The organism is Bacillus sp. KNSH39 (assembly GCF_052656585.1).
In genome coordinates, this window is sequence record NZ_JBQXYO010000001.1 from 1 (window position 1) to 57,671 (window position 57,671).

49 protein-coding genes, 2 other RNA genes and 3 riboswitches (1 of these 54 running past the window's edge) are annotated in these 57,671 nt (G+C 35.1%); of the genes, 40 read left to right on the top strand and 11 right to left on the bottom strand.

Going from position 1 to position 57,671, the window contains the following annotated elements; all coding sequences use genetic code 11:
• Nucleotides 1-87 precede the first annotated feature (87 nt).
• The 4 genes from ACUL40_RS00005 to pbuX all read left to right on the top strand — a co-directional run bounded on the left by ACUL40_RS00005 (nt 88) and on the right by pbuX (nt 4,406).
• Nucleotides 88-1,247 (top strand): IS3 family transposase gene (locus ACUL40_RS00005; RefSeq protein ID WP_445423132.1). Its coding sequence is split into 2 segments (ribosomal slippage): nt 88-346 and nt 346-1,247, totalling 1,161 coding nucleotides; the frame shifts between segments, so codons are not numbered across the junction.
• Nucleotides 1,248-1,413: 166 nt separating this feature from the next.
• The gene (locus tag ACUL40_RS00010) at nt 1,414-2,160 is read left to right on the top strand and encodes a type I methionyl aminopeptidase (protein ID WP_000022487.1); all 747 of its coding nucleotides are present in this window, start codon (nt 1,414-1,416) and stop codon (nt 2,158-2,160) included.
• Between the two features lie 116 nt (nt 2,161-2,276).
• Nucleotides 2,277-2,378: riboswitch (purine riboswitch) on the top strand.
• 108 nt (nt 2,379-2,486) lie between these two features.
• Nucleotides 2,487-3,080: a xanthine phosphoribosyltransferase gene (locus ACUL40_RS00015; RefSeq protein ID WP_000866483.1), complete on the top strand. Its 594-nt coding sequence runs from the start codon at nt 2,487-2,489 to the stop codon at nt 3,078-3,080.
• Nucleotides 3,081-3,083: 3 nt separating this feature from the next.
• Nucleotides 3,084-4,406: a xanthine permease PbuX gene (gene pbuX, locus ACUL40_RS00020; protein WP_000809213.1), complete on the top strand. Its 1,323-nt coding sequence runs from the start codon at nt 3,084-3,086 to the stop codon at nt 4,404-4,406.
• A gap of 15 nt (nt 4,407-4,421) precedes the next feature.
• Here pbuX and ACUL40_RS00025 read toward each other — a convergent pair whose 3' ends face one another.
• Nucleotides 4,422-5,585 carry a DUF418 domain-containing protein gene (locus ACUL40_RS00025; RefSeq protein ID WP_000193191.1) on the bottom strand — a complete coding sequence of 388 codons (1,164 nt, stop codon included), beginning with the start codon at nt 5,583-5,585 and terminating at the stop codon, nt 4,422-4,424.
• Between the two features lie 199 nt (nt 5,586-5,784).
• On the opposite strand from ACUL40_RS00025, the gene ACUL40_RS00030 reads away from it, so the two are divergent.
• Both ACUL40_RS00030 and ACUL40_RS00035 read left to right on the top strand, forming a co-directional pair.
• A complete protein-coding gene (locus ACUL40_RS00030) occupies nt 5,785-5,940 on the top strand; it encodes a hypothetical protein (RefSeq protein ID WP_000600125.1) in 156 nt (51 codons plus the stop codon).
• Nucleotides 5,941-6,134: 194 nt separating this feature from the next.
• A complete protein-coding gene (locus ACUL40_RS00035; protein WP_063220805.1) occupies nt 6,135-9,794 on the top strand; it encodes a dynamin family protein in 3,660 nt (1,219 codons plus the stop codon).
• A gap of 3 nt (nt 9,795-9,797) precedes the next feature.
• Here the strand turns inward: ACUL40_RS00035 and ACUL40_RS00040 are convergent, their stop codons facing one another.
• Nucleotides 9,798-10,052: a DUF3931 domain-containing protein gene (locus ACUL40_RS00040; RefSeq protein ID WP_000369740.1), complete on the bottom strand. Its 255-nt coding sequence runs from the start codon at nt 10,050-10,052 to the stop codon at nt 9,798-9,800.
• Between the two features lie 72 nt (nt 10,053-10,124).
• Between ACUL40_RS00040 and ACUL40_RS00045 the strand changes: the two genes are divergently transcribed.
• From ACUL40_RS00045 to ssrS (ACUL40_RS00065), 5 genes are all read left to right on the top strand, one after another.
• On the top strand, nt 10,125-10,592 hold the full coding sequence (locus ACUL40_RS00045) for a GNAT family N-acetyltransferase (protein WP_000117689.1): 468 nt from the start codon (nt 10,125-10,127) through the stop codon (nt 10,590-10,592).
• Nucleotides 10,593-10,612: 20 nt separating this feature from the next.
• Nucleotides 10,613-10,885 carry a YpbS family protein gene (locus tag ACUL40_RS00050; RefSeq protein ID WP_000451818.1) on the top strand — a complete coding sequence of 91 codons (273 nt, stop codon included), beginning with the start codon at nt 10,613-10,615 and terminating at the stop codon, nt 10,883-10,885.
• Nucleotides 10,886-10,887: 2 nt separating this feature from the next.
• On the top strand, nt 10,888-11,721 hold the full coding sequence (locus ACUL40_RS00055) for a sulfurtransferase (RefSeq protein WP_074047849.1): 834 nt from the start codon (nt 10,888-10,890) through the stop codon (nt 11,719-11,721).
• A gap of 116 nt (nt 11,722-11,837) precedes the next feature.
• Nucleotides 11,838-12,020: non-coding RNA, 6S RNA (gene ssrS, locus ACUL40_RS00060), on the top strand.
• 21 nt (nt 12,021-12,041) lie between these two features.
• A non-coding RNA gene (gene ssrS / locus ACUL40_RS00065) (6S RNA) lies at nt 12,042-12,225 on the top strand.
• A 54-nt stretch (nt 12,226-12,279) separates the two neighbouring features.
• Here the strand turns inward: ssrS (ACUL40_RS00065) and ACUL40_RS00070 are convergent.
• Complete coding sequence (locus tag ACUL40_RS00070; protein WP_001235523.1) at nt 12,280-12,729, bottom strand: hypothetical protein; 450 nt, start codon at nt 12,727-12,729, stop codon at nt 12,280-12,282.
• Nucleotides 12,730-12,812: 83 nt separating this feature from the next.
• On the opposite strand from ACUL40_RS00070, the gene ACUL40_RS00075 reads away from it, so the two are divergent.
• From ACUL40_RS00075 to ACUL40_RS00145, 15 genes are all read left to right on the top strand, one after another.
• A complete protein-coding gene (locus tag ACUL40_RS00075) occupies nt 12,813-13,124 on the top strand; it encodes a hypothetical protein (RefSeq protein WP_000169030.1) in 312 nt (103 codons plus the stop codon).
• A 3-nt stretch (nt 13,125-13,127) separates the two neighbouring features.
• Nucleotides 13,128-14,366, top strand: coding sequence for a glutathionylspermidine synthase family protein (locus ACUL40_RS00080; protein WP_000084933.1), 1,239 nt, complete (start codon nt 13,128-13,130; stop codon nt 14,364-14,366).
• Nucleotides 14,359-14,745, top strand: a complete 387-nt coding sequence (locus ACUL40_RS00085) for a DUF350 domain-containing protein (RefSeq protein WP_000606868.1) — start codon at nt 14,359-14,361, stop codon at nt 14,743-14,745. The genes ACUL40_RS00080 and ACUL40_RS00085 overlap by 8 nt, the downstream gene beginning before the upstream one ends.
• A 204-nt stretch (nt 14,746-14,949) precedes the next feature.
• A riboswitch (M-box (ykoK) riboswitch) is annotated at nt 14,950-15,115 on the top strand.
• Between the two features lie 335 nt (nt 15,116-15,450).
• Nucleotides 15,451-16,176: a P-type ATPase gene (locus ACUL40_RS00090; protein WP_000964949.1), complete on the top strand. Its 726-nt coding sequence runs from the start codon at nt 15,451-15,453 to the stop codon at nt 16,174-16,176.
• 132 nt (nt 16,177-16,308) lie between these two features.
• Nucleotides 16,309-17,175, top strand: coding sequence for a 5'-3' exonuclease (locus ACUL40_RS00095; protein WP_000757073.1), 867 nt, complete (start codon nt 16,309-16,311; stop codon nt 17,173-17,175).
• A 356-nt stretch (nt 17,176-17,531) separates the two neighbouring features.
• Complete coding sequence (locus ACUL40_RS00100; RefSeq protein WP_167316532.1) at nt 17,532-17,672, top strand: FbpB family small basic protein; 141 nt, start codon at nt 17,532-17,534, stop codon at nt 17,670-17,672.
• A gap of 329 nt (nt 17,673-18,001) precedes the next feature.
• Nucleotides 18,002-19,195: an acyltransferase family protein gene (locus tag ACUL40_RS00105; protein WP_000833042.1), complete on the top strand. Its 1,194-nt coding sequence runs from the start codon at nt 18,002-18,004 to the stop codon at nt 19,193-19,195.
• A complete protein-coding gene (locus ACUL40_RS00110; RefSeq protein WP_065382081.1) occupies nt 19,196-19,939 on the top strand; it encodes a YveK family protein in 744 nt (247 codons plus the stop codon). It begins immediately after the preceding gene.
• The gene (locus tag ACUL40_RS00115) at nt 19,926-20,546 is read left to right on the top strand and encodes a CpsD/CapB family tyrosine-protein kinase (RefSeq protein WP_167316531.1); all 621 of its coding nucleotides are present in this window, start codon (nt 19,926-19,928) and stop codon (nt 20,544-20,546) included. The genes ACUL40_RS00110 and ACUL40_RS00115 overlap by 14 nt, the downstream gene beginning before the upstream one ends.
• 18 nt (nt 20,547-20,564) lie before the next feature.
• Nucleotides 20,565-21,203, top strand: a complete 639-nt coding sequence (locus tag ACUL40_RS00120) for a sugar transferase (RefSeq protein ID WP_000617653.1) — start codon at nt 20,565-20,567, stop codon at nt 21,201-21,203.
• Nucleotides 21,204-21,238: 35 nt separating this feature from the next.
• Nucleotides 21,239-22,675 carry an oligosaccharide flippase family protein gene (locus ACUL40_RS00125; protein WP_000376138.1) on the top strand — a complete coding sequence of 479 codons (1,437 nt, stop codon included), beginning with the start codon at nt 21,239-21,241 and terminating at the stop codon, nt 22,673-22,675.
• A 3-nt stretch (nt 22,676-22,678) separates the two neighbouring features.
• A complete protein-coding gene (locus ACUL40_RS00130; RefSeq protein WP_000429874.1) occupies nt 22,679-23,893 on the top strand; it encodes an O-antigen ligase family protein in 1,215 nt (404 codons plus the stop codon).
• A complete protein-coding gene (locus ACUL40_RS00135; protein ID WP_000237682.1) occupies nt 23,868-24,668 on the top strand; it encodes a glycosyltransferase family 2 protein in 801 nt (266 codons plus the stop codon). Before ACUL40_RS00130 ends, ACUL40_RS00135 begins: the two co-directional genes overlap by 26 nt.
• Complete coding sequence (locus ACUL40_RS00140) at nt 24,665-25,717, top strand: glycosyltransferase family 4 protein (RefSeq protein ID WP_001023704.1); 1,053 nt, start codon at nt 24,665-24,667, stop codon at nt 25,715-25,717. The genes ACUL40_RS00135 and ACUL40_RS00140 overlap by 4 nt, the downstream gene beginning before the upstream one ends.
• Nucleotides 25,718-25,810: 93 nt before the next feature.
• The gene (locus tag ACUL40_RS00145; protein ID WP_445423049.1) at nt 25,811-27,358 is read left to right on the top strand and encodes a hypothetical protein; all 1,548 of its coding nucleotides are present in this window, start codon (nt 25,811-25,813) and stop codon (nt 27,356-27,358) included.
• A gap of 112 nt (nt 27,359-27,470) precedes the next feature.
• Here the strand turns inward: ACUL40_RS00145 and ACUL40_RS00150 are convergent, their stop codons facing one another.
• Nucleotides 27,471-42,524, bottom strand: a complete 15,054-nt coding sequence (locus ACUL40_RS00150; RefSeq protein ID WP_445423048.1) for a DUF7507 domain-containing protein — start codon at nt 42,522-42,524, stop codon at nt 27,471-27,473.
• A 122-nt stretch (nt 42,525-42,646) separates the two neighbouring features.
• Between ACUL40_RS00150 and ACUL40_RS00155 the strand changes: the two genes are divergently transcribed.
• Nucleotides 42,647-43,507, top strand: a complete 861-nt coding sequence (locus ACUL40_RS00155; protein ID WP_000571023.1) for a GNAT family N-acetyltransferase — start codon at nt 42,647-42,649, stop codon at nt 43,505-43,507.
• 34 nt (nt 43,508-43,541) lie between these two features.
• On the opposite strand, the gene ACUL40_RS00160 is transcribed toward ACUL40_RS00155, so the two are convergent.
• Nucleotides 43,542-44,102, bottom strand: coding sequence for a cysteine hydrolase family protein (locus ACUL40_RS00160; RefSeq protein WP_000806320.1), 561 nt, complete (start codon nt 44,100-44,102; stop codon nt 43,542-43,544).
• Nucleotides 44,103-44,284: 182 nt separating this feature from the next.
• Here ACUL40_RS00160 and ACUL40_RS00165 point away from each other — a divergent pair, with 182 nt between their 5' ends.
• Nucleotides 44,285-44,545, top strand: coding sequence for a DUF6123 family protein (locus tag ACUL40_RS00165; RefSeq protein ID WP_001195212.1), 261 nt, complete (start codon nt 44,285-44,287; stop codon nt 44,543-44,545).
• A 2-nt stretch (nt 44,546-44,547) separates the two neighbouring features.
• Here the strand turns inward: ACUL40_RS00165 and ACUL40_RS00170 are convergent, their stop codons facing one another.
• From ACUL40_RS00170 to ACUL40_RS00180, 3 genes are all read right to left on the bottom strand, one after another.
• Complete coding sequence (locus ACUL40_RS00170; RefSeq protein WP_063219992.1) at nt 44,548-45,453, bottom strand: DMT family transporter; 906 nt, start codon at nt 45,451-45,453, stop codon at nt 44,548-44,550.
• Nucleotides 45,454-45,466: 13 nt separating this feature from the next.
• The gene (locus ACUL40_RS00175) at nt 45,467-45,853 is read right to left on the bottom strand and encodes a reverse transcriptase-like protein (protein WP_000573880.1); all 387 of its coding nucleotides are present in this window, start codon (nt 45,851-45,853) and stop codon (nt 45,467-45,469) included.
• 69 nt (nt 45,854-45,922) lie between these two features.
• Nucleotides 45,923-46,795, bottom strand: coding sequence for an aldose 1-epimerase family protein (locus tag ACUL40_RS00180; protein WP_000127417.1), 873 nt, complete (start codon nt 46,793-46,795; stop codon nt 45,923-45,925).
• A 132-nt stretch (nt 46,796-46,927) separates the two neighbouring features.
• Nucleotides 46,928-46,972: riboswitch (PreQ1 riboswitch) on the top strand.
• 6 nt (nt 46,973-46,978) lie between these two features.
• Here ACUL40_RS00180 and ACUL40_RS00185 point away from each other — a divergent pair.
• The 3 genes from ACUL40_RS00185 to ACUL40_RS00195 all read left to right on the top strand — a co-directional run bounded on the left by ACUL40_RS00185 (nt 46,979) and on the right by ACUL40_RS00195 (nt 48,464).
• Nucleotides 46,979-47,464, top strand: a complete 486-nt coding sequence (locus ACUL40_RS00185) for a QueT transporter family protein (protein ID WP_001026474.1) — start codon at nt 46,979-46,981, stop codon at nt 47,462-47,464.
• 151 nt (nt 47,465-47,615) lie between these two features.
• Nucleotides 47,616-48,275, top strand: coding sequence for a ribonuclease H family protein (locus ACUL40_RS00190; RefSeq protein ID WP_063219993.1), 660 nt, complete (start codon nt 47,616-47,618; stop codon nt 48,273-48,275).
• A gap of 12 nt (nt 48,276-48,287) precedes the next feature.
• Nucleotides 48,288-48,464 carry a zinc-finger domain-containing protein gene (locus tag ACUL40_RS00195; protein ID WP_000358801.1) on the top strand — a complete coding sequence of 59 codons (177 nt, stop codon included), beginning with the start codon at nt 48,288-48,290 and terminating at the stop codon, nt 48,462-48,464.
• A 33-nt stretch (nt 48,465-48,497) separates the two neighbouring features.
• On the opposite strand, the gene ACUL40_RS00200 is transcribed toward ACUL40_RS00195, so the two are convergent.
• A complete protein-coding gene (locus ACUL40_RS00200; RefSeq protein WP_000534392.1) occupies nt 48,498-48,746 on the bottom strand; it encodes a DUF2564 family protein in 249 nt (82 codons plus the stop codon).
• 119 nt (nt 48,747-48,865) lie between these two features.
• The gene (gene cspB, locus ACUL40_RS00205; RefSeq protein ID WP_001161731.1) at nt 48,866-49,063 is read right to left on the bottom strand and encodes a cold shock-like protein CspB; all 198 of its coding nucleotides are present in this window, start codon (nt 49,061-49,063) and stop codon (nt 48,866-48,868) included.
• Nucleotides 49,064-49,327: 264 nt separating this feature from the next.
• Here cspB and ACUL40_RS00210 point away from each other — a divergent pair, with 264 nt between their 5' ends.
• The 8 genes from ACUL40_RS00210 to ACUL40_RS00245 all read left to right on the top strand — a co-directional run bounded on the left by ACUL40_RS00210 (nt 49,328) and on the right by ACUL40_RS00245 (nt 55,836).
• On the top strand, nt 49,328-50,056 hold the full coding sequence (locus ACUL40_RS00210; protein ID WP_001043767.1) for a YqcI/YcgG family protein: 729 nt from the start codon (nt 49,328-49,330) through the stop codon (nt 50,054-50,056).
• Between the two features lie 14 nt (nt 50,057-50,070).
• Nucleotides 50,071-50,814: a LysE family transporter gene (locus ACUL40_RS00215; protein ID WP_001196841.1), complete on the top strand. Its 744-nt coding sequence runs from the start codon at nt 50,071-50,073 to the stop codon at nt 50,812-50,814.
• Nucleotides 50,815-50,833: 19 nt separating this feature from the next.
• Nucleotides 50,834-51,127, top strand: a complete 294-nt coding sequence (locus tag ACUL40_RS00220) for a hypothetical protein (RefSeq protein WP_000286361.1) — start codon at nt 50,834-50,836, stop codon at nt 51,125-51,127.
• 78 nt (nt 51,128-51,205) lie between these two features.
• Nucleotides 51,206-51,835 (top strand): sterol desaturase family protein, encoded by a 630-nt coding sequence (locus tag ACUL40_RS00225; RefSeq protein WP_059303967.1) that lies wholly within the window; start codon nt 51,206-51,208, stop codon nt 51,833-51,835.
• 222 nt (nt 51,836-52,057) lie between these two features.
• Complete coding sequence (locus tag ACUL40_RS00230; RefSeq protein WP_000817366.1) at nt 52,058-52,399, top strand: DUF485 domain-containing protein; 342 nt, start codon at nt 52,058-52,060, stop codon at nt 52,397-52,399.
• 2 nt (nt 52,400-52,401) lie between these two features.
• The gene (locus ACUL40_RS00235; RefSeq protein ID WP_001098240.1) at nt 52,402-53,952 is read left to right on the top strand and encodes a solute symporter family protein; all 1,551 of its coding nucleotides are present in this window, start codon (nt 52,402-52,404) and stop codon (nt 53,950-53,952) included.
• A 191-nt stretch (nt 53,953-54,143) separates the two neighbouring features.
• Entirely contained in the window at nt 54,144-55,493 is a 1,350-nt protein-coding gene (locus ACUL40_RS00240; protein WP_000850962.1) for an aspartate aminotransferase family protein, read from the top strand.
• 64 nt (nt 55,494-55,557) lie between these two features.
• Entirely contained in the window at nt 55,558-55,836 is a 279-nt protein-coding gene (locus ACUL40_RS00245; protein ID WP_000417068.1) for a DUF3986 family protein, read from the top strand.
• A 62-nt stretch (nt 55,837-55,898) separates the two neighbouring features.
• Here ACUL40_RS00245 and ACUL40_RS00250 read toward each other — a convergent pair whose 3' ends face one another.
• A complete protein-coding gene (locus ACUL40_RS00250; RefSeq protein WP_000393901.1) occupies nt 55,899-57,062 on the bottom strand; it encodes a cation:proton antiporter in 1,164 nt (387 codons plus the stop codon).
• Nucleotides 57,063-57,393: 331 nt separating this feature from the next.
• On the opposite strand from ACUL40_RS00250, the gene ACUL40_RS00255 reads away from it, so the two are divergent.
• Nucleotides 57,394-57,671, top strand: the start of a protein-coding gene (locus ACUL40_RS00255) for a ribonuclease J (protein ID WP_000645618.1). Its footprint extends 1,396 nt past the window's final position; only the first 278 of its 1,674 coding nucleotides appear in the window; its start codon is at nt 57,394-57,396; its stop codon lies beyond the right edge, outside the window.

Here is a 57,671-nt window from a genome sequence, read left to right on the forward strand (position 1 = left end):
GGTATTATCCCCTATAGGTAGACAGTAAAAAAAGAGTCCATCTGATATGATGGACTCAATACTGTTTTATCTGGAGGGGATTTTTTTATGGCAAGAAAAGGACAATCATTTCAAAAATATACAGAAGAACTAAAGCAAGAAGCAGTTCGTCTTCGATTAGAAGAGAGAAAATCATTGCGAGAAATTCGTGAACAACTCGGTGTGAAGAGTGATGCTCAGATTATTGAGTGGGTAAAACGTGCGCAACAGGGGGAGTCCTTTGAGGATCAACGTGGTGTCTGGAATCGAAAGAATTTTAATAGTCTAGAAGAAGAAAATGCTTATTTGAAGGCGCAGGTTGAGTATTTAAAAAAGCGCAATCCAAATCTACACGGGAAGGAATGGTCCTAAAGAAAGAACGATTTTCTCTTATCGATTCATTACGCCAAGCCTATCCACTTCGATGGCTGTTTCAAATCGCGGAAGTTTCTAAGGCTGGCTACTATAAATGGCGGAAATATCATAACGTAGAGCGTTTACGTCAGAAAAGGGATATGTGGCATAAAGAACATATTTTATCTATTCATCGTCAGCACCCTTACTATGGGTATAAACGCATGACTCGTGCTTTAGCTCGAGAAGGAATGGTAATGAATCATAAACGTGTTCGCCGTCTCATGAGAGAATTAGGCATCCAATCTATCATCCGGAAAAAACGTCCATTTTACGGAAGGAAAACATCGGTGATATTTAAAAATCATTTGAACCGAGAGTTTCAAGCGGACAAACAAAATCAAAAATATGTAACGGATATTACTTATGTACGAATTGGAGACCAGTTTGCTTATTTGTCAGCCATGTTAGACCTATATAACAATGAAATTGTCGCTTGGAAGCTATCTCGAAGAAATGATTTAGATTTGGTTTTAACTACATTACAACAATTAGAGGGGAAATCCTTATCCATTAAGCCCCTTTTACATTCAGATCAAGGGTTTCAATATACATCAAAATCTTACGCAAAGCAGTTAGAAAGATTAGGATTTGTCGGTAGTCATTCTAGACGTGGAAACTGTTTTGATAATGCGTGTATCGAATCATTCTTCTCACATTTAAAAACAGAGAAGTTGTATTTAGTGCGCCCAAAAACATATGAAATGGCTTATCAAGCAATTCAAGAATATATTCAATTCTATAATACAGAAAGGTTCCAAGAAAAACTTCACGGCCTTTCCCCGATAGAATATCGGGAAAAGGCCGTGGCATAATACTCTTTTTATTACTGTCTACTTGACAGGGAGATGACCATCTCCTTCTGTTTTTTTATGCAGAAATAAATCATACTTTTTGTAATTGGAAGTTTTGAAATTTTGGAAGAGGATGTGTATGATTGAAGTTTAATAGTAAATAGCAAGTTTAGTAAGGAGAGACAGCATGAGTATAATTAAAACGAAAAATGAAATAGAGTTAATGCATGAATCGGGAAAATTACTTGCTTCATGTCATAGAGAAATTGCGAAGATGATGAAACCAGGTATTACTACAAAAGAAATTAATACGTTTGTTGAAGCATATTTAGAACAGCATGGTGCAACGTCTGAGCAGAAAGGGTACAACGGATATCCATATGCGATATGTGCATCTGTAAACGATGAAATGTGTCATGCGTTTCCGGCCGATGTTCCTTTAACTGAGGGTGATATTGTAACAATTGACACGGTAGTAAACTTAAATGGGGGTCTTTCAGATTCTGCTTGGACGTATAGAGTTGGAAAAGTTTCTGATGAAGCAGAAAAGTTGTTGTTAGTAGCTGAGAATGCTTTGTATAAAGGAATTGACCAGGCGGTAATTGGTAATCATGTAGGAGATATTGGCTATGCAATTGAAAGTTATGTAACAAATGAAGGTTTTTCTGTTGCAAGAGACTTTACGGGACATGGAATCGGTAAAGAGATTCATGAAGAACCAGCAATTTTTCATTTTGGGAAACAAGGACAAGGACCTCAGTTACAAGAAGGAATGGTAATTACAATTGAACCGATTGTAAATATAGGTATGCGATATTCTAAAGTAGATTTAAATGGGTGGACTGCACGAACGATGGACGGGAAATTATCAGCTCAATATGAGCATACAATTGCGATTACAAAAGATGGGCCAATCATTTTAACGAAGTTGTAATTGGAAATGAAAGAGTTTGCAAAACTCGAACAAAAATAGTAGTTTTTAAAAATTTGTACGTGTTTTTTCGATAAATGCTTTTCAAAGCATAAAAAGTACGTTATAATCCTTCTATAAAATAAATAGTTAGCTACACTCATATAATCGCGGGGATATGGCCTGCAAGTTTCTACCGAAGTACCGTAAATACTTTGACTATGAGTGAGGACGAATATAATTGCTTGTTTAGCATTCTTTTTTTGCGAAACTCCAAAAGCGCGTCTCTCACTTGTAACGAGTGGTGGTGGCTTTTGGAGTTTTTTTATTGCATAAGAGGGGGAACAAACATGAAAGTATTACAAGAAAAGATTTTGAACGAAGGAAAGGTTTTATCTGGTGACGTATTAAAGGTAGATGCTTTTTTAAATCATCAAATTGATCCAGTACTTATGCAAGAAATCGGAAAAGAATTTGCTAAACGTTTTAAAGAAGAGAACATTACAAAAATCGTGACGATTGAATCTTCAGGCATTGCACCAGCAGTTATGGCTGCATTAGAGCTTGGTGTAAAAGTAATTTTTGCACGAAAACGTAAATCGTTAACGTTACAAGATAATATGTACGTTGCAAACGTATATTCATTTACAAAACAAGAAACAAATGAAATTTCATTATCTCGAAATCATATCGATGAAAATGATCGCGTGCTAATCATCGATGACTTTTTAGCAAACGGTCAGGCTGCTTTAGGTTTAATGAGTTTAGTAGAGCAAGCTGGAGCGAGTATTGCAGGGATTGGAATTGTTATTGAAAAAGCATTTCAAGATGGAGGAAAGAAGCTTCGTGAACAAGGCGTTCGTGTTGAATCACTAGCAGAAATTGCATCACTTGATAACGGCACAGTTACATTTGTACAGCAAGAAACTGCGGAGGTGAAATAAACGATGAAGCAGCATCCATTTAAAATTGCATCGCTTGGTATGCAGCATATGCTTGCAATGTATGCTGGAGCAATTATCGTTCCGCTTATTGTGGGCGGTGGACTTGGTTTAAATCAAAAAGAGTTAACATATTTAGTCTCAATTGATTTATTAATGTGCGGCGTTGCGACAATTTTACAAGCATTATCAAATCGCTTTTTCGGTATAGGACTTCCCGTTGTACTTGGTTGTACATTTACAGCCGTTGGACCGATGATTGCGATTGGAAAACAATACGGTGTGTCTTCAATTTATGGAGCAATTATTGCTGCTGGGTTATTCGTTGTTATTTTTGCGAAATTATTTGGAAAACTTGTAAAACTGTTTCCACCTGTTGTAACAGGATCTGTTGTTACTGTAATTGGAGTTACACTTGTTCCAGCAGCAATTAATGACATGGCTGGAGGAGTAGGAAGTAAGGATTTCGGTAGTCTTGAAAATTTAGCATTAGCATTTGGTGTGTTATTATTTATCATCATTATGTATCGTTTCTTTGATGGATTTATTCGTTCAATCTCTATTTTACTAGGTCTATTGTTCGGTACTATCGTTGCAGCGTTTATGGGGAAAGTAAGTTTGCAAGCGGTTGGAGAGGCGGATTGGTTCCACGGTATTCAACCATTTTACTTTGGTACACCAACATTTGAATTAACACCAATTATTACGATGATTCTCGTTGCTTGTGTAGGGATTGTAGAAGCAACGGGTGTATACTTTGCATTATCTGATATTTGCAATAAAAAAATCGGTGAAAAAGAATTAACAAAAGGCTATCGCGCAGAAGGATTAGCGATGGTGTTAGGTGGCATTTTCAACGCGTTCCCATATACAACATACTCTCAAAACGTAGGACTTGTTCAATTAACTGGAGTAAGAAATCGCGTTATTATTTATACTTGCGGTGGTATGTTAATCGCACTTGGTTTCATTCCTAAAATCGCAGCTATTACAACAATTATTCCGAAATCAGTACTGGGCGGTGCGATGTTAGCGATGTTCGGTATGGTTATGGCATATGGTATTAAAATGTTAAGTAGCGTTGACTTCGGAAGACAAGAAAACTTATTAATCGTTGCATGTTCTGTCGGAATTGGGCTTGGCGTAACAGTCGTTCCTACACTATTTTCACAACTCCCAGAAAGCATTCGTATTTTAACAGATAACGGAATTGTACTTGGAAGTGCGTCAGCAGTACTTTTAAATATCGTATTTAATATGGTGCCGCAGCGCAAAGTGAAAGTAGAAGAAGAGCCAGTATCTATGCAAAGTGCAGTAAGAGAAGCGTAAAAAAGCAAGGTCTCGTTATGAGACCTTGCTTTTCTTTTTAAGTGGCATCATTTTCCCGTAAGTACCAAGACGCCAAATGTACTCAAGTGGTCCGTATTGGTAATGTGAAAGCCACCAGCGGCTAATAAAGATTTGTAACGTGTAGAAACTAATGCAGAATAGTGGTCCAACCCATAGTGGAGCCAGATAATCATTTTTAAACAATAGCCCGAATACAAGTAATGTAACAATTGTATGCGAGATGTAATTTGTTAATGCCATTCGTCCAACGTATTGGAATGGACGTAATAACGTTTGCCATTTTTCTTTTTGTAATAAACGCATTAGTGTGAAAATGTAGAATATGAATAACGTTTTTCCGCTAAACATTGTAAAGACCTGCATATAAATTGGTTCATAAAATGGTTTTGATAAGAAGTAACGAACCATGAAGAACCACATTGGTAATGTAAAAAGGAACATAATAATTTGCCATTTTTTAAGCTTTGGATCTAACTCTTTCGCGCGGCGGAAAATATCCTTTTTGCCGGCGTATAAACCAAGTAAAAACAGCCCAACTGTTTCTGGGAGCATAAGTAAATTTAAGCCAATTCCATCAGCGTAAAATGCATGGAAACGATTTTGTATTTGTGACAGCCAGTCTTCTAATGGCATGATAGGTAAGGAAAAACCTAGCTCTTCCTTTGGTACCAATGCAACCGTAATACCAGCCATTAGCATAATGAATTGAAAAATACTCAATAAAACGATAGCCCATATTAAAATAGTACGAGGTTCTCTCTTATAAAATAAAAATAAGAAAAATCCAGCAATCGCATAAGTATGTAAAATGTCTCCGTCCCATAAAAGAACGTAATGTAAGAAACCGAATAATAATAAAATAAGTAAGCGGCGAACAAATAAAATTTTTGGATGATCTGTTTTCGCTTCAGCACGACTCATAAAAATATAAAAACCTAATCCGAATAAAAACGAAAAAATTGTATAAAATTTCGTTTGAATAAACATATCGTAAAATAGGCGAATGTAGCTGTCTATCCCTTCGTAAATTCCTGAAAGATCACGTGAGTCAACCCCGGCGATAACAGGCCAATTCACAAGAAAAATACCTAGTACAGCTATTCCTCTAATAATATCAATGGAGTGTATCCTCTCGCCTTGTGTGAGATTTTGTGTCATTTTTTTCCTCCTTGTTAAGTAACTCCCTTTTATTATACGAAATGTAAGGTGGAGGGGATAGGGGATATTTCCATTTTTTTAAACTGTTAAGTTATGTAGGATGAGATATAATAAGAGTGCACAACAAGTTTTAACCTTTTTCAAAACAGGCAGTAAAGCTCCTTCTTATAAGGAGCTTTCTTTATGAAAAGTGTTGATAATGATTCTCTTTAATGATAAACTGTATTCAAAAGTGATAATCATTATCAAAAAAGGTTGGTGCGTAAGTATGGTATATGCATTAGTAGCAGGTACAGTCGCTGTATATGCAGTTATTGCGAAGTATGTTTTAAATGGAGTAGGAACAGCAAAATGAGTGATATGACATAAAATCCCTTTCATTTGTAAAAAGAATGAAAGGGATTTTTTATTTTTAATGAGAATATGCTGAAAATTTAGTATGATAGTAAAGTGAAACTGTAATCAATGGGTAGGTGTAACTCTCACTGGTTATGAGCTCGCAAATAGCGGGGAAAAGTATATACATCTTGGATAAAGGGGAACAAGGGGATGACAAACATAGTACAGACAAACGGTATGAAAAAACTTGTTTGTTTTTATGAAGAGTGGCAAAAACACGGCGATGCAGAGAATAGTTTAAAGTTGTTTGAGGTAATTCAAAAATATAAACAAGAACAGCTTATGATAGCGTTCTGCGGTCACTTCTCTGCAGGGAAATCAACGATGATGAATCATCTATATAAAGCGCAGTTGTTACCGACAAGTCCAATTCCGACAAGCGCTAACGTTGTCAAAATTGAAAAAGGAATGGATCGTGTTGTTGTAACGGTTAAATCTGGAGAGCAGTACGAATATGACGGTGCATATTCAGCAGAAGAATTAAAACAAATTTGTAAAGACGGCGATGAAGTAATTGGTGTTCATATTTATCGAAACGACGCGCCGATTCCTGAAGGGGTTATGTTAGTTGATACACCAGGGATTGATTCAACAGATGATGCCCATCAATTAGCGACAGAGTCGACACTTCATCTGGCAGATGTCATTTTTTATATGATGGATTATAATCACGTCCAATCGGAAGTGAATTTACAATTTGTTAAAGAATTGAAACAACGTAATAAAACGGTTTATCTCGTTGTAAATCAAATAGATAAACATAAAGAAAATGAATTATCGTTTGAGAATTATAAAGATAGTGTAAAACAATCATTCTCTAACTGGGATATTGAAGTAGATGGTGTTTATTATACGTCATTACGAATGATGAACCATCCACATAATGAAATTAGAAGCTTAGAAGCGTTAATTACTTCTATTATGAAAGAAAAAGAGCAGTATGTAAGGACTGGAATGGAGCGAGAAACAGAATATTTAATGGGAGAACATTTCTCGTTTATTGTTTCTGAAAATGAAAAAGCTCTCTTGAAATATGAGGAAGAGTTAGCATCACCACTTTCTATTTCAGAGGTAGTTGAAAAGAAGGAAGAGTTAACGGAAGCGAAAAATCGTGAGGCAAGTAAAGAATCTTATGTGAGAAATGAATTTATAAAAGGTTTACAAGCTATATTAGATAACGCATATTTAATGCCGTTTGAAATGAGAGAATTGGCAAATGCATATTTAGAAACGAAATTAACAAAATTTAAGGTCGGTTTGCTATTTGCGAAAGGAAAGACGGAGCAAGAAAAACAAAGACGTGTAGAGGCGTTTTATTCTGCCCTTCAAAAGACTGTTGAAACGCAGCTTGATTTTCATGTGAAGGAATTTATTGTAGCCTTCTTAAAAGAAGAAGGATTGTTCACGGAGGAAATTGGGAAAGACATATATGGGTTAGAAATTGCTTTCGGACCAGAAATGTTGGCTGAAGTAATTAAACAAGGCGCAGGTTTCACAGGTGATTACTTACTTCTTTATACAGCGGATGTAGCGAATGAACTGAAGAAACGTTATTTTATAAAAGCGCAGCAAATTTTTGATAAAAGTGCGGTCGTTTTAAAGCAAAAGGTGAGAGAAGCAGTTGCTCGTATTGAAGAAGAGATTGAAACATATACGATGCTGCAAACGGCGAAAGAAACACAATTACAATACAGTAACAATTTGGAGGCATATGAAGACTATTTACGAAATGTTTGGCACGATCATGTTGCTACGCCTGAAGGGCTGCAAATAGATGAGATATTGCAAAGGGAAAAGCAAATTGTTAGTGAGAAATTTACACTACAAGAGCAGGAAATCGTAAGCGATAACGTAGCGGTTCATGAAGAAGAGCTGAAAGGAACGGCGGCTTTAAATATTCAGCGGATATTAGAGAAAGTGAAAAAAGCTGAAACGATATTAGAGCCATTGCCAGCGCTGAAACATGTACAGCAAGAGGTAATAGAGAAAAGAAGACGTGTGGAAACAAAACAATTTACAGTAGCGTTATTCGGGGCATTTAGTGCTGGAAAATCATCATTTGCCAATGCCTTACTCGGTGAGAAAGTACTTCCTGTATCACCAAACCCGACGACGGCAACGATTAATCAAATTTTGCCGGTTACAGAGGAAAAACCACACGGAACAGTAATTGTTCAGTTTAAATCAAAGCAAGCGTTATTAGAAGATATGAAAGCTGTTTATAAGCTGTTTCATTATGAGATTGCTACGTTAGATGAAGCGTTAGCACAAATTGATAAAGTTATGAAATATCCTTCACCAACTGGGAAGCAAAAAACAACATTTAGCTTTTTACGAGCGGTACAAAAAGGATATGATGCAGTTTCTACTTATTTAGGAGAACAAGTACAAGTTACATTAGAAGAGTTCTCTGATTATGTAGCGAATGAAGAGAAATCATGCTTCGTTGAGTATATGGAACTTTATTATGATTGTGCTTTAACAAGGCAGGGAGTAGCGCTTGTAGACACACCTGGAGCGGATTCTATTAATGCTCGCCATACGGATGTTGCATTCCAGTATATTAAAAACGCAGATGCTATTTTATTTGTAACATATTATAATCATGTATTCTCTCGTGCTGACCGTGAATTTTTAATTCAGCTTGGTCGTGTAAAGGATACTTTTGCCCTTGATAAAATGTTCTTCTTAATTAATGCGGCGGATTTAGCAGAGTCTGAAGAAGAACTTGAAATGGTAAAAGGTTATATCGCAGATCAGCTGCTGCAATACGGTATTAGAAATCCGCGTTTATTTGCAATTTCAAGTTTATGTGCGCTTGAAGAGAAACAAGGAAAGAATGTTGAAAAAGAGAAGTATGGTATTTTACAAAACTCTGGGATTACGAAGTTTGAGGAATCATTTACGTCCTTTATGATGAGAGATTTAATGCTTGTTTCTGTGCATGCTCTATATGGTGCTTTGCAAGGGGCAGATCAGCTTTTAGTAAACATGATAAAGGGTGCAAAACAGGGGAATGAAGAGAAAGAGAAGCAAACGAAAAAATATGAAGCAGAGCGTGATCAACTACTTCATATCATTTCATCATATAGTGTACTTGCTGAAGAACAGGCGATGCAAAATGAAGTGAAAGAGTTGCTTTATTACGTGCAACAGCGTCTATTCCTACGCTATAACGATGTGTTTACTGAATTTATTAATCCGGCGTCACTTCGAACGGATGGAAATGTGAAAACACAATTGCAACAGTGTGTTATGGAATTAGTAGCATTTATTCAGCATGATTTATTGCAAGAAATGCGTGCGACATCATTACGCCTTGAAAAATGGATAGACGAAGCGATGAAGCGTGCAAAGGACGAAATTGTAGTGAACTGTAAAGTAGAAAATGAATCAATTTCTATGAATGGAACAGTGGAGTATGAATATAAAGATATTACACATAAAGAACCGTTCCCTTCAGTTGAAATAAAAGATTTCAAAAAAGCACTGGCACATTTTAAAAATGAGAAAAGCTTTTTTGAAAAGAATGACAAAGCTTTTATGCAAGAAGACGCTAAATCTGTATTAGAACCGTTCGTATCAAACTATGTAGCTGATGAAAAAGATTTATTTGTTCATCATTATAAGCAAGAGTGGGATATGAAGTGGAACTTATTCCAAAAAGTGATGCAGCAAGATGTGATGAACTATTATGAAAGTATATTGTTTGCATTGGCTGAAACGATCGATGTATCTCTATATGAACAAAGTAAAGAACAATTGCAAAAGCAGTTAGTAGAGATTGAAAAAGAAATTTATGTTATATAGTCGTTATGAGAAAAAGATTCGTTCAATTTTCTTTTGCAGTACAGTATCTAAAGATTTTACAAATCCAGCAAATTCATCGGTAGAAATCATATGAGTAAGAACGAGTCGTCTGCCATCTGGTGTTTCACCGCATAAGACGAATGAAGAAAATTCATATGTTTTGTTTTCAACTACTAATTTTGGATAGGAATACGTGTCGCTTTTCTTCTTCTTTCCATCAATAGAGATGACGTTGCATTTTTTCTCATTGTTGTCCATGGTGAATCCCTCCTTTCTATTACTTATGGTAGACAAGGAGGGTTTAGAACAATAGAGAAGGGGGAATTTTTTATGTCTGTTGTAATAGAACGTATTCCAAAAGAGGCTATACCGAAGTCTTTATTGCTACTTGCTGATCCAAGTGAACGGCAAATAGCTACATATGTACAAAGAGGATTAACATACGTAGCTAAGCAGGGGGGGAGCGTTATCGGTGTATATGTTCTTTTGGAAACAAGGCCAAAGACGATGGAAATCATGAATATTGCGGTTGCAGAGCATTTACAAGGAAAAGGGATTGGGAAGAAGCTATTAAGGCATGCTGTAGAAACTGCTAAAGGATATGGTATGTCAAAACTTGAAGTTGGTACAGGCAATTCTAGTGTTTCACAACTTGCTTTATATCAAAAATGTGGATTTCGTATTTTTTCTATTGATTTTGATTACTTTTCGAAGCATTATGAAGAAGAGATTATTGAAAATGGGATTGTATGTCGTGATATGATCCGGCTTGCAATGGAATTGAATAAAAACGTATAACTATTTAGGGGGAAGAGAAGATGGAAGTACATAAAGCAATTACAGCACATTCTCGTAAACAAAATGAAAGTGTAAAAGCATGTTTACAATTAGATGCACAGCGTGAAGCGGCTATTGAAGCTGCCGTATCTCTTGCGTCAAATGGGAAAGAATTTTCGGTTGATGTCATTAATGTTGTAACGAAGCAAATTAATGATCTTGCAAAAAATGGTGTTACCTTGCAGCGTAAATATGTTACAGAAGAAATGGTTATGGAGTATGTAAGTCGTTTGAAAGAGAAAGAAGGTCGTTAAAGATGATAGTTACAGTCGAATGGTTACGTGAGCATATAGAAGATGAGAATGTCCGTATAATCGATTGTCGTTTTGATTTAGCGAATCCTAATTGGGGTAGAGAAAAGTATGAAGAAGGACATATTCCTCATGCGTTATATTTTGATTTGAATTTAGATTTATCAAGTCCTATAGCAGAACATGGTGGCCGCCATCCTTTACCAAATATTGAGGAGTTTGCAGACAAGCTTTCGGAGGCTGGTATTGATGAGCATACGACAGTAATTGCGTATGACAGTCAAGCCGGTGCAAATGCTGCTCGTTTATGGTGGTTATGTAACTATGTAGGACATGAGAAAGTATATATATTAGATGGTGGTTTCCCCGCTTGGAAAGAGAATGGACTACCGACAACAGCGGAAATTCCTGTTGCTATACGAAAAACATTCAAAGCTAATATACAAGATCATATGCTTGTAACGATGGAAACGGTCAGAGAGAATATCCGTGCAGGTGCGGATGTTACATTAATTGATTCAAGAGAGCCGAAACGTTATGCTGGTGTAGAGGAACTTGTCGATCATAAAGCAGGACATATTCCAACAGCGGTAAACCATTTCTGGAAGGATGGAATGTTGCAATCAGGACAATTTAAGAATGAAGCTGGGCAACAAGACCGATTCCAAAATCTGTCGAAAGATAAGGAAACAATTGTATATTGTGGTTCTGGTGTTACGGCATGTCCAAATATCGTTGCATTAAAATTGGCTGGATTCCAAAATGTAAAATTGTATGCAGGTAGCTGGAGTGATTGGATTTCTTATCCAGAAAATCAAATTGCAAAAGAAGAAGATTAATCACTTGCATGCAAAAATAATTTGTATTAAAATAAGGTCACAAGCAAGAGATTGCTCGAAAAACTTTGTATTTTACACATTAGAAACAATGTGATAATATAACGACAAGTAAATAATACATCCTGCGGTGTGCGTAACTTATTTATGTCTAAAACCGATGTTAGTTATACGGAAGCTCAATATTTAGCGACCATCATCAAGCCTTCCTTGTGGAGGAAGATGTACGGTAACTGTGAGGGCATCCACCTGCGAGTAGCGGGTTTTTGGACATTTACGAGGAGCGGCACGTGCGGGGGTCTTATTTCAACTAACCTTATATAAAATTCCTACGGTGTACGTAGCTTATGCATGTCTTAAACCAATAAGTTTAATATGGAAGTTCAATATTTAAATGTAGCTAACATGCCATCTTTTTAAGAAGGAAGTTACAAACATTTGTGAGAGCATCCACCTGTGAGAGCAGGTTTATGGACATCTAGAGAGAACGGCATATGTGGGGCTATATAAAAACCTTACGTTTTATACGTAAGGTTTTTTTGTTGCATAGATATATCAATATTATCTTGATTCACCTGTGAAGTTTCCGTAATAAATGTAGCACTTTCTGTCTTCATCAATCTCTCTTGAATCTAAGGAGAACTCCATAGACATGCCGTCTCGCTGAATATATATAATATCTGAATGAAGAGATGGTAAAATTTCTTCATAGTTCCATACATCTTGACTATCTACTATGTTTGAACTCGTTTCACTTAGTTCTCTAATTTCAAAACCGATGTAGGAGTATGTAGGGTCTGAAGGGTCATTTGCGAAAACTTCTTTTTGAATATAAATAACTGCTGTTCCGTCTGGATCAACCGAAGTTGCAGTAACAACATAAGTATTTTTCTCTTTAATAAAATATTCACAAGTCATGCGTGCGATAATTTCAGAATTAGAAATATTGGCGTAGTTCCATAAAGCAGGATACCCTTTCGTTTCATCATTAAGTCGATATTCTAAGCGCATTTAATCCCTCTTCTTCCTTTTTCTTCTACTTTATCATGCCATCCTATATAATAGGAATAGAATTTAAAAAGGGGAGTGCGAAGGTGACAAAAACGAAATGGCTAGTAGGTGGTGTCGTAACGTCTTTAATGACTGGCACTTTATTTGGTTGCGCACAAGATCTTCCCCCAAAACCAAATGATAATAGTTGTTCTGATTGGGATTGGGATGATGAACTTGGGGTATGGCAGTGTGATGATAGTAGTTCAGGTTATCGTGGGCATTATTTCTATGGTGGGCGATACTATCAAAATAAATCCACTTTTAAAAATTCATCGGCGTTTAAATCGTATCAATCGTCTGCTGAATTTAAAGGTGGAATTGGAAGCGGTTCAAAGGGAGGATTTGGGGGCTAAAATATGTCGCAATACATAAGGGATCGAAAAGAATTTTATTTGAAATATCCGGATTTTTGGTCGGATTTATATGAATGTGAGTATAGTTTGTTTCATGTTTTTTCTATAACAAATCAGACTTTGGACCAATTACACTTAGCGACTGAACGAATGGGGAAAATATTTTTTAAGACTGCTAGACTGCTGCGTAATTTAAGTGACGAACAGCTTCTAGATCTTGGCTTTCCATCCGCGAGTTTATCTTTCATTAGAATGAAAGGGCTCTATCCTGAATCTGTAATTTCGCGATTTGATTTTGCTGTAACAGAGGATAACAAAATCAAAATGCTTGAGTTTAATAGTGATACACCAACTTTTATTGTGGAATGTTTTCAAATGAATGGGAAAGTATGTGGAAATCTAGGCTATGATGATCCAAACTCGGATCAAGAACGATTGCTATCTTCTGGTGTAACGAAAGCAGTAATGGAAGCGACAAAGGGATTAGATAATCCAAATGTTGTTTTTACAGCACATCATGAACATATCGAGGATTGGAATACCACTATGTATTTAAGTCAGCTATGCCATGTTGAAAATAAAGTAGTGCCAATGTCAGAACTTAGAATTACAAAGGATGCTCTAGTCGATAAAGATGGGGCGAAGATTGATGTTTTATATCGCCAAACATATCCGATAGAAGATTTAATTGAGGATCAAGATCCTGAAACAGGAGATTTGGTAGGTGTGGAACTGTTACAACTTGTAAAAGCCGGAAAGCTTTTTATAATAAATCCTTTGTCAGCATTTTTACTTCAGCCAAAATCAATTCAGTGTCTTATTTGGGGGTTAGCAGAAGAAGAGGCCTTTTATACAAATGAGGAACAACAGTGGATTAAAGAATATATGTTACCTACATATTTAGAACCAGATTTATTTTTAGGAAAAGGTTCTTTCGTTCAAAAACCTTCATTTGGGAGAGAAGGAGATACAATTACGATTCGCGATAAAGACGAAAATATTATGCTTCAAAATGCACACCAAACATATAAAGCGTCACTGCCGATATTTCAAAAGTATATCGAACTGCCAGTCGTATCCTTGGAAACCGAAAAAGGGATCGAGAAACTGTCATATGTGTTTGGTTCGTTTTTAATTGCTGGAAAAGCGAGTAGTATCGGTATTCGTGCGGGAGAAAAGATTACAGGAAATGAATCGTACTATTTACCGGTAGGTATAAAAAGGAGGGGAAAAAATGATTAATTTTTTATTATATTTAGTAGTAACACTCGGCCTTTTATGTATAGGTCTGTTCTTGATGGAAGTGACAACGAAAGTAAAGGAATTTAAGTTAATGGCTCAAGGAAATAAGGCGGTAAGCTATGTGCTTGGAGGACGATTACTTGGGTTAGCTGTTGTTTTATATTCGACAGCAGCTAATTCAATTTCACTTCTTGATATGATTTCGTGGGGAGCAGTTGGGATTTTGGCTCAAATTATCGTCTTTTATTTAGCTGAGTGGCTTACACCACGCTTTAATATAAACAAAAGTCTCGAAGAAGATAATCAAGCAGTCGGTCTTTTTCTTATGTTTTTATCAATTTCAATTGGGATTGTAATTGCTGGTTGTATAACTTATTAAAAACTTTACGTTTAAACGTAAAGTTTTTTATTTTATTCCGTAAAAGCCCGATTGGTGAGGGCTAATAATCAGTGGGGGATGAACAAAACCCCCACTGATTAAAGTTACACTTTATATACGTTAGTTTGCCATACCTTTTGAAAAAATTGTAGGCTACGGTTGACATCTATTTTAAATAAGAGTAACATTTTCAATGTAATGAAAATAAGTCTCTGTTAGGTGAGGCTCCTGTATAGAGAAATGCTACTGCCCAAAAATGTCGAGAGACGCCAATGGGTCAACAGGAATGATCGAATTAAGGTTTTTCTTAACGTAGCTGGTAATGTACCTATGCTATACAGTGCTAAAACTCGGTGAGGGAGAGGTCCGTAGATTTCTAATTATATTAGAAATCGTTTATTTGTGTATGTAATGGCCGCTACTCTCTTAAGGGTAGGGGTCTTTTTTGTTACCAAGCTATGAGTAATTTCATAGTATAAACTATAAAATTAAACGAGGAGGTGAGGAGCATGTCAAATTCTGACTCGGTTCCGTTACCCATATACTTCAAATCAAAAATATATGATGTAGGCAGGAAACGATTTGTTCCTCCCTCTATATTTATCACAATGTAGCGTTTATAAAACGCGAGAAACTTTCACAGTAAAGTGGATAAATTGAGAAACAAAGCGTTTCTTCCTATGTTGTAAAGGAGGAGACGATAATATGTTATATGCAAACAAAACTGTGGGTAACACGTCATATAAACTAAGTAAAAAATCAATAAAAGAACAAACAATGCTCCAAAAAAATAAAGATTTATTAATTGAAATTGCAACAAGAGATGTCAAATCTGTATTTGCATATTTTAAAACAACAAGAGACGGACTATCAATGAAAGAGGCACAAAAACGTATTCAAGTATATGGCCGAAATGAACTAACTTCAAAAAGAGCACTTCTCGCAGAAGTCATGATGAAGCTTGGTGGCATGATTCCAGGTTTTTCAAAACAACGTGTGTGTGATGAATTACAACGTGAAACGATTACTGTATCTAGAGTAGAATGTTCTAGTAGTACAGGGCTAAATAGTGAACTGAAAATGATGGAGATACCAGTGCAAGAACTTGTACCTGGAGATATGATTTTTCTTTCGGCTGGAGATGCTGTGCCAGCTGATGTACGTATTATTTATGCAGATGATTTATTAGTGAATGAGTCTGTGTTAACGGGAAACGAAGCGAATATAGAGAAGTTTGAGAGCTGCTATCACCTTGAACGTAAACGATTTATTCCATTAAAACGGATGAAAGATTATAATCCACTTGAGCTTGAAAATGTATGTTTTAAAGGTTCGCATATCGTTAGTGGAAATGCAAAAGCTATCGTTGTTTCTACTGGAAAAAATACGTATTCAGGCATATTGCATACTTGTTGTAGTAGAACGTCTTAATGTGTTAATGGTGCTAAATATACAAAAACAATGTATAATAGACAAAGTTGAGCAAAAACGTAGAATGGTAATCTATTTATATAACCTTACGTGATAACGTGAGGTTATTATTTTTTTAATAGGAGAGGAATTATGAAAAAAGTATTATTAGTTGATGGTATGGCACTATTATTTCGTGCTTTTTACGCAACAAGTGTCTACGGACAATTTATGAAACGACAAGATGGAACCCCTACGAACGGGATTCATGGTTATATGAAACACTTGTTAACAGCTACGCAAGCGATCGAACCAACACATATCGTTACATGCTGGGATATGGGAAGTACGACATTTAGAACAGAATCGTTCTCGAATTATAAAGCAAATCGTGCAGCGCCACCAGAAGAATTAATTCCTCAATTTGATTTAGTGCAAGAAATGACTGCGAAATTATCCATTCCAGTTATCGGTATGAAAGGCTACGAAGCGGACGATTGTATCGGTACGCTTGCAAAACAATACTGCAATGAAGCTGAAGTTTATATTTTAACTGGTGATACAGATTTACTTCAACTTGTTGATAAGAACGTTACAGTTATGCTTCTGCGTAAAGGAATTGGAAATTACGAATATTACACACCGGAGAGAATCATGGAAGAAAAAGGTGTAGAGCCGTGGCAAATCGTCCATGCAAAAGCTTTCATGGGAGATACAAGTGATAATTATCCAGGTGTAAAAGGTATCGGTGAAAAAACAGCGTATAAGCTTATTCAAGAGCACGGAACAGTATCCGCTGTACTAGAAAATGTAGAATCATTAACAAAAGCGCAGCGTACGAAGATTGAAAGTGATTTAGAGAACTTAAATATTTCGTTGCAATTAGCACAAATTCACTGTGAAGTTCCAATTTCATGTTTACTAGAAGAGGGATTACACACAATGGATGAAGAAAAACTTAGATTTGTTTGTGAAGAAATGAATTGGGGAAGACCTGAAATATTAATAAATATGCTATAAATAGTTTGGAAAGAGGGATGTTGCATAAGTCGAACTTTGACTTGGTGACACCTTCTTTTTGTTTTTGTAAACAGTATGATAGTAAATAAAATTATGTCGAACTCAATTTTAAATATATAAATGTTTCGACAAGATATAATGATAAAAGTTGATGAAAATAGTAATTTTTATAATGAAGTGAATTAATTTCAACATAGTTTTAGAGAGTCTTTTTTTTCGTGTTCACAAAGTTGTCAGAAAATAAACGGAATTTTCATATGAAGTTCAAATAGAATTCACAACAATCAATTATTATAAGGACACACAGATAATTCTTTATCTTTTATATAAACCATCCCCCAAGGAGGACAATGAAAATGAGAAAAAAAGTGAGAAAATCTTTTAAACAATTATTAATTGAAAATAAACAATTACTATTAAATAATAAAGAAAATATGAAAGAAATTGAAGAGAGAATTGAGAAACGACATGTAGCATATAGTGGTGCTAGTAATTAAATAAAATAAAAAAGATAGCCTATGCAGGCTATCTTTTTTATTTTATATTGAAAAAACGCTATTCATCTCTTTAATTTATGTAAATTTGCAAGATATTTTTATAGCGTTTTTCTATCAATATTACTCATTTTTCGAGGTTGAAATTGGTATATACCAATTTTTGAGATTCGCTATTCATAATATTACAAAAAATGTTACAATACACTCAAATTTATACTATAAAATCATTTTAATATGAAAAATTGGAATGAAAAGAAAGGAGAGGAATATGAATAAAGATGTCGCTTTGAAATGATTATTATCATTTCATTAGGAGTTGATGTAAAAAGATGAAGAGATACGAGGAATTGGATTCTATAAGAGGGATTTCTTCATTAATAGTAATGATCGGTCATCATTTAATGATTTTTTCAGCATTTCAAAATTACAGTTATGAAGATAATAAACCATTTGTTGTGTATCTATTAAAAGAAACGCCTGCTCGTCTAATTTTTAGTAGTGGTAATGAATCTGTTATTATCTTTTTTGTTTTGAGCGGATTTGTTTTGTATGAATCTATTCAAAAAACCTATAGTAGTTATGGATCATACCTTTTAAAACGTATATGCAGAATATACATTCCCTATATTGTAGCACTAATTATAGCTATTATATGCCAGACTACAATTAGTGGATATGGTATTTCTTATTTAAGTGAATGGTTTAATCGCTCGTGGACGATTGAAAGTTCTTCAAGTTTAATAGCGCAACATATTTTATTGGTTGGGAAATATAATACAGATGCATATAACGGTGTGATTTGGTCACTTGTCCATGAAATGCGAATATCAATAATTTTTCCGCTAATTTTGATGATTTGCTTACGAAAAACGTTGAGGTGTTCATTACTATTATTGTTTAGTTTTAGTATATGTTCTGTCGTAATATTATTTTTGTTTCGCTCGGGCTTAACATTAACAAGCTATGCATTAACATTGCATTATACGGTGCTGTTTTTACTAGGGGCACTAATTGCGAAGTATAAAAATAAATTAATAGTTTTTTATAGTAATTGTACTAAAAACACGAAAATTGCATGGTTTTTATTTGCGATTTTACTTTTTATGTACGAAGGACTTATTGGAGAAATGAAAGTGCTCAATAATTTCATATTTCGAGACTACGTAGTGGCGATAAGTGCAAGTCTATTTGTCATATTAAGCTTGTCAATATCAACTTTGTCGTCCTTGCTACGCAATAAATACTTGTTATATTTGGGGAAGATTTCTTACAGTCTTTATTTATACCATATTATATCGTTGTTTTCCCTTATATACATGCTCCATGAAATATTACCGTTGCCTATTATTTTAATTTTTTCACTTGTTTTTTCGTTTATACTTGCAATACTTTCGTATATATATGTAGAAAAATTTGCATTCAGAGTCGGAAAGTATGTAACAAAACAAGTGGATAGAAAGAAGAGAGGGGTATCTGTAAAGAGTGACTTGCAGGATGTTATTCAGAAAAGGGCGGTGAAATAATTGAAGCAAGAAATGAGTATAAAAGATTTTCAACAATTATTGAAAAGAAGATTTGTAACGATTATTTTAACGATGTGTTGTTTAACCGCTTCTTTAGTTCTTATCTCTATGTATGTTTTAAAGCCGTCATATCAATATTCAATGCAAATTCTTGTTGGGAATTTAGATGAGTTTAATAAGGAAAATTCAACAAATAAAACACAAGAAAATAAGCAGCTAGTAACATCGTATGTTGATATTTTAAAAAGCCCATTAATTATTTCAACAGTCAAAAAAACTTTGGGATTAGAGCAATCAAGTTATGAATTAGCACAAAAAATTTCGGTGGTGAATATGGACAACTCACAAATTGTAACTGTTACAGTAAAAGATTCCAATCCGAAAGTCGTGAAAGACATTGTAAAGACATTGGCAGAGCAATCACAACAAAGTTTTCAACAGTACACAAATGTACAAGGTGTGAAAGTGTTGACGGATCCTGAGTTACAGGAACAGGCTGAAAAATTGTTTCCAAAATTTCAACTGATCATTCCTATTTCCTTAATTGTTAGTTTTTTTGTTGGGATAGGTTTAGCTGTATTTCGAGATTATTTTGATGAACGTATATACACGGAACAAGATTTAGAGAAAATAACAACAGTCTCTGTTATTGGTCACATAAATATGAAATCGAATAGAAAAAAGAAACCTACAGAGGTTGATAAACAATCATCTATATATCGAGGTGAACATGTCGATGTTTAGGACAAAGAAACAGCTGCCATTCGATCTGCATGATGATCTGATGAAAGAGCAGTTTTATACGGTGTATCACGATCTGAAAAAAACTGGAAAACAACTGTTCACAGTTAGTTCAACGAAGGACAGAGGGGTTGTTGCCTCGCTTATAGTAAATATGGGTCTAGTGTTTGCGGAAATGAAGAAAAAGGTGTTACTTATTGATGTGAATTTTTCTGACCCTAAATTAAATGTATTATTACAAAGTGATCACATGATAACAGTAAACGATATAATAAGCTCTTCCCCCTACAATTATGAATCTTTTTCTAGTAATTTGTCTAAATACTTATATTGTATTCCTGCAAAAAAAACAGTACACACAGGGACGCCCTTAGTTGCTATGGATGAATTTGATAATGCGATTGCTAAGTGGAAAGAAGATTTTGATTACATTTTCTTTTATTCTTCTGAAGTATTTGATCTTCCTGCTACGCACATTATTGCAGAGAAATGCGATGGAGTGGTCTTAGCAGTTAAAAAGCGAAAAGATTCACTACGTACAGTGCAAAAAGTAATAGCGGATATAAATAGGAAAGAATGTGAATTAATAGGTATAATTTTATATTCTTGAATGTGGGGGTAACGATCCATGATTCGTGAAACAAATCAAGCCAAGTTGTATACGATTCCGGCTCAAGAAAAGCCTAGCATATTGAATCGAAGTGTAAAACGCTTGTTTGATATTATATTTTCACTCATATTGTTACTATTAACGATACCAATTATGTTGTTCTTTTGTATTATGATTACTTTAGAAACATCAGGGGCTCCAATTTACTTTCAAGAACGTTTAGGTATAAACGGGAAGAAGTTTAATGTATTTAAATTAAGATCAATGGTAAAGGATGCTGAAATAAATGGCCCACAATGGGCAAAAGAACATGATTCAAGAATTACAAAAGTTGGATTGTTTATAAGAAAAACGAGAATTGATGAATTACCACAACTTTTAAATATTTTAAGAGGAGATATGTCTTTTGTAGGTCCTAGACCAGAGAGAGAGTTTTTTTATAATGAATTTGATGCGTATATTCCAGAATTTAAGGAACGTTTAATAGTAAAACCAGGATTAACAGGATGGGCACAAATAAATGGAGGGTATAATCTTGATCCAAAGGAAAAGTTGAGGCTTGACATGGAGTATATTGAAATGAAAACATTTCGGATGGACATCCGTATTTTATGTAAAACCGTTTTAATTGTATTGAACGGTAATGGTGCAAGATAAATATGTAAGTAGGTTACTTGCAAAGGAGAACTTGTATGGATAGATCTATTCTAAACAATATTATCCATCTATTTTATAGTACAATTTTAGCTAACCTTCTTCAGGCCGTCAGTTTAATTGTTTTAGCAAACTTTTTTAACGCACAACATTATGGGATGTTTAGTGTTGCCATAGCAGTGACGTTTGTTATGTTATTCTTTACAGACTTAGGACTTAGTAATACGTTTCTTCGAGAAGGGGCAAAGGATGGAGCAGATTTAGAGCAGATTTTATCATCGTATATAAAAATAAGGATGATTCTACTTATTTTTATTTCTATCATCGGTTATATTGCTATTCATTATATGTATGCGGATAAAAATTTAATTTATATGATGATAAACGTAATGTTTTTCATGTTAATAGGATTAACTTGGCAAAACATAGGGATTGCCTATTTTCAACTGACGGAACGTATGAAGTATATAGCGCTCATAAAAGTTGTATCAGCATCAGTTGTCATTATAATTACATGTTTTTGTATTTTCGGAGAGTTACCGGTGTATGTAACAGCTCGCTTATATGCTTTTGGGTATATGATCGGTGGTTTATTCAGTATATATATCATGAGAAAAAAGACGAAAATGAATATGAAAGTCGTAATTCATAAAGCGTTATTTTGGCAATTAACTCCCTTTATTATTAGCGGTTTTTTAATAATGAGTACGCCACAATTAGCACCTATCTTGCTTAACTATACATTGCCATTAAGTATGGTAGGTGTTTTTGCAGTGGCGTACCGGATGCCGGCAGCTTTATATCAAGTACCAGGGGTAATTGCAGGTGCATTTTTTCCAGTGCTCTTTAAGCATTATAACCAGAATAATATAGAAGAGCATACGAAATTAAATTTACTTCAAATTAAATCAATGGCGATTGTAGGAATATGTATGACGATCGGTTTATATCATTTAGCACCATACTTTATTTCTATATTTTTTCATGAAGAATGGAGCAATGCAGTAGAGCCACTCCAAATATTATCATTTCTTATTGTGCTACAAAGTTTAAATATTGCCATTGCTGACGGTTTAACGACGAGTGGATGTCAAAATAAGAGAACTGTTGTGCAGTGTGTAGCATTGGTGATAGGTGGGGTTATGCTGTATAGCTTTAGTAGTCTTGGTGGAGTGATAGGAGCGGCATACGCTATGGTTTTATTTGAAATAGTCGCTTTAGTGGGATATATAGCAGTGAGTGTAGTGAAGAAAAAAATTGTATTCCAAATTGTAATACCGTATACAATTTATTTTGGTGTAACCTTTATTGGAGTGCAATATATATTGCATACATATCATTTAATTGCGCTTGTTCTTAATATACTAATTGTACTAGCTGCCATATTCCTATATGATTATGAGCTAAAAAAACTTCTTCTTTCTTTTATAAGAAAAATACGCAAAAAGGATTATATTACGAAACAGGGGATATAGCCTATGGAAAATAATATGAAAGTATCGATGGGATGGATTATTCTTCTAATATTATTTGTTATGTTAAGTAAATACAATTTATATATTGGATTTTCATTGAAGATATATATGATTTTTTTAGTCATATATTTTTGTTTAACAATTAAAGACTTTCATATTCAAAAATTATATTTTCATGAAGTTATATTTTTACTGTTTTATTTCATTTATTGTTTAAGTGGAATTCTTTCTATGTATTTAAATGCTAGTATTCGTATGATTTTTGGCGTGCTACTCGTTTTAGGATGCTATTTTATAATGAGGAATTTATTGGGGAATACTGAAATAGTGGTACTTGAATCATCTATTGCTTATGTAGGAGTAGTATTTAATGTTGTAAGTCTAATACTCTATATAATCGGTTTACAATACTTTAGTTTATACGGTGGAGAAGAGAGAGAAATTTTTGCTGGTTTATTAGTGGATAGAGGATATCCACGGTTAATTGGATTGCTAGATGATCCTAACATCTTTATTTTCTATAATACAATATTTTTTATGTACTATATGACGAATTTACAAAATATCACTAACATTCTAGGGTTAATTTTATGTGTTACGACGAGTTTATTAACTTTTTCAAGGGGTGGTATACTAGCGCTTGTGCTTGTCGTTTTTGTATATATATGTATGTCTAGTTTCGCTAAAAAAATAAAAATAATTATAAGTTTAGTATTGTTTAGTGTAGTTATTTTTAGTTTATCGAATAGTGTAATGGGGGGGCAATTAGATGACATATTAAATAAACGAATTTCTGATTTTTCCCATGATAATGGAAGTGGTAGATTTACATTATGGGAAGCTGCTTTTAAATATTATTTATCCAATCCATATATCGGAATCGGTGCTTTTAACTTTTCGAATTATTATGAGTATCAATTTAATGAAAAATTATATGTACACAATACATTTTTAGAAATCTTGTCTGAATCGGGTACAATTGGTTTTCTTCTATACAGCGCGTTTTTATTCATATTAATGTTCAAGCTAGCGCAGCATACTTTGTTTCGTGAAAAACCATATCTTCTATTGACTATGATTGCATTTATATTTCAGATGATGTCATTGTCACTCATTATTAACGAAGCCTTCTTTTTATTTTTAGCAGTTGTTGTGAAGTATATTTCAATATATGAAGGAAGGGGAAAGATAGATGGTAAAATGTCTATCAGCACATAACGAGCCGCCTTATGTTTCTGTAATAACACCTTCTTATAATAGTATACGATTTATAGGTGAGACAATTTTATCTGTACAGAATCAATCGTATGAAAACTGGGAAATGCTTATCGTTGATGACGGTTCAACCGACCAATCTGCCACAAAAATTAAAGATATAATAGAAGGAGACTCACGTATTAGGTTATTATCATTAAAACAAAATGTTGGTGCTGCTAAAGCTCGGAATTTAGCGATCCAAGAGGCGAGAGGAAGGTACATTGCCTTTTTAGATAGCGATGATATATGGTTGCCGCATAAATTGAAGACACAATTGTTATTTATGGAAGAAATGAATATTGCTTTTTCATATGCGTCGTATAGTTTAATTGATGAAAACGGTAATGAATTAAATCGTGAAGTGAGTGCACCAAAATCTGTTGACTATCATTATTTAGTAGGAAATACAATTATCGGTTGTTTAACAGTGATGATTGATCGTGAAAAAATTCCATATGTCGAAATGCCTAGTATACAGCCGGAAGATACAGCGTTATGGCTGAACTTATTACATGAAGGGTATGAAGCAAAAGGGATACAGCAAGTGTTAGCAAAATATAGAATTGTTACAAATTCTGTTTCTAGAAATAAAATTAGAGCAGCTTTCCGGTATTGGAAATTGTTAAGGGAACAAGAACGACTGAATTCGGTGCAAATTTTTTACTATTTTAGTAAGTATGCTTATCATGCTTATAAAAAAAATAAAATCAATGTAGTTGGGAAGACGCAATTATGAATATACTGTTGATGACAGATAAATTGATAACTGGCGGAGCCGAGAGCTATTTTTGTAAATTGGAAAGTAATTTGCGTTATGATGATTTTAAGATTTATACAGCTGCAGGTGATGGAGAACTATATGAATCTCTTACTAGAAAAGAAAATTTTATATTACTTAGTCGATGGAATCATTTGAGAAATATTTATTATTTACGAAACGAAATTTGTAAACGAAAGATAGAGCTTATTCATGCAAATAGTTTGCGAATGGTATTATATGCTTTTCTAATTCAAAAGTTTATTAAAAAAAAGATGAAAATTGTTTATACGAAACATAATGTAACGATATTAGAAAAGAAAATGCCAACGCTTTTTCGTTATTTCATGAATAAATATGTGAACAATATTATTACAGTAAGTGAGTTTGAGAAGAATAATTTAATTTCAATTCATGTAGCAGAAGAAAAAATAAATACAATTTATAACGGTGTCGATATTGAAAAGTTTTTATTCCAGCAGAAAAAGAAAGAATCTACATATAAAATAGGGATATTAGCTAGATTATCCAAAGAGAAAAACCATCAACTATTTGTCAAAATTGCAAATGTGTTGAAAAAGAGAAATGATTTTATGTTTTATATTGCTGGTGATGGACCAGAGAAAGAATCGATTATGAAAGAAATAGAAAAATATGGATTACAGCAAAGGGTGAAGATGCTAGGGAATATTTCAGAGCCGCATGAGTTTATAGGGAATATGGATGCTTTACTTTTATTATCTTTTCGTGAAGTGTTTCCAATGGTAGTAATTGAAGCGATGGCTACAGGGACACCAATTGTTTCAATAGATGTTGGTGGAATACATGAAGCGGTAATAGATGGAGAATCAGGTGTTTTAATATCTGAATATTGCGAATCTGAATTCGCAAGTGCACTTGAAGAACTACAAGGGGATGAACAAAGGGTAAATGATATTAGATTGAAAGCACGAGAGAAAGCAGTGAGGTATTTCTCGTTAGCTAAAATGATAGAAGAAACGAAAAATATATATGAGTTAAACAAATGACCGGGTAGGTCGTTTGTTTTTTTAATTATAGAAACTTTTAAGAGAGAACTCACATATTATATGAAAAAAGGTAATATGAGGAGTGAATTTATTTTGTCAGAATATATTTCTTCCCAAGAAGATTGTGCGCCAGAAAGTAGCGTTCACATTGATTGTTTTGGCGCAGTTCCAAACTCGGGAAATGATAGCTCATTAGCAATTCAGCAAGCTATTGATTATTGTGTAGCGAATCGAATTTCGACGGTTAGAATTACAGGGGTAAATACGTACAAAATTGTAAAGCCGATTGTTATTAAATCAAACGTAAGATTAGAGTTAGATCCTACCGTAACGCTGCAAATTGATGGGGATTTTAATGCATTTGAGCTACAAAGTAACGCTTCGATAGTTGGTGGTACTATTCAAGTTATAAATTCGTTGTTTCAATCGGCTGTCATTTATGTTTCTGGTTCACAACAAATCGAAGTACCTAATCAATCTGTTATATCAAATATAAATATAATAAATACAACTCCATCGTATAAAGGAAAAGCTATACATTTTTATTGTCAAAAGGCATGGGATTATATTAGTTTCTTTCAAGTTAAATTTATTCAAATTAAAAACTTTCAAACTGCAATATATTTGAAAACAGAGTATATAGATGATGTCAATACACCTTGCTGGATTAATGCCAATGTATTTCAATCAATATTTATTGATGGATGTGTGTATGGGATTGAAGTAGATGGAAATAGTGATTTGCCAAATGAAAGTTCAGGAAATACGTTTCATGATATTCAAGTGCAATGTAGACAACAAACGAAAAAAGCAATTCGTTGCTCAGGTGCGTATAATACATTTGATTGTATGATTTGGGATACGTACCGGATGAGTAGTGAACAAATTGTCATTGAATTTTCTTCTAATTCGCATCGTAACTACCTTTTTTCAAATTTACTTTCTACAACTATTGTAGATAAAGGACAATACAATGTTTGTAAGTCTACCTATGAAGAATCTCTTCGAATTCAGTTACCGATTACGTTAAATAAACCACATTTAATAGGGAATCAAGATGATATTTTAGTAAATGCTCAGCAGAAGTATACGATTAAGCAAGTAAGTGGGAAAGTGCCTTACGGGGGGAATCTCGCAAATTGCTTTAATTTAATAGATGAACAAAGTGTAAACTATATTGACGTTCCAGATAGTAATCCAGTTGTAATTGAACTGGATTTTATGAAAAAACCAATACAAATGTTAAATTGTTTTGGAATGTATTTTGGGTGGGGAGAGAGCCCAAAGAAAATTAAAATTGAATATGCATTAAGCGCAACTGGAAGTTGGGTTATCGCGTTGGATGTTCCATTAAATGTTGGCGATACAATTATATCGAATATGAAGGCGAGTCAGTTATATAAAGTTAGAATTACATTAAGTGGTTATTCTCAAGATCATAAGCGTTTTCGAATTAATCGTATTTTTGCAAGGTCTTCTATGGAAAACGGGAACGCTTGGTTAGCGACAACTGGTGGAAGAATGTTTGGAGATATTGAAATAGAGGCAAGTAAAGGTATAATCATGAAGACTGCTAGTGGAGTGAAATGGAAAGTTACTATTAATGAAGCTGGCCAACTTATTACGACTAAGATAACTTGAGATGTTGTTTAATTGTATATCCTTGGACGAGTTACAACGTAGTGGGATATAGGTAATGAAAAAGAGATTGTAATTTGGTTTCAACCAAACTACAATCTCTTTTTTGTTTCAATTACTTCCACCAAATCCAAGTCCAAAGGTAATTTCGTACATTTCGAGGAGTAATGCGAATGAAGCGTTCACCGTCAAAGAAGCAATTTAAATTTGGAAGTGTTTCATCTGGATTTTCTGGAACAAAAGTGACGATGTTTTCGTTACTTGTAACGGTTACTGTAATTGGTGGGTCGGTAGGCGAGACTTGAAGTTGTAACGAAATATTGGCCGTATTTTTAAATTCATTATTAACAGGTGGACTTATTACTTGTACTGTGAATAATACGATAATTGTTTCGTTTGGTTCCAAATTAGTGGAAACTAGGAAACCGATATTCGGATTCGCTAGTGGAGAGCGTTCACCGTTAATAAAGACAGTGCCGTTTATAAATTGTAAACCTGCTGGAATGGTATCTTGTAAAGAAATATTTGAGAGTGAAATTTTGGAAGTATTTGTAATACGTACCGTGTAATCAAAATATTGATTTAAATAAGCTGAGCTGACGGAAGCATTTTTCGTGACTGTTGCAGTTATAAATTGAATTGGTATACGAACAATATTTGAATTAACAATGAAAGTAATAATTGGATCCTGTGGTGTCAATTGAAAGGCAGCGGTAACTGTTGCAGAATTTATAATTGTACTGTTTGAAGGAATAGAAGTTACGAGAACTTGAAATGTTATAGTTGCTACTGAATCTGCAGGTAAAGAGCCGATATTAATACCAGTGTCTGGACGAACATTTGTAACGGGAGTACCGTTAATTGTTACGCTGTTTTCTATAAATGTTGTACCAGCTGGAATGCTGTCTATAACAGAAGTACTGATTGTCGGAATTGGGGAGTGATTAAATACCGCTAATGTGAATGTAATGATATCTCCTATAACGACAATAGATTTGTCAGCTGTTTTTTCAATGTCAACCATCGGATCAACGACTGTCGTTGTAACGGTATTTGTTTGTTTTGTAACTGTATTTATTTGCTTTGTAATCGTAATAGGTGGTTGGATTAGACCGACAATAGGCGTATAGGAAATAGTAGCATCGTTATTGATTGTAGATTGAAGAGTAGAAGAAGAAATTGTCACTTGGAATGTAATAATAACAGATTCATTTGGAGCAAGATTTCCTAACGTAATACCATTTTCCGGATTCGCATTAGGTTGATTGATTCCGTTAATCGTAACACTACCAATAACAAATGTCGTATCTGCTGGTGCTGTGTCTACTAAAAGAAGGTCTTCGATAATGATATTACCATTATTAGTAATCGTGATGGTATACGTTAAAGTTTGACCGGGTAAGGCACTTGTGAAATCAACAGCTTTTATCGCAATGACATTATCATTTTGGACAGTAGTTGTGACGGTGTTTGTTGTAGTCGTATTTGTAACAGGTACGTTATTTGGGTTGACTATATAGTTAAAAGTAGTAATTGCGTTGTTGTTTAGTTCATTTGGTGTTGGAATAGAAGTTACAGTTACTTGGAATGAAACGATAGCATCTTCACCAATAGTTATAGTACCAATTGGTATGCCGCTTACTGGATTCACTCCTGGAAGAGGTTCTCCGTTTACAATGACGCTATTTTCTATAAACGTAGTACCTTGAGGAATAATATCTTGAATGATTACATCATTTACTGCAACATTACCGGTTTGATTTAGTGTAATCGTATACGTTAACGTATCACCAACCGTTGCAAATGCAAGGTCAACAGCTTTATTACTATTCAAATTTGCGTGATTAATTTCTGTTGCGGCAGCTGATGAAATAATAGTTTCGGTAATAGGTGGTCGATCTGGTACCGTGTATTCATATTCAATTGTACTCGTGTTAGAGATTGGATTTGTTTGTGGAATCGAAGTAACCCGTACTTGGAATAGAATGGTTGCTGTCGTATTAGGTGGAATGGTATCAATTTGTATACCGTTAAGAGGGTTGTCATTTGGCCGAGCGTTGCCGTTCACAATAACACTATTCTCTATAAAGCTCGTATTTGCCGGGATAATATCTGTAACAATAATGTTTTCGACTTGTATATTTCCGTTATTTATGATGGAAATTGTATAAGGGATGATAGTTTGTAAGTCAGCATATTGGATAGGTGTTGTTTTTGTCGCAATTACATTAGCGGAAATAACTTCAGTGAAGGTAATATTGCTAGTCGATATTTGTTCTTCCACGTTAATTGTATAACGAGAAGTTGATTGATTTTGAACATGACCGCTAGCAGGAAGAGCTACGACGGTAACAGAAAATGTGACTGGGATAGAAATGTTAGGAGCAATCGTTCCTACAAGTATACCTACACTTGGATTGGCGTTAAGCTGAGGAATGTTATTTACTAAAACGCTACCGTCAATAAAGGTTGTTCCATCAGGTATATTGTCTGTAAATACAACAGCAGTGGCATCCGTATTCCCTGTATTCGTTAAAGTTGTTGTATAATTTAAAATGTCACCAATCGTTACAGAGGTTAAATCAACAGTTTTAAGTGAAACGATATCAGCATCATTAATTTGAACGAAAGTAGTATTGGAAGTAGTAGATTTTTGAATTGGTGCAAAGTCAGGATTGAAAATAAAGTCGTAGACAATGTTTGCAGTATTAGGTGTTGGATTTACAGTAGGTAAATTCGTAACGGAAACTTGGAATGTTATTGTAGTCATTTGACCTGCTGCGACATTAGGAATGGAAAAGCCGATATTCGGATCTGCTGCAGGAAGTACAGTATTATTAACTATTACACTTCCTGGAATAAATACTGTTCCATCTGCTATAGTATCTGTAAAAAAGATGGAATTAGTTGTAGCCGATCCATTATTTTGAATGAATACTGTATATTCAATGGTTTCATCAATAGTAGCTAATACAGTATTAGCAGATTTTGTAGCAATAAGAATAGCATCAATAAATTGTATGTTTGTAGCATTGGAAGAGGTCGTTTCTGAAATTGGTGGTGTGCTTGGTTCTGGTCGATACTCATAGTGAATGACGGCAATATTATTAATGTTATTTTGTGGCGGTATAGAAACTACGCTTACTTGGAACGTAACAATAATCGTATTATTTGGAAGAATTATATCAAGATTGATACCGGTAATTGGATTTTCGTTAGGTCTTGGTACGCCATCTACAAGAATGCTATTTGGAACGAATGTGGTGCCAGAAGCAATTGCGTCAAGTAGGAGAGTATTTGTAATAGGTATTGTACCGGCGTTTGTAACTGCGACTGTATATGTGATGATTTGACCGATACGTGTAATGGATCTGTTAGCGGATTTAATTGCACTAACATTTGCCGTTCGCACTTCAGTATTTACTGCATTTGATAACGATCTACGCTGAATAATTGGAGAACTAGGGTCAATTTGGTATTCGTACGAAGCGTCTGAAATATTAATGACTGTATTGCCCTCTGGTATATTTGTAAGTTGTACTTGGAATGAAATAGTGACTGTTTCATTTGGTTGTATCGTGCCGAGAGTTACTCCGTTTTCAGGATTCACGCCAGGCTGAATTACATTATTTATTGCTAAGCTATCTTCAATGAATATAGTACCCTCTGGAATGTTATCAATGAACACGATATTGTTAGCCGGAACGGTTCCTATATTTTGTAGTGTATTTGTGTAGGTAATCATTTGCCCGATTGATACGAAATTTACATCCGCACTTTTAACAGAAATAATATTTGCATTTTGAAGTGATGTTGTAACAATGTTAGAATTTGCAGAGCGATTTACTGGTGGGGCTGTAGGAATACTTACATATTGGTAAGTTGCTGAAGATTGATTTACAATTTCAGTTTCATTCGGTGGATTATTTGTTTGCACTTGAAATAGTATCGTTTTGGAACTGTTTGCTGGAATTGTTCCAATCGGTATTCCGTTTTCAGGATTTACACCTGGCTGAAGGACACCATTAATTGTGACACTATCGGGAACGAATGTAGTCCCAGCAGGGATAGAATCTGTGAAATTAATATTTATTGCGTCAACATTACCGATATTTTTCACTTCAGAAATATAAAGTATAGTTCCACCGATATCTACAGTTGTTGGATTGGATGTTTTTGTAATTGCCAATTGTGCTTGCACGAAATTTGTAATAACGATATTACTAGTAGATATTTCAGTAATAGGCGGTTGCCCTGGGTCTGGTTGGATTGTATATGTTGTATTGGATTGATTTGTAATCGATTCTTGGGAGAATGAATCGTTAATAAGAATTTGGAACGAAATAAGGTGAGTAGCGTTTGCTGCTAAGGTAGGTAAAGTAACACCTACATTTGGATTGGCATCAAGTATAGTTGTTCCGTTAAGTGTAAAACTATTTTCTACGAATGTAGTATCTTGGGGGATCGTATCTGAAAATATGAGATTCGTAGCTGGAATATTTCCGGTATTTTCTAGTGTTATTGTGTAAGTCAAAATATCACCTGTTGTTGCTTGCGGTGCATTGACTGCTTTTAAAGAAAGGATAGTCGCATCCGAAATTTGTGTGAAAGCAGGATTAGACGTAATTGTTCGAGAGACGATAGGAGCAGTTGGATCGGTGATAAAAGTATAGTCAATACGGGCTGTATTAGAAATTGGGTTTACGCTTGGAATAGATTGAACGATAACCTGGAATGTTACAGTGACGATTTCTGACGGTGTGATGGAGTTTAATGGTATTCCTACGTTAGGATCAGCATCTGGAACGGAAACGCTATTAATAGTTACGCTATTCGGAATAAAGGCAGTTCCTTCGGGGACCAAATCTGTTAAAGTAACTGTATTTGCAGTAGTATTTCCGTTATTTTGAACGACTACTGTGTAAGTGATTGTACCGTCAGTAGATTGTACGAGAGAATCTGTACTTTTAATTACGGATAATGATGCATCAACAACAGCTGTATTAACCGTATTAGACGAGGATGTTGCTGTAACAGGAGGTTGACTTGGATCGACAATATACGTGTAACTTGTAAGTGCTTGATTTATAATTGCTCCTTGCGGCGAGATAGAACTTGCAAGAAATTGGAACGTAATAGTAGCGGAATCACCTGGTGCGATAATACCAACGGGAATACCGAGAGTTGGACTTGCATCTGGAAGTGAAATCCCGTTGAGCGTAACACTATTTGGAACAAATAATGCTCCTTCAGGAACTCCGTTAATGAGTAATACAGAGTTTGCAGGGAAGTTTCCAGTATTCGTTAATGTTGCTGTATACGTAATTACATCCCCGATAGACACAATTGAACGATTTGCTTGTAAAACAGTTGTAACAGTCGCGTTATTAATTTGTGTTGAAGCGCTATTAGAATTTATCGTGCCTGTAACAGGAGGAGAGGCCGGATCAACGATGAATGTGTATTGAATAGATGCTACGTTTGTAATCGGATTTGAAGGTGGAGTTGATGTAACTATGACTTGGAAAGTAACGGTTAAGGAACTATCCGAGCTAATTGTTCCGATATTCACTCCGTTATTTGGATTTGCACCTGGAATGGTACTTCCATTTACAGCAAAACTATTTTCAACAAAGGTTGTTCCTGCTGGAACTGGGTCTGAGAAATTTACATTCGTAGCGTTTGTATTGCCGCTATTTTGAATCAAAACTGTATAAGTGATCGTATCTCCAATATTTGCAAAGGCTGTATTAGCAGTTTTTACAGCTGAAAGTATTGCTGTATTAATAGAAGTAACGAAGACATTCGTTTCCACATTGCCAGGTTGAGCCAGTAATGCATTGCCTACGTTATATTGGAAGTTAACAAATCCTAAGTTTTGGAGTTCAGGTGTGAACGTTGTTGGATTACTTACGATTTGTACTTGGAATATGATTGTAACAGTTTGATTTGGATTGATTGTATTTATGCCAACACCGTTAATAATCGAAGCGGATGGTAATGGAGTGCCATCAACAATAACTGATCCTGCAACAAATTGTGTCCACGATGGTAAAGGGTCTGAGAATATAGCGTTGTTAGCAGGAATATTGCCTGTGTTCGTAATAGTCGTTGTATACGTAATCGTATCACCAATCGTTGCAAAAGTTTTATCTCCTATTTTAATAGTATTTAAAATAGCACTTTCAATTTTTGTTGTAACGTTGTTAGAAATAATATTTTTTGAAACTGGGGGATTAGCTGGATTAACGATATGTTGAAAGCTAACGCTAGCTTGATTAGTAATTGGATTTATAGGCGGAATTTCATTGGCGATAATGTTAAATGCTACGATGACAGATTCGTTTGGCGCGATATCACCGATTGGAACGCCTGTAATGATATCTGCATTTTGGATGCTAGTTCCGTTCAGTGTAAAGCTATTCGGTTCAAAGGAAGTTCCGTCTGGAATAAGGTCGGTAAAAATAACATTTGTTGCACTTACATTTCCGCTATTTGTAATTGTAACGGTGTAGGTAATATCCTGCCCGATATCTACCGTAGATACATTTGAATTTTTTTGTGCAGTAAGGATAGCGCTATTAATTTGTGTGGTCGTTGTATTAGATTGATTGGAAGTTGTAATAAGTGGCTGGCTAGGATCAACGACATAATGATATGTGGTAGAAGCAGAGTTAGAAATAGGATTAAGTGTTGGAAGTGTAATAACAGTTGCTTGGAATGTAACGATTGCCGTATTACCACCATTAATGGAACCAATATTTACACCAGTTGATAAATCGGCGTTTGGAATGGTTTGCCCATTAGCTGTGAAACTATTTGGAACGAAACTTAAATTGCTATCAAGAATATCGATAATAGTTACATCAGTTGCGGTCACATTTCCGGTATTAGGAAGGTTAAGTGTAAATGTTATTGTATTACCAACATCCGCAAAAGTAAGATCTGCTGTTTTGGTGCTAATAATAGTTGCGTTGTTTATTTGAAGGAGTGTAGTGTTGGAAGTAGCTGCACTTGAAACGGGAGGATTAACAGGATCAACAGTAAATTCATACGTCGTTGATGCTGTATTTGGTGCTGGGTTACTAGGGGGAATATTGTTTACTGTAACTTGAAAGACGATACTATATATTTCATTTGGTGGAAGTGTTGCAAGTAATACGCCTGTATTTGGATCCGCGTTAGATTGTAAAACGCCATCGATAGTTAATGTGTTAGGAACAAATGTAAGTCCACTTGGTAATGCATCTGTGAATACAATATTAGTTGCATCGGTATTGCCTACATTGGTAATAGAAGTAGTATAAAAAGCAGTTTGCCCGATATCTGCAAAGGATACACTTTCATTTTTCGTCATAGACAATATTGCTTCGTTAATTTGGGTTGAAACAGGATTACTAATTGAAGTTTCTGCATCAGGCGGTGAGACTAATTGATACGATGTTGATGAGAAATTTACAATTGGGTTTTGGGTTGGTAATGATGTTACAGTAACTTGGAACGAAACTGTTACTGTAGTCCCGGCTGTTATTGTCCCAATATTCACACCGTTCGATGGATCCGCCCCACTTTGAGGAACTCCATTAATAGAAAATGTGTTTGCAATAAATGTAGTGACGCTTGGCACTGTATCTGTAAATATAACATTTTGTGCAGATGAGTTTCCATTGTTTGTTAAAACGACAGTATAAGTGAGTATGTCTCCAATACGACTAAAGGATTTATCGACTTGTTTTAATGAAAGAATGTTAGCTGTATTAATCGTAGTAAACACTATGTTTGAAGTAACGTTTCTTGAAACAATCGGTGCATTTGGATCAGCGATAAATGTGTAAGAAGCAGTAGCGGAATTGGCTACAGGATTTTGGTTTGGTGTAGAAGTAGCAGTAACTTGAAATGCGATAGATATTGAGTTGTTAGGAGCAATTGATCCGATTGTTATACCTGTATTAGGATCGAGTTCGATGTGTGTACTGCCATTGATTGTGACACTATTCGGAATGAACGTTGTGCCGTCTGGAATAAGATCAGTGAAAGTAATATTCGTTGCATTTGTATTGCCATTATTCGTTAAAATGGTTGTATAGGTAATGGTATCACCTAGTGTTACAATTGTTTGATCGACCGATTTTACCATCGTTATCATAGCATCTAGTACCGGGTTTGTAACAATATTCGTTGAAGTAGAAGTTGTAATAGGAGTTCCGTTTGGATCGACAGTATAAGAATATAAAATGGTGTCATTACCCATAATCGAACTTGAAGGGGGAACAGAAAGAACATTTGCTTGGAAAGTAACGGTTACTGTTTCACCAGGAGCGATATTTGGTATAGTTACTCCAAGTGCTGGTTGCGCACCAGATTGCTGAACCCCGTTTATTTTGACTGAGTTTGGTATAAAGGTAGTGTTAGCTGGAATTGCGCTCGTGAACGTTATATTCGTTGCAGTCGTATTTCCTGTATTTGTAATAGTTGTTGTATACGTAATCGTATCTCCAACAGAAATGATAGATTTATCAACGCTTTTTTGGGTCGTTAATATTGCACTATTAATTGTTGTCGAAACAGCATTAGATACGTTCGTTTGTGTTACGGCAGGTTGGCTAGGATCAACTACATGTGCAAATTGTACAGAACTAAAATTAGAAATTGGATTTATACTTGGAATGTTTGTAACAAGTACGTTGAGAGTAATCACGGCCGTTCCATTTGGGTTTATATTTCCAATCTGAATCCCGTTAGATGGATTTCCGATTTGCTGTGTACCAGAATCGTTTGTAAGAGTGCCAGATATGAATGTCGTCCCATCAGGTAAAGTATCCGTGAAAATTATATTTTGTGAAGTGACATTTCCAGGGTTACTTAATGTAATTGTATAAGAAATTGTATCACCAATCGTTGCGAAAGTTTTATCTACAGATTTGATTGCCACAATTTCCCCAGAATTTATTTGTGTCGAAACAGAATTAGATGTCGTATTTCGTGAAACAAGTGGTAAATTAGGTCCTGTCATAAATTTATAATCAATAGAAGCGCCGTTTACAACCGGTGAGTTTGGTCCGCCTGGTCCAATTGTGAAAATTGGATTTGGAATGCTAACTACTTGCACACGGAAGGTAACATTTATAAAATCTCCTGCAATAATATCTCCAATTGGTATCCCGTTAGCTGGATTTACTCCAGGTAATAAAACTCCGCCTACTCGAACGCTATCTTCTATAAATACTGTGTTATTTGGAATCGGATCTGTAAAAATGATATTCGTAGCAGTTGTGTTTCCTACATTTTCTAATAAAACTGTATACGTTAAAAATGAATTTCCAGGTGCTATGTCAGAAAATAGCCGATCCACACTTTTCGTTGCTTGAATAATCGCTTCGTTAATTTGAACTAAAGTTGGATTACTTGTAGCTGTTTCTGTCACCGGCGGCTGGGTAGGATCAACAATGATCGAGTATGTCGTGCTAGACTGGTTCAAAGTTGGATTTGTAACTGGTATTGAGCCAACGATAGCTTGAAAGCTAATTGTTGTCGTTCCTCCAACTGGAATTGAGTCTAAAGAAATCCCGCTATCTGGTCTAAATCCAAGTTGTGGGATGGTATTAATTTGTACGCTATCAGGAACGAATGAAAGTTCAGGTGGTAATATATCGATAAAAACAGGTGTGTTTGCGGCAGTATTTCCGCTATTGGTGAGGGTAGTTGTATACGTAATTGTATCTCCAACAGCAGCAAAAGCACTGCTTGCAGTTTTTGTTGCGATAACAGAAGCAGTATTTACTTGTGTAAAGGTTTTATTAGATTGAACTGTTCGTGAAACTGGCGGTTCATTTATATCTACAATAAAGCTATATTGAAGCGATGATTTATTCAGGATTGGATTAGGGTTTGGAAGTGTTGTAATGTTTACTTGAAAACTGAGTGTAGCAGATGCATTTGAATTTAAGTTACCAATATTGATACCGTTTTGTGGATTTGCATTCGGAACGGTTACACCATTTATCTTAAAGCTATTTGGGATAAAGGTAGTACCGTTTGGAATTGTATCAGTAAAAATAATGTTGTTCGCAGTAGTATTTCCGTTGTTTGTAACAGCTGAAGTGAATGTAATTGTATCACCAATTGTAGCGAAAGTTGTACTAGCGCTTTTATTTATTACTAAAGTAGCGTCAATAATTGGTGTAACTGTTGTATTTGTTACAGTGCTACCAACAGCAGGAGATTGGTTTGGATTTACGGTATATTCATAATTTACAAGAGCATTATTTGTTAATGTGCCACTAGGTGGTATCGCTAAAATTTGTGCTTGAAAAGTAATGAATACAGTATCTCCTGGCGAAATATCTGCCAAGTGAACACCAAGTGATGGATCTAATCCTGGTTGTGGAACATTATTGATCGTTACGGAGTTTTGGATAAATGAAGCTCCTGCGCCAAGCCCATCTGTTAAAACAGTTGCACTAGCAGGGATATTACCTGTATTTGTTACTGCAATCGTATAAGTAACAATATCACCAATTGCAGCTGTCGGTGTATTCACAGACTTAGTAGCGACAATAGTAGCGTTATTAATTTGAGTTGTTATTACGTTACTTAACGTATTGGCGGATGCTGGAGGTAAGTTAGGATCTACGACATACTGGTACGTTGTATTATTTTGGTTCGGGATTGGATTTGGATTCGGGATAGAATTTACTTGTACTTGGAATGAGATGATTGTATTTGCATTCGGATTTATTGGATCGATTGCAATTCCGCTTGCTGGATTGACATTAGGAAGTGTATTCCCATTTACAGTAACACTATTAGGAATAAACGATGTTCCGTTTGGAATTACATCTGTAAATATTACATTTGATGCAAGTATGTTCCCGTTATTCGTTAAAGTAGTCGTGTACGTAATAATATCATTTACGTTAGCAAACTGTTTATCTGCAGATTTAGTAGCGGCAATTGAGGCGTTATTAATAGTTGTCTGTACAGTGTTAGAAGCAACCATCTGCATCACAGCAGGTTTGGATGGATCATACGTATATTGGAATGTTGTGCTTGATTGATTTGTAATTGGGTTTACAGCAGGGATAGTTGGTACAAAAACTTGAAATGCAACGGTGCGTGATGAATTCGCTCCTATCGTACCAATTGAAATGCCAGTGGCAGGATTTGCGTTAGCTACAGGGACATTATTAATCGTTACAGTATTAGGAATGAAGAGGGTACCCGCTGGAATGATATCTGTAAACGTTACATTAGCAGCAGAGATATTCCCGTTATTTGTTAAAATAGTTGCATATAGTATGACATCACCAACATCAGCGAAGTTTGTGCTTGTGAGTTTTGTAGCAACGATATTAGCAGTATTAATTTGTGTAGTTACTATATTGCTAGCAGTGTTTCTAACGAGAGCAGGTAAGTTTGGATCAGCGATAAAGCTATATTGAAGTGAAGCGCTGTTTTGAATTGGGTTTGGTGAAGGTAGCCCATTTGCACTTATTTGAAAAACAATCGTTGTAAAACCACCTGAAGGAATGGAGCCGACTTGAAGACCGGTACTAGGGTCTGCACTTTGTTGTAAAGTACCACCTATAAAAATACTATTTGGTACGATAGTGGAGCCATTAGGGATTATATCGGTAACAATAACATTATTTGCTGTAGTATTGCCAAGATTAGCTAAAGAAATTGTATATGTGATTGGTTGCCCGACATCGGCGATAGTTAAATCTACTTCTTTGACAATCACTACATTTGCTAAATTAATTTGTGTACTTACAGTATTACTTACAGATGTTTCTATAGTTGGTGGATCGCCCGGATTTAGAATAAAGCTATACTGTGTACTAGATGAATTTAATGTTGGGTTTTGTGTTGGTAAAGAGGTGACGGTTACTTGATAAGAGACAGTAAGTGAGCCATTAGCAGCAATGGAAGGTAGTGGAACACCTATATTTGGATCTGCGTTATTTTGGAGTACACCATTAATAAGAAAAGTGTTTGGGATAAAGGTAGTACCGTCTGGATTCGTATCTACGAAAGTAGGACTATCAGCAGAAACACTTCCTGCATTCGTCAAAGTAACAGTATAAGTTAATATATCCCCTACGGTAGCGAACGCTCGGTCCACTGTTTTGGCTGAAATGACATTTGCATCGTTTACTTGAGTAAATGTAGTAGTTGAAGTAGTATTCTTACTTACAGGTGAAGCGTTTGGATCAACGATAAAGTTATAGGAGATGGAAGCGCTATTTGAAATAGGGTTTGGATTTGGAATGCTAGTTATTACTACTTGGAATGAAGCTGTAATTGTAGTATTAGCATTGATGCTACCAATATTGATGCTAGCTGGTGTAACGCCTGGCTGAGTAACACTGTTAACTATAACGCTGTTTGGGACAAAGGCGGTTCCATTCGCAATTGAATCAGATAGTAATACATTGTTTGCTGCAACATTCCCATCGTTCGTAAGAGCGAAGGTGTAAGTTAATACATCGCCAACTTCCGCAAACGTTTTATCTACAGATTTATTAGCACGGAGATTTGCTAGTCTAATTGTTGATGTAACAGAATTAGAATTTGCTGTTTTTGAAGTCGGTGGCAAACTTGGATTTACAGTATATAGATAAGAAGCGAAGGCGTTATTAATGATAGGATTTTGGGTCGTAATATTGATGACTGTTACTTGGAAAGAAAGGGTAACAGTAGCCCCACCAGGAATTGTGCCGATAGGTAAAGCAACGAGAGAATCTACATTTTGTAAAACTCCGTTTAGTGTTACAGTACCAGGAGTCAATATCGTTCCGTTTGGAAGTGGATCTGTTAGTTGCACGTTATTAGCGGCTGTATTTCCACTGTTTGTAATAAGGATTGTATAACTTATCGTTTCGCCAATTGTAGCAAATTGTTTATTTGTTGATTTTGTTAATGTTACATTCGCATTGTTAATTTGAGTGGAAACGAGATTCGAAGAAATATTTTTTGTAACAGGTGATTGGCTAGGATTGACAGTGTATTGATAAGAAGCGCTTGATCCGTTAGATACGACATTTGACGTGGGTATTGTGTTTACTACTACTTGAAATGCAACATTTTTTGTTGTGCCGCTTGTTATGGATCCAATGTTCACGCCGGTAGCGGGATTTGCACCCACTTGTGTCGTGCCATCTATTGTTAAACTGTTTAGAACGAAAGTTGTTCCAGTAGGGATGACATCTGTAAAAATAACATTGTTCGCATTTGTATTACCTGTACCTGTAAAGGAAACGGTGTACGTTAGTGTATCACCAATATCTGCAAAATTTTTATCTACTGCTTTCGTCATTGTTACAGTAGCATTATTCACTTGAGTGGAGACAATATTTGTCGTATCAGTCCCACTTACTGCTGGTTGATTAGGTACAGGAATGTATTGATATGTTGTTGTTCCACTATTTAATATTGGGTTTGTTTGAGGGATAGAAGGAACGAGCACTTGGAATGAAATAGTAGTAGTGGAATTTGCGGCAATTGAACCAATTGTTATACCATTAGCGGGATTTGCGCCAGCTTGAGTAACTCCGTTCACAGTTACACTCCCTGGAATGAAAGTAGTCCCGCTAGGAATCGGATCCGTATATATCACATTCGTTGCAGCGATATTTCCTATATTAGCTAAGGCAATACTGTAAGTTAATGTTTCACCAATATCGGTAAAAAGTTTGTTAACTGATTTTGTTCCATTAATATCTGCAAGGTTAATTTGTGTTCCAGCAGAGTTACTTGTTGCAAGACCATTAAAAGTTGTTCCTCCGGCGATTGGTGTATATTGAAATGTAATATTAGCAGTGTTAGAGATAGGATTTTGACTTGGAAGAGAAACGACAGTAGCTTGGAAAGTTACTATACGAGAAGCACCATTATTAATTGTTCCAAGAGATATACCAGCCGCAGGATTTGCATTTGTTTGTGGTACGTTATCTACTGTTACAGTGCCGGGTATAAAAGAAGTACCATTAGGGAGACTATCTATAAAAATAGCGTTATTGGCAGGAAGAAGCCCGGTGTTAGGGATAGTAACTGTATAAGTGAGAATATCTCCAATTGCAGCAACACTTTTATTTACGTTTTTCGTTGCTTGTATATTTGGGGAGTTTATATTAATTTGTAAGCCGACTGTATTTAACATATATGCATCTCCGTTAGTAGTTAAACGGATTGCAGCGGATACTTGTGAGTTTGTTAAATAAGGAGAAATATCAATAGAAGTGATATCCCAGCCCTGTCTTCCTGCGGAAATGTTTGTACCTGTAGAAGCACTTTGATTTCGCGTTCCAAATGTCCCAGTTGTATCTAAGTTTCCTGCAGCATTATTAACTTGAGAACCGAAGAAATTATTTATGGCATTATTTGGTCCAGATAAAGCATTTAATGAACTGAAATTTGGTCCAAATAAAGCTTGATCCCCGGTTAAATCTGCATCTCCTTCGGTAGAACTTAAAAATAATCTCCCGCTTACTGGTCCTCCTGAAGGTGTTAAAAATCCAGAAACAGATACATCGGCACTACCAGTTTCTGCAGAAACACGGTTACCCGCTACATAAATGGTTAAGTTTCTTGCTGGCAATGTCCCGTTTTGATAAGCGACGATAAGCGTCCATCCAGCCGAATTAATTGTTCCATTAGAAGCATCTATAGGATCTACAAGTCCAGGAACCGCTCCTGTAGTATAGGAACCAGCACCTCCCGCTTGAATAAGAGTTGTTACGTCTGCTGAACGAGTGTAAAAGCCAAATGTAATAGAGTTTGAAACGAAAGTTTGATTTGAAGCCGTAACAGCTGAAGGAGTAATCGAGTATGTTGAAACAGGTGTTGTAAAAGAAACTGGGTTTCCTAATACACTCGTAATGTTTTGATCACGAGATAAATAGTTTCCACCCCAAACGAGTTCTGCGTAAAGAATAGTACTACCAGCAGGGATATTTAAAATAGCGGTAGAACTATTTTGTGTATAGTTTAATGTTGTACCAGCAGGAAAAGTAGTTACTTGTAAAGCAGTATTCGTAGTTGCGAATGCACCAATTGCCCCGATTGTACCAGCACGGTTTTGATTGCTGATTTTACTTAAGCCTAAAGTATTACCTGTAATAGCGAGTGCGCCGTTAGTGGTGGTAGAAAATCGATTCGTAATGGGCATGTTGTCACCTCATTTACAATATAGTCTTGGTCAAAATAACATATGTGTGTGACAAATAAAGGGAAACATGTACAAGTTGATTTCGTAATAATGATTTAAATGTCTAGATAAGGGGATGGAGTATGATTGAATTGGAAATTAGAGTGGAGCGTCTTCGGAAAGAACAAATAAGCGACATTGTAGCGCTATCTTCTTATATTGGTTGGGATTATAACAGAGAAGAAATTGAGACTATTTTTAACGCAGGGATTGTATACGGTGTTTGGAATGAGAAAGAGGAACTAATTGCTAGCGCAGCAATAATATTATATGGGGAGAAATTAGCATCTATCGGAATGGTGATTGTACATCCAGATTATAAGGGGAGAGGGATTGGAAAGATAATAACGGAAGCGTGCGTTAAAAGCGTATCAGCTCATACTCCAATTATGCTTATTGCTACGGATGAAGGGAAACCTTTATATGAAAAGTTAGGATTTAGGGCAGTAAGTTATGTTTCTAAATACATATGTAACTCATACAATGCGAAACATTATTGTGTAAGAAATGAAGATTATGTGATGAATTATGAAGAGGGTGATTTAGAAAAAATAATAAAAATAGATGAATATGCGTTTGGAACAAATAGAAAAGAGTTTTTAAAGAAAAGAATTATGCAAAGTGAACAGTGTATCGTTGTAAAGGACAAGGAACAAAATGTATTAGGTTACGGTTTAAGCATACAAACACCAGAAAATAAGATAATAGGGCCGGTTGTTGCTAAAAATGATGAGATGGCAATGAGAATTGTACATGATTTAGCAAAAGGGCATAATGGTAAATTAAGAATTGATGTACTAGAAGGAAAGAAAGATTTCATGAAAGTATTAGAGATTGCTGGTTTTAAAAAGGTGAATACACCACCAATTATGATGAAAAATAGCGGTCAATTATTAAAAAGGAATAATGAGTTATATAGCATTGCAGCACAAATTTTTGGGTGAAAAAGAATCCTTCTGAATGAAGGATTCTTTTTCGCTAATCACGATATTGATCATGAGTCGGCTGAAAGAGGTCTTCCTCGATATCTCTCACCATAGAAAAATGATCAACGTTATAATGACCGTGTAAAGTTTTATTGTGATGACCAATAATTTGCTCTGCAGACAATACGTTAGAATCAGTTGTTGAATGCCCGTTTTTAATTAATGTAACGTCAAATCCTTGTACAGTTGCTGTCCTAACGGCAGTGTCAATGCAATGTTCTGTTTTACATCCGCCTATAACAATATGATTAATGTTTTCTTCTTTTAAAAGTTCAAGTAAAGAAGTGCCGTAGAATGAATTGGTTGCTGCTTTATTAATAAAGATTGCAGACTGGGGTACTTGAATTTGATTATGTACTTCAAATCCTTCGCCACTACCAGAAGCAACATCGATATCTCTTACGAAAACAATAAGAGCATTTGAATCTATTGCTTTCTGCAGGGCTATATTTAGTGTAGATAATAGCTCGGTTTTACGAAAAACTTCATTTTCTTGCTCATTTCCATCAATTAATTCTTGCTGAGCGTCAATAATTAATAGTGCTTGTTTCATCGTGTCTCCCCTTTAATATGAAATAAGTTCCACTGTACATATTCCTTCAGATTGTTAGAAAATCCTCCATTGTAAGAGAAGTAGAAGATTGATTTACAAAGTTGTCAAAGAAATTTCATTCTCATAGCGTGTAAAAACATGTATGATAGGAGATGGAGAATTTTTGAGTAGGTGGGAATAACATGCAAACAGTAGAAGATTATCTTTCATTCTTACATACGAAAGGATTTAAATTATCAGAGGAAGCACAAGGGTTTATTATGTTTGGACAAGGATATACTGGTGCGTCTGATGGGATTGTGAACGCAGCAATAGAAGCCACAATTAAACATCAATTGCAGTTTGATGGTAGTTATTTCGTTGCGTTATTAGAACGATTGAAAGAGGAAGAAATTACAGATAAAAAAAGCGCTAAGGCTTTTATGCGGAAGTTACAAGCGTAACTTCACGCAGCCTGCGCTTCTTTTTTTGTTTTGGAAGGTAATTCAACAAAAATCATGCCTAGAAAAATACATAGACATCCGATAATAGCAGAAATAGAAAGTTGTTCATTTGCAACGAGAACGCTTGTTAATGCAGCAAAAACGGGCTCCATTGCGAAAATAATTGCTACTCTCGTTGGAGAAGTGTGTTTTTGTGCCGATGTTTGAATGAAAAAAGCAATAGATGTTGCAAACAGGGCAGTTAGAAAGAGTGCGAATAAAAAGGATTGATTCGTCCATAGTGATACTGAAAATAACTTTTCCCAATCTTCAAACAAGAAAGCGCAAATAGAAGAAAATATACCAACTGCTAATACTTGAGATGTGCTTAATAATAAAGGTGATATTTTTTTAGAAAAGAAGCCGTTAATAAGAATATGGGCAGCGAAAGCGACTGCACAACCAAGAACAAGTATATCTCCTATATTTAATTGGAAAGAATTAGCAGCTGTTAATAAGTACAAACCTGTTGTAGCTACAGCAATACCAAGTACGATGAAAATGGTGGCTTTTTGTTTTAAGAAGATAAATGATAAGATTGGGACCATAACAATGCTTAGCCCAGTTAAGAAACCTGCTTTTGAAGAAGTTGTATAAAGTAAGCCAAATGTTTGTAATAAATAGCCGACAAATAAGAAGAACCCAACCATTAATCCAGCTAAACTACTATGTTTTAATTCTTGTTTTGAAGTTTTCTGTGAGGAAATAATTTGAACGAATAATAAAATAATTCCAGCGAATAAAAAGCGAATACCATTAAACGTAAATGGACCAACGAAAGACATAGCGTTTTGAACGACAACAAACGTAGCTCCCCAAATAAAAGAGACAAATAATAAAGCAAGAGGAGCAATCCACTCTTTTTTCACACTCATACCCCCGTTAATTTTGTAAGATAGCTTTTCTAGCTAATTCATCAGCTACTTTATTTTGACTACTTGGAATCCACTTAATAAAAAAGAGATCGAAGTTTTTTATGTACTGCAGTGCTTCATCTAAAAGAGGTGCAAATATTTTATTTTTTGCGTATTCCTTTTCAACAGCCCGCTCAACAAGCTGCGAATCTGTACGAAAAGAGACAGTGCTATAATTATGCTCGATGCAATATTTTAATGCTAAAAGTAAAGCGCGGTATTCTGCTTCATGATTGGACATTGTTCCAAGTGGTACTGATAATTGTACAGGTGGCTGAACGCCTTTAATAAACACTCCTGCACCAGAAGGACCAGGATTTCCTTTTGATGCACCATCAATATATACTTCAATCAAAATGAGAAACCTCCAAATTATAAGATGATCCCCTACTTAAATATTTTTTTGAAGTAGGGGATAGAGTAGTTATCCGATTGTGATGCTGTAACGACATGTAAATGTTTCATTCGCTTGTAAAGATTGAATTCCCTTTTTGTTCTTGAAATCTTTTGCTGGATTTACTTCATCAGCGATGCCATACCAAGGTTCAATACATAAGAAAGGTGCGTTATCCCCTGGTGTCCATACGCCAACAAATGGGAATCCATCAAATTCTACTTTTACAAATTTATTATGTTTATGAGAACGAATCGAAATTTCATTCGTATTCATATGTTCAAAAATAAGTGCATCATTTTTGAATAAATCATATGTAAGTGGCAATTCAGTCGTATTTTCAGCGATTAATTGCTTTTTGTTTGAAAGATAAGGTCCTTCTAATACGCTTGTTTCTAAGCGTTCCGAACCATTAAACGATAAGTGATAATCTGTAAATGATTCACCGTCCAATAAAGGGAAGTTGAATCCAGGATGTGCTCCGATTGAGAAGAACATCTCTTTTGAAGTAGGATTGTTTACTTCATATGTTATATGAACGCTTTGTCCATTTAGCTCATAAGAAACGAGTAATTCGAATTCGTATGGGTATTTTTTTAATGTTTCTTCATTACTAGTAACGATATAAGTGATTTTTGTTTCGCTTTGTTCTTTCACAGAGAAAGTAAGATCACGAGCGAAACCGTGTTGTGTTAATGAATATGGTTTACCGTCTACGTAGTATGTATTATCTACTAATCGGCCGACAATTGGGAACAAAATTGGTGCACGGCGTCCCCAATAAGTAGAATCACCTTGCCATAAATATTCTGTGTTGTCTTCTTTTAAGCGAACGCTCTGTAATTCTGCACCTTTGTCAGAAATGGAAACGATCACTTTTTCATTTTGAATTGTTGCTGTCATGAAGTGAAACCTCCTAAATCTTTCATATGTTTCATTATACGTTGTCTAAAAGGAAAAAGGTAGTTTATGATAGGAATCTATTGACGAAAGAGGGGCTACCACGTAAAATATAATCTTGTTGCTTAAAAAACGAATAACGTGGTTCGAAACCATCCCACGTAAAAAAACTAAGGAGATTTTGTCATGAATATTAGAACTTTAGTCGGTAATGGTATTTTAGCGGCATTATATATTGCTGTTTCTATGCTTATTCAGCCATTTGGCTTTACGAATGTACAATTTCGTATTTCAGAGATGTTTAATCATCTCGTTGTATTTAACAAGAAAGCAATTTACGGAATTGTATTAGGTGTATTTTTAACGAATCTCTTTTTCTCACCTATGATCGCTTACGATTTAGTGTTTGGAGTAGGGCAATCTATTCTTGCGTTAGTTGCAACGATTATTTCTATGCGATTTATTAAAGGTGTTTGGGCTCGTATGATTTTTAATACAGTTATCTTTACAATTACAATGTTTATGATTGCAATTGAACTTCATCTTGCATTGGGTTTACCATTTATGTTGTCTTGGTTAACTTGTGCAATTGGTGAATTTGTTGTCATGGCGATCGGTATGCCTGTAATGTACTGGATTAATAAGCGAGTACAATTTGAAAGATTTATGTAATAGATGAAAGAGCTATTCCTATAGGGATAGCTCTTTTTGTATGTAATCATATTGAATATAATGCTGTGACTCTAGATAAAATATAATAAAATAAAGTGAGGCTTCAATTAGCCGGATATATATAAGAAGTCTTACATAAGGGGAATGTAGTATGAAATATAAAATTCATTGGTTGTATAAAACGAAGCGTGGATTGCAGACGGAATTAACAACAGAGTATATGAACATAGAAGAAGTACTTCAATTTGCAGAGGATTTTGAGAAAACAGGAAGAGCTAAGGAACTTTTATTTTACGATGAAATGGACGCAGAATGGTCATTAAAAGAGATGAAAAAGTTAAGTAAGCAAGTAGAGGAAGAGCCCCAAGAAATACTCGTTTATTTTGATGGGGGGTATGATGTGCAAACGAAAGAAGCTGGCGTTGGTATATGTGTGTATTATAAAAAAGGAAATACAAACTACCGCATTCGCCGCAATGCATATATAGAAGGTATATATGATAATAATGAAGCGGAATATGCATCATTATTATACGGTATGAATATACTCGAGGAACTAGGGATTAGGTATGAAGCAGTTACACTTCGCGGAGACTCACAAGTGGTACTGCAGCAATTAGCCGGAGAATGGCCTTGTTATGATGAACATTTAAATCATTATTTAGACCAAATTGAGCAAAAGGCGAAGCAAATGAAATTAAAACTTATATGTGAGCCGATATCTAGAAAACAAAATAAAGAAGCACATCAATTAGCTACGCAAGCATTAGAAGGAACAAGTATTGATAGTCATAAAGAAATAACCGAATAGAGAGGTGCAAAGGTGGATAAAAAGCAACTCATTACAGAGGTAAATGACTTATTAGAAACGTATTGTGAAGGATGTTTTTTGCGAGAACATAATCGAAAGACAAATAGTAAGTATTACGCTCATTCATTTTGTATAAGGCAATGTACAGTGGGAGAAACATTGAAAAAGTATGGGGAACAGTTGTCATGAAAAAACATCCAGAGAAAATTCTCTGGATGTTTTTTAGTGTCTTGCTTCGTTTAGTTGATGCTCACATTTATTTAATTTTTTTTCCTCATTCATTAAAAATGGCTCATCTAAATCAGTTGCAACAGATTTCATAATTTCAAGCTGAGAGCGAGCTGCTTCTACAGCAGTAGTAGCATGTTCTAATGTATCTGGATCCATTGAAATTGTTGCTGATCCTACCATTTTTTGTGCTGTTTCTACACGGAATTTCACTTCTTCAAAATCATTTACTTCTGATCCCATTAATAATTCCTCCTTTGTATAGTGCGCATTTCACATAGTTTTTGCTCTGTAAAACGGAAATATACAAAGGAATAACAAAGGAGGTTACCAAGTAAGGTAACCTCCTGTTATATGTTGGATTAAAGTTTTACTACGTTAGCAGCTTGAGGTCCGCGGTTACCTTCAGTAATGTCGAAAGATACTTCTTGACCTTCTTCTAAAGCTTTGTAGCCGTCGCCTTGAATAGCAGAGAAATGTACGAATACATCGTCAGCGCCTTCCATTTCGATAAATCCAAAACCTTTTTCGTTGTTAAACCATTTTACTTTTCCTTGCATGTTACAATTCCTCCTAAAAGCGTTTACTATTTTCATTTAGTGAAATTCATTTTAAAAAAATAATATAAACTAAAAATGCTATATTCTTGAATATTCTGCTAAATGATTAATTTAAATATACACGAATTGGGAGAATTTAGTCAAGTAAGCGATTTTATTTTTTTGTATTTTTAAATAATTTTTCAGTCAAATTTTTAAATAGGTATAGGACAGGCTGAGTATATAATATTCTTAATTGAATGCTATACATAATGAGGTGAAAGAATGAATAAGTCTTACTTATTAGATAATGAAGGAATGAGAACGAGAACCGACATACCGGATTGGGTTGCAAAAGAATTTGAGATTTTTTCAAATGTTGTGTTAGAACCAACTTTTCCATGTTATTTCGGTTTAACAGCTTTGAAAAAGAATGAACTTCGTTATTCATTTCTTTCTCATAATGATTGGAGTCATTTACCACATACAATGTTATCTTTTTTAGAGTTAATGAAAGAGAGGCCGATTGTAAGAAGGGGCTTTTTCCTTTTTGTAGAACCGGAATGTGAAGAACAGCCACTCGAATATTACCGTGATTCCTTTTGGAAAGTGTTACAGTATTTACATGAAAACGATAATCAAGCATGGCCAAAGCAAATTCCTGAAGATCCAGACCATTATTTATGGGAATTTTCATTTGGTGGTGAGCCAATATTCGCATTTGGAAATGCGCCAGCTTATAAACAACGAAAAACTAGACATTTAGGGAATTCTCTCGTTATTGGGTTTCAGCCACGCACTATTTTTGATGGATTAGAGGGAGATCGTCCTAAAGGAGCATATTCAAGACAAATGGTTCGTGAGCGAGTTGAAAAGTGGGATCAATTGCCGAAACATCCTAACATTAGTCATTATGGTGACCCAGAGCATCGTGAATGGAAACAATATTTCATAGGAGACGATGTAGAGCCAATAAAAGGGAAATGTCCTTTTCTTCATAGGATAGAAAAGTAAGAGCCATCACCTAGATGGCTCTTTTGTATATTTTGGATAAAAAAGGGTATTTTATTATGAAAGCTAGTCTATTTTTTCAAATTACATCATTAACTAGTAGTAAAGAGAGTAGAAAGGATAGAGCGATGTTTGGAGCAATTATACAGCAAATCGTATTAGGTATATCATTAGCTGCGCCAGTAGGGCCGATTAATATTGAAATGTTAAAACGAGGAATTGAACGTGGGTTTTGGCACGCTTGGGTTGTTGGAATTGGTGGAATGACTGCAGATGTTTTATTTATGCTTCTCATTTATTTCGGTTTATCTTCTGTGTTTATGTATACATATGTACAAGCCTTCATGTATTGCACGGGTTTTTTCTTGTTATTTTATTTAGGATTTCAAAGTGTAAAACAAGGAATTTTCGACTCGAATATGGAATATAAAAAAGAAGAGGTAGGTGGCCTTAAGCAATCGTTTATGGCAGGATTTTTAATTGCGATATCCAATCCATTAAATCTTGTTTTTTGGTTTGGTATATACGGAAGTACACTTAGCTCATTACTTACGAAGGTAACGAAACAAGAAGCTTTTTTGTACAGTCTTTGCATTATTGTTGGTATTATTTTATGGAATTTAAATATTGCTTTTTCTGTACATTTTGGAAGAACTTTATTAAAACCAAAAGCGCTTGGCTACATAACAGCCGGAGCAGGTATTATTTTAGTAGGTTACTCTATACATTTTGCATACAAAGCTTTACAGTTGTTCACATAAGATTGAAGGGGAGATTTTTATGTATCGAACCACTATTGACGGAAAAGAAATTATAATTACGTTAGCGCCAAAAATCCGAAAAGAAATTACTGATAGAAATCCACTATATGAAGCGGTATTTCATAATGCTGCAAGATTGTTACAAACAAAGCAACCGACGTTTGCAGTAAATCATGAAATATTTGGGCTCATTATTGGAGAAGTGCAAAGAGGAGAAGTAACAGTGTTTGCAGTGGAGCATATTATTCCGAAGCAAAATATATTTGGACCAAACAATTTTTTCTCGACAATAGAACAGCAGGCAAATTTGTAAAGTGAATAGAATAAGAATAGAAAAGAAATAGTCGTAACGATATGTTGCGGCTGTTTTTTGGGAAAAGGGGGAAACAAGATGAAGAAAGTGGGGAAAGAGTTCTTTTTACAACATGATATCGTTATTATGTATAGCATTCTATTTGTTTTCATTATTATTTTAAAAATGCAATTTTTTACGTGGTTTGGCATGTTAGCATGTATGTTTGGGATTGTTTTCTATACACTTAATGAATATATGACACATCGTTTTTTATTCCATATAAAGCCACCTAAAAACACATTTCTATTAAAAATGTTAAGAAGATTGCATTATGATCACCACGTATATCCAGATGATTTAAAACTTTTGTTTTTACCTGTATGGTTTAGTATACCTAGTTTTACTATATATTTACTTATAGCATATGGTATTACAAAAAGTTTTACTATTACACTTTCATTTGGAATCGGAATGATTATTATGCTGCTCGTTTACGAATGGAAACATTATATTGCTCATAGACCGATTCGTCCCGTCACTAAGTTTGGAAGATGGCTAAAAAAACAACATATATTACACCATTATAAAAATGAAAAGTTTTGGTTTGGTGTTTCAAATCCAGTATTCGATTTTATATTTGGAACACTGAAAGACGGAAAAGATGTTGAGCTAAGCGAAACGGCTCGTAATTTAGAAAAGGAAAAAAAGACAAAAGTAGTGCGTTAAGCACTGCTTTTGTCTTAATGAGGATAAATAAGTAAAGTGTCACTTTATTTTGAAAAAGTATATTAAAAATTTGGGGGAAATTGCCGAAAAATGTCTATCAAAAAATCTTTGCATGAATGCATGGATTGTCTAAAATGAATGTAAGTTTCTGAATATTTATAAAATTTAGTCTTTAGGTATGCAAGGGGGAAGTGTATTTCAAGTAAGAGAGGGGATCGGTTAATGAAACGAGACGATACGTCAGCACGTAAGTTGCAAAATGAGGTGAATTATACAGAGGTCGTTCAGTCGGAAGAATTTCAATTGTTATTAAATACGAAAAAGAAGTTTATCATTCCAATGAGTATTTTCTTTTTTAGTTTTTTTATCGCATTACCTATTCTAACATCGTATTCAAAGGTGCTTAATACACCTGCATTTGGAGACGTTACATGGGCGTGGGTATTTGCTTTTTCCCAATTTATCATGACATGGGCACTATGTATGATTTATAGCAAAAAAGCAGAATCATTTGATGAAATCTCCCGAAAAATTCTGCAAGATATGCAAAAAGGGAGGGGCTGAACTTGAATACTACTGCATTTGCACTATTTTTAATTATTGTTCTTGGTACGCTCGTCATAACCTATTTTGCATCGAAAAAAACGAAAAATGCGAGTGAATTTTATACGGCTGGAGGGGGATTAACTGGTTGGCAAAATGGTCTGGCCATTGCTGGAGATTACATGTCTGCTGCTTCATTTCTCGGTATAGCTGGAGCAATCGCATTAACTGGGTTTGATGGATTCTTTTATAGTATCGGTTTTTTAGTTGCTTATCTAGTTGTACTATATCTTGTTGCAGAACCGCTTAGAAATTTAGGAAAGTACACTTTGGCGGATATGATTGCAGCACGCTTTGATGCGAAAAAAGTTCGCGGAGTTGCAGCTCTTAATACGATGACGATTTCTATCTTTTATATGATTGCACAATTAGTTGGCGCGGGTGCACTTATTAAATTATTATTAGGGATTGAATATACGACATCTGTATTAATCGTTGGAACACTTATGACGGTGTATGTTATTTTTGGAGGTATGACAGCAACGAGCTGGGTACAAATCGTAAAGGCTGTATTACTTATGGCTGGTACGTTTATTATTTCTGTTATCGTTTTCGCAAAATTCAACTTCAGCGTGACTGAAATGTTCGCTCAAATGAAAACAGCTACACCTTTAAAAGATTCATTTTTAAATCCAGGTGTAAAGTATAAGGATGGTCTTGATACACTTTCTTTAAATTTAGGACTAGTACTTGGTACAGCTGGATTACCACATATACTTGTCCGCTTTTTTACAGTACGTGATGCAAAAACTGCACGTCAATCTGTCGTATATGCGACGTGGTTAATTGGTGCATTTTATATTATGACGATTTTCTTAGGATTTGGTGCGGCAGCGTTTGTAGGAAATGAAGCGATTATTAAAGCGAACCCAGCTGGTAATATGGCGGCACCTTTATTAGCCAAAGCGTTAGGTGGAGACTTCTTATTTGCTTTCGTATCAGCAATTGCTTTTGCAACCATTTTGGCTGTAGTGGCAGGTCTTGTATTAACAGCAGCATCAGCATTCGCTCATGATTTTTATAATGAAATCATTCGTAAAGGAAAATCAACGGAAAAAGAGCAAGTATCCATGGCTCGTTATGCATCTATTGGAGTAGCGATACTATCTATCATACTTGCATTATTTGCCCAAACATTAAACGTAGCATTTTTAGTATCATTAGCATTTGCAGTTGCAGCGAGTGCAAATCTACCAGTAATTTTATTTACAATATATTGGAAGCGTTTTAATACAACGGGTGCTATTTCGGGTATGATTGTAGGTCTCGTATCAGCAATTGTTCTCGTAGCGTTGAGTCCGAATGTTTGGAACCCTGTAGCTGGAAAAGCTATTTTTGTTGGGGAAGCGTTATTCCCATATACGACACCAGGAATTATTTCAATTCCACTCGGATTTCTTGCAGCATATTTAGGAACGGTTTTATCTAGTAAGAAAGAAGATGAAGCGAAATTTGATGAAATTCTAGTGAAATCTAATACTGGTCATGGCATTAGCGATGCGTCTTCACATTAAATAAAAGAGGAGCTTTTCGATAGATAAGAAAAGCTCTTTTTTCTTTTGTCATTTTCTTGTAAATATTACTGATTTGTAAGTAGGATTTGTCTTAATTTTGTGGAATGAAAATAGCAGGGAGAAATTTAAGTCATCATGGCACCAGCGCAGCTTTTGTGAAAAATAAGTTGTTATGGAAGGTGGAAGTAATGATGAAAACGAAGCAAACTGATGAATTATTAGCAAAAGATGAGCAATATGTTTGGCACGGAATGCGTCCCTTTAGTCCAAATAGTACAATGGTAGGGGCAAAAGCTGAAGGGTGCTGGGTTGAAGATATACAAGGAAAAAGATATTTAGATGGTATGAGTGGCCTTTGGTGTGTCAATAGTGGATATGGAAGAAAAGAGCTCGCAGAAGCGGCTTATAAGCAATTACAAACATTATCATACTTTCCAATGTCACAATCCCATGAGCCAGCTATAAAGCTTGCTGAAAAGTTAAATGAGTGGCTTGGGGGAGAGTATGTTATTTTCTTCTCAAATAGTGGTTCAGAAGCGAACGAAACAGCTTTTAAAATAGCAAGGCAATACTATGCTCAAAAAGGTGAACCACATCGTTATAAATTTATGTCACGTTACCGTGGGTATCACGGGAATACAATGGCGACAATGGCAGCGACGGGACAAGCGCAGCGTAGATATCAGTATGAGCCGTTTGCTTCAGGTTTTTTACACGTAACACCACCGGATTGTTACCGTATGCCTGAAATTGAAGGGCAGCATATTTATGATGTAGAATGTGTGAAAGAAGTCGATCGTGTTATGACGTGGGAATTAAGTGAAACAATTGCCGCTTTTATTATGGAACCAATTATTACAGGCGGGGGCATATTAATGCCACCACAAGACTATATGAAAGCTGTTCATGAGACGTGTCAAAAACACGGTGCCTTGCTTATTAGTGATGAAGTAATTTGCGGTTTCGGTCGTACAGGAAAAGCATTTGGTTTTATGAATTATGATGTGAAGCCAGATATTATTACAATGGCAAAGGGCATTACGAGCGCATATTTACCATTATCTGCAACAGCTGTGAAAAAAGAAATATATGAGGCTTTTAAAGGTAAAGGAGAATATGAATTTTTCCGCCATATTAATACATTTGGTGGAAATCCAGCAGCTTGTGCATTAGCACTTAAAAACTTAGAGATTATGGAAAATGAAAATTTAATCGAGCGATCTGCGCAAATGGGTTCCCTTTTATTAGAGCAACTAAAAGATGAAATTGGGGAACATCCGCTTGTTGGGAATATTAGAGGAAAAGGTCTATTAGTTGGAATTGAATTAGTAAATGATAAAGAGACGAAAGAGCCAATTGATAACGACAAAATTGCAAGTGTTGTAAATGCTTGTAAAGAAAAGGGCTTAATTATAGGACGAAACGGTATGACAACAGCAGGATATAATAACGTTTTAACATTAGCGCCGCCTCTTGTTATTTCAAGTGAAGAGATTGCTTTCGTTGTTGGAACGTTGAAGACAGCGATGGAGCGTATTTAATAAATAGAGAGAGGAGCGAGCTGTAATATAAGGCTCGCTCTTGTTTAGTAGGAGGGGACTTTTAATGGAGAAATATGATCCTAACAAACATTATCACATCGGATATTATGAAGACGGATATGATTTAGAAGTGACGGCGTACAAAAGAATAAATGAACCAGTTTGGGATGCTTATATTCCGCACTATGAGGCAGACGATTTTTATAAGAAAGTGGAGGGAATGAAGCTAGGTAAATATATAGATGATTATGGCATTATGGTGTATTCATTTGGCAATGATATTGATGATGATGAAGCACGAATTATTTTTGAAAAATGGTTAAAAAAGAACGGGATTGTTTAAAGATAAAACAAAAAGGAGATTGCTATCTTATAAAATAGCAATCTCCTTTTATTATAGTAAATTTATTTACTTGCTTTCATTGCTTTATCTTTTGCACCAAAAGTGTATTTTAACATTGGTGGTGTAATCATTGTAGTTAAAATAACGACAATAACGATTGCTGTAAAGTAATCTTGTGCCAATAGACCTGAAGAAAGTCCTGTTCCTGCGATGATAAGTGCAACTTCACCACGAGAAACCATTCCAGCACCGATAATTGCAGAAGACTTAGCGTCAAATCCAGTCATTCGAGCACCGAATCCACAGCCGATTAATTTCGTTAATACAGCGATAACAGTTAATGCTAAGATGAACCAAATTTGATTGCCGATACCGTCAAATGTAATATTCATACCGATACTAACGAAGAATACTGGAACGAACATAGCGTAAGCAATTGGTTCTACTTTCTTTTCTACTTCATGTTTGTAGTTTGTTTGAGAAATTGCAATACCAGCAGCGAAAGCACCGATAATACCAGCAATTCCTAATAATTCGCCGAAATATGCGAATGAGAAACAGATGATAAGAGCCGCGCTCACGATAGACTCAGATACGCGCAGTGGTGATAACCAGCGCATAATCGCAGGAACACCTTTCCATCCGATTAAAATAATAGAAGCGAAGAATACTACTTTCTTCAAGATAACCATTGTTAAGTTAACATCATCAGTACCTAAGAAGCTCATTGCAAATGCTAATAAAATAACAACAAGAATGTCATCAAATACAGCTGCGCCTAGCATAGTTGTACTTTCACGTGTTTTCATTTTACCTAAATCACGAAGTGTTTGTACGGAAATACTAACACTTGTCGCACATAGAAGTAATCCTAAGAATACAGCGTTTCCTTGTTCCATTCCCATCACAAGACCGGAAACGTAACCACCTACGAATGGAAGAATGATACCTCCGAGTGCAACTGCTAAAGAAGAATTACGATTTGCGTTTAATTCTTCTAAGTCTGTTTCAAGTCCAGCCATAAACATTAAGAGAATAACCCCGACATTACTTAATTGAGTTAGAAGCTCTGAATTTTCAATCCAACCTAATACAGCTGGACCGATAACGATACCGACAATTAATTTACCTAGTACAGAAGGTTGACCTAATCTAACACTAAGATCACCAGCAAGCTTTGTACTTAATAAAATAAGTGCAATTTGAAAGAAAAATTCGAATTCCATCTGATCCTCTCCTCGTCATTTTTAATTTTATCATACGATTTCTCGGAATTTGCCTAATGAAAATATGTAAAACCCATTAAACAAAAGGGTCTGATTACAAGTTCTTTTGAACTCGTAATTTGAACCTGTAATTAATATATAATAGATTTTATAAAAAATCAATGAAAAAATGGGAGCTTTTTGAGGAAGAAGCTGTCTTATTGGGATATAGGTGTAAGAGTAGTGTGTGAATTTTATATGTATAAAATAGTATGAAGTCCTTTTCCATTACAAATAATAAATTCTACATACTATTTCACGAACTATAACTGTGAAAGGGAGGATTTATAATTTGAAGGCATTAAAAAATAACTTGTCTATTGTTGCTTTAGGTGGAGTAAATGAAATAGGAAAAAATATGTATGCTATCCAATATGAAAATGATATTGTCGTCATTGATTGTGGATCTAAATTTCCAGATGAAAGTTTATTAGGGATTGATTTAATAATTCCAGACGTCACATATTTGCAAGAAAATAAAGAAAAAATTCGCGGTTTAATAGTAACGCACGGGCATGAGGACCATATTGGCGGAATACCATATTTTTTAAAACAACTAAATGTACCAAT

Coding starts and splice junctions, on each gene's coding strand:
- ACUL40_RS00125 (WP_000376138.1), top strand. CDS start 21,239: ATGGATAGATCTATTCTAAACAATATTATCCATCTATTTTATAGTACA.
- ACUL40_RS00160 (WP_000806320.1), bottom strand. CDS start 44,102: ATGAAACAAGCACTATTAATTATTGACGCTCAGCAAGAATTAATTGAT.
- ACUL40_RS00105 (WP_000833042.1), top strand. CDS start 18,002: ATGAAGAGATACGAGGAATTGGATTCTATAAGAGGGATTTCTTCATTA.
- ACUL40_RS00100 (WP_167316532.1), top strand. CDS start 17,532: ATGAGAAAAAAAGTGAGAAAATCTTTTAAACAATTATTAATTGAAAAT.
- ACUL40_RS00055 (WP_074047849.1), top strand. CDS start 10,888: ATGATAGTTACAGTCGAATGGTTACGTGAGCATATAGAAGATGAGAAT.
- ACUL40_RS00225 (WP_059303967.1), top strand. CDS start 51,206: ATGAAGAAAGTGGGGAAAGAGTTCTTTTTACAACATGATATCGTTATT.
- ACUL40_RS00015 (WP_000866483.1), top strand. CDS start 2,487: ATGAAAGTATTACAAGAAAAGATTTTGAACGAAGGAAAGGTTTTATCT.
- ACUL40_RS00030 (WP_000600125.1), top strand. CDS start 5,785: ATGATTCTCTTTAATGATAAACTGTATTCAAAAGTGATAATCATTATC.
- ACUL40_RS00180 (WP_000127417.1), bottom strand. CDS start 46,795: ATGACAGCAACAATTCAAAATGAAAAAGTGATCGTTTCCATTTCTGAC.
- ACUL40_RS00155 (WP_000571023.1), top strand. CDS start 42,647: ATGATTGAATTGGAAATTAGAGTGGAGCGTCTTCGGAAAGAACAAATA.
- ACUL40_RS00085 (WP_000606868.1), top strand. CDS start 14,359: ATGATTAATTTTTTATTATATTTAGTAGTAACACTCGGCCTTTTATGT.
- ACUL40_RS00115 (WP_167316531.1), top strand. CDS start 19,926: ATGTCGATGTTTAGGACAAAGAAACAGCTGCCATTCGATCTGCATGAT.
- ACUL40_RS00140 (WP_001023704.1), top strand. CDS start 24,665: ATGAATATACTGTTGATGACAGATAAATTGATAACTGGCGGAGCCGAG.
- ACUL40_RS00215 (WP_001196841.1), top strand. CDS start 50,071: ATGGCTCTTTTGTATATTTTGGATAAAAAAGGGTATTTTATTATGAAA.
- ACUL40_RS00220 (WP_000286361.1), top strand. CDS start 50,834: ATGTATCGAACCACTATTGACGGAAAAGAAATTATAATTACGTTAGCG.
- ACUL40_RS00150 (WP_445423048.1), bottom strand. CDS start 42,524: ATGCCCATTACGAATCGATTTTCTACCACCACTAACGGCGCACTCGCT.
- ACUL40_RS00040 (WP_000369740.1), bottom strand. CDS start 10,052: ATGGACAACAATGAGAAAAAATGCAACGTCATCTCTATTGATGGAAAG.
- ACUL40_RS00070 (WP_001235523.1), bottom strand. CDS start 12,729: ATGCGCTTAGAATATCGACTTAATGATGAAACGAAAGGGTATCCTGCT.
- ACUL40_RS00025 (WP_000193191.1), bottom strand. CDS start 5,585: ATGACACAAAATCTCACACAAGGCGAGAGGATACACTCCATTGATATT.
- ACUL40_RS00095 (WP_000757073.1), top strand. CDS start 16,309: ATGAAAAAAGTATTATTAGTTGATGGTATGGCACTATTATTTCGTGCT.
- ACUL40_RS00010 (WP_000022487.1), top strand. CDS start 1,414: ATGAGTATAATTAAAACGAAAAATGAAATAGAGTTAATGCATGAATCG.
- ACUL40_RS00190 (WP_063219993.1), top strand. CDS start 47,616: ATGAAATATAAAATTCATTGGTTGTATAAAACGAAGCGTGGATTGCAG.
- ACUL40_RS00045 (WP_000117689.1), top strand. CDS start 10,125: ATGTCTGTTGTAATAGAACGTATTCCAAAAGAGGCTATACCGAAGTCT.
- ACUL40_RS00165 (WP_001195212.1), top strand. CDS start 44,285: ATGCAAACAGTAGAAGATTATCTTTCATTCTTACATACGAAAGGATTT.
- pbuX (WP_000809213.1), top strand. CDS start 3,084: ATGAAGCAGCATCCATTTAAAATTGCATCGCTTGGTATGCAGCATATG.
- ACUL40_RS00080 (WP_000084933.1), top strand. CDS start 13,128: ATGTCGCAATACATAAGGGATCGAAAAGAATTTTATTTGAAATATCCG.
- ACUL40_RS00250 (WP_000393901.1), bottom strand. CDS start 57,062: ATGGAATTCGAATTTTTCTTTCAAATTGCACTTATTTTATTAAGTACA.
- ACUL40_RS00210 (WP_001043767.1), top strand. CDS start 49,328: ATGAATAAGTCTTACTTATTAGATAATGAAGGAATGAGAACGAGAACC.
- ACUL40_RS00185 (WP_001026474.1), top strand. CDS start 46,979: ATGAATATTAGAACTTTAGTCGGTAATGGTATTTTAGCGGCATTATAT.
- ACUL40_RS00120 (WP_000617653.1), top strand. CDS start 20,565: ATGATTCGTGAAACAAATCAAGCCAAGTTGTATACGATTCCGGCTCAA.
- ACUL40_RS00230 (WP_000817366.1), top strand. CDS start 52,058: ATGAAACGAGACGATACGTCAGCACGTAAGTTGCAAAATGAGGTGAAT.
- ACUL40_RS00200 (WP_000534392.1), bottom strand. CDS start 48,746: ATGGGATCAGAAGTAAATGATTTTGAAGAAGTGAAATTCCGTGTAGAA.
- ACUL40_RS00130 (WP_000429874.1), top strand. CDS start 22,679: ATGGAAAATAATATGAAAGTATCGATGGGATGGATTATTCTTCTAATA.
- ACUL40_RS00245 (WP_000417068.1), top strand. CDS start 55,558: ATGGAGAAATATGATCCTAACAAACATTATCACATCGGATATTATGAA.
- ACUL40_RS00050 (WP_000451818.1), top strand. CDS start 10,613: ATGGAAGTACATAAAGCAATTACAGCACATTCTCGTAAACAAAATGAA.
- cspB (WP_001161731.1), bottom strand. CDS start 49,063: ATGCAAGGAAAAGTAAAATGGTTTAACAACGAAAAAGGTTTTGGATTT.
- ACUL40_RS00090 (WP_000964949.1), top strand. CDS start 15,451: ATGTTATATGCAAACAAAACTGTGGGTAACACGTCATATAAACTAAGT.
- ACUL40_RS00035 (WP_063220805.1), top strand. CDS start 6,135: ATGACAAACATAGTACAGACAAACGGTATGAAAAAACTTGTTTGTTTT.
- ACUL40_RS00240 (WP_000850962.1), top strand. CDS start 54,144: ATGAAAACGAAGCAAACTGATGAATTATTAGCAAAAGATGAGCAATAT.
- ACUL40_RS00135 (WP_000237682.1), top strand. CDS start 23,868: ATGGTAAAATGTCTATCAGCACATAACGAGCCGCCTTATGTTTCTGTA.